Here is a 57,671-nt window from a genome sequence, read left to right as displayed (position 1 = left end):
GACCCACCAGCGCCGTCGATACTGCAGAAAGCACGGCAACCAGCACCAGCACGGTAAGGGCGATGCGAGAAAAAGTTACGCCCAAGTTCTCTGCAGTTTCCCTGCCCAGAGAAATGACATTCAGCTTCTTCGAAAGGAAGAAAAGAATTAGCGCAGAGCCCACGACCAGCGGTACCGCAACCGGATAGTATTCTGCTTCCGCATTATTGACCGAGCCGAAAAGACGCGCTGTCAAAATATCGAACTCGCTGGGGGTCAGCATGCGCTGCATAAAAGTAGAGAGCGACCCCAGTCCTCCGCCTAGAATAATTCCCACCAAGAGCATGGAATGCATATTGGCATTCTTTCCTCGCAGTAACCAACCGTAAAGCAAAAAGCTGAATCCCACCATGACCAGTATCTGAAAGAGAAACATTTCAAAGGTGCGTGCGTTGAGGAGCCCTGTGGCACCAAAGAAAAAGATGGTTGACGTATGAATGGCTGCATAGAGCGATTGAAACCCCATGATTCCCGGGGTAATGATTTTATTGTTCGCCACCGTCTGAAAAGCAATAGTTGAAACAGCCTGGCATAATGCCACAATTCCCATGGCGGTAACGGCATCGGCCCGTCGCTGAGCAATAATCCAAAAACGACGTGTGCCAAAAGGCATGGGATTGTCGTAAGCAAGTAAACCGAAGGTAGCCAGCAAACTACCTGCTAAGAGAACCCCCATCAAAATCCAATACTTCGTACGGTCAGATGACGTGCGAAATGATCCGCTCATTCGAGTCTTGCTTTGTGACTTTGATGCTACGGAGTCATGCGTTAACAGCACTTGCCCAGCGTCCGTCCTCTCATCGCGCATTTGCTCCACCTTTCACAACCAGCCCTACAAAGACGGTAGCTCCCAAAACACCTAAAATCACAGAAACAGGCATTTCGAAGGGGGCAATGATAATGCGGGCGAGAATATCACACAGTGTTACCACAGCGATTCCGCCCAGGCACACCCATGGGAGATTACTCCGCAGATCATCCCCGCGGAACATACTCACGATATTTGGCACAATCAATCCCAGAAAAGGAAGGGACCCCACCACCACGGTCACTACACCGGTGGCAATCGCTATGAGGGCAGTTGCAATCAGTACCATTCGTCGGTAATTCACCCCCACGTTGGTAGAAAATTCTTCACCCAGACCCGCTAGTGTTAGACGATCGGCCAAAATAAATACGGCAATCACAACGCCCAGAACCATCCAGAGGATTTCATATTGCCCCTGATAGATAGAGGTAAATGATCCTGCGAACCAAACAGACAGCGACTGAAGCATATCTGTCTGCAAAGCAAAGAAAGTGGATACAGAGCTCACTACTGCACCCAACATAATTCCTACGATGGGGACGATAAGGGACGATTTGAGCGAAATTCGGCGCAAGAAGAGAAAGAAAATCATCGCACCGATAAAAGCAAATGCCACGGCAGCGGACATCTTGAACAAGATGGACGCCGAAGGATAAAAAAACAGGACAGTCAGCAATCCCAGACCTGCCCACTCAGTTGTACCAGTAGTAGAAGGCTCCACAAAGCGATTTTGAGTAATCAGCTGCATGACCAATCCGGACATGGACATCGCGGCTCCTGCAAGCACTAGCGCAATGGTTCGAGGGACTCGGCTGATTGCAAACATTTCTCTGCCCTCTTCCCCTGAAAAAATATCGAAGGCACCGGTGAGGAGGGAGAGCGCCAGCAGAATTAGAACCAGCAAGCAGCCGAGCCCTAATTTTGCTGTATAGAGTGGCGCTCGGCTGGTGCGTGGCTTGGGTGTGAGTGCTACAGTTGAATTCAATCTTTACCTCCACAGGCCGCTCCCGGTAGAGCGACCTGTGAGCAATAGGAAATAATGGACACTAAATATTTTCGTTATTTTGATTGCTCAAAGGTATCAGCCATCTGGTTCAGCATCTCTGTATAGGTAATAATATTTTCGTTGGTGTAGGTATCAGAAGGCGCGAGAATAACTTTCTTGTCTTTTACAGCCTTGACATTTGCTAGCGCATCGCTTCCCTCAATAACTTCTTGAGCAGGTTTTGCTGATTCTCCGGAAGAAATTGCCGCGTCACGATCGAGAACAAGCATCACGTCAGGGTTGGATTGAGCAATAGCTTCAACGCTGATGTCATCGCCCTTGTGGTTATCCGAGGTGTTCTCAACTTCCATAGCCGGCGTCATGCCCACTAAATCATAGAGGGGACCAAAGAAACGCCCTTTGCCCGGTGCAACATAACCAATTTCGCTGCCAGAAACGTTGATTGCCATGACTTTCTGCTCAGGGTTGTAGGCCTTCTTTGCACGCTCTAGCGCCTGATCGAAATCAGCAATAAGTTTTTCGGCATCTTTTTCTTTGTTAAAAATTTCTCCCAAAGCCTTCGTTTGTCGCTTAAGTTCTTGGTCAAGAGGTTCTCCCTCACGCGGCTCAAATTCGAGGAGGGTCGCTTCGGGGTTCAGTTCTTTGATGTCTTCATAGTATTGGGAGAAACGTTGCCCATTAATAATGAGTTTGGGTTCGGCTGCTGCAAGCGCCTCGAGGTCAGGTTCGCGGTGAGTGCCGATATCAATGATGTTCTCATTATTTTTCATCTCTGAAAGAGTCGCAGGGATAAGAGACTTCGGTGCGGCAACAGGTTCGATTCCCCAATTCTGGAGGATTTCAAATGAACGGTTATCAGTTACAGCAACGTTTTCAACCGGTAAGGAAAGTTCATGCGTGCCAAAGTTATCTTCAACTGAGATAGTGCGCTCTGACTGAGCGGAGGACGACGTTGCTGAGGAGTCGCTTGCAGATTGTGTTTCAGAAGCTGTATTTCCACCGCATGCCGTGAGTGCAAGGAGGGCAGTCGCGGCCAAAGAAGTAATCGCTAGGGTGGGCTTGCGCATGAAAATTCCTTTGAGTTTTGGCGTGTATGTTTATGTGGACAAAAACTTGTCGCTCTCCACACTAAACTAAGCCTTACCTAACTTCAATTAGAACATACTTATATTTCTTATTTATTTTACCATTTATTGGGCACAAAAAAGGGAGACTCCATTCGGAGCCTCCCTTGATGTATTCGAGCTAGATACTACTCAGCTGATTCTTCTTTAGCTTCTTCGTTTCCACCCAGGTACTTTGAAAGATCCACGATGTTTCCCTCGGAATCCTTGACCTCTGCCTTTTCGATGACAGCTGCAAGAGCCTTGGAACGGCGTACTTCGCCCACCATCAAACCAGCCTGACCGGAGCCATCCAGCATCTGTGCGAACTGGTTGGGATCCATACCGTACTGAGAAGACATGGTGATGATGTAGTCGATGAGCTCAGCCTGCTCAACACCAATTTCTTCCTTCTCAGCAATCGCATCAAGAATCATCTCGTTCTTGAATGCGGTTTCAGCATTTTCACGAACTTCTGCGCGGTGCTCTTCGGTATCGTGACCTTCTTCAGCGCTGGGATTGTTGAAGTGCTGGTTAATCTGCTCTTCGATAACCTTCTCAGGTACTTCGATGTCAGCCATCTCAACGAGCTTTGCAAGAACCTTATCGCGTGCTTCTGCGCCCTGCTCTGCAACCTTGGAATCAGCAGCCTGCTTCTTCAGGTCTTCCTTGAGTTCATCAATGGTGTCGAACTCTGAGGCAAGCTGAGCAAAATCGTCGTCAGCTTCAGGAAGTTCGCGTTCCTTAACTGCGGTGAGGGCAACCTTTACAGTTGCTTCTTCACCGGAGTGCTCGCCGCCTGCAAGCTTGGTTTCGAAAGTAGCATCTTCACCGGCAGAAAGACCGGTGAGCGCCTCGTCAAGACCCTCAAGCATGGTGCCTGCGCCAACCTGGTAAGAAAGGTCGTTCGCTGCGTCAACTTCTTCGCCATCGATAGAAGCGTTGAGGTTAATGGTGACAAAGTCATCATTAGCTGCAGGACGATCTACGGTCTTCAAAGTAGCAAAACGTGAACGCAGTGCATCCAGTTGCTTCTGCTCGTCTTCAGCCGAAACTTCAGTTGCTGCTACCTCAACCTTGATGCCTTCGTAGTTAGGTACCTCAACCTCGGGGCGTACAGTAACTTCAATAGTGAGCTTGACATCGTTCTCACGAGCATCTTCTTCGGGCTTGGAGATAATATCCAGCTCGGGCTGTGCAAGAGGAGTCAAATCATTTTCAGCAAGAGCCTGCTGGTAGAACTCGTTGAGTCCTTCATTCAGTGCGTTCTCAACGATGAAATCAAAGCCTGCGCGCTGTTCAATGAGTGCACGAGGGGTCTTACCCTTACGGAAGCCAGGAACCTGGATCTGCTCAGCTAGGGACTTGTAGGTGCGATCAAGGTAGGTCTTGAATTCTGCGAAAGGAATCTCGACCTCAATCTTTGCGAGGGTCGGATTAAGCTTCTCGACGGCAGTTTTCACGTCCGTGGGTCTCCTGATACATAGTCGGTGACGCAAACTCGGTTGAGTGTGCATTTCAATATCTTTAGGCTTATGAAATAACAAAAACCCGCCGTGATATGCGGCGGGTTCTGTTAACTCATGTCGGGGTGACAGGATTCGAACCTGCGATCTCCTGCTCCCAAAGCAGGCGCGTTAGCCAAGCTACGCCACACCCCGCAAAATGCCGCAAGCACTAAAAAGTTTAGCGGTATTTCTTGGATTTTCCCACTTTTAGATCCATCAGAAAATATTCGGCGTGGCTTCTTGCAGAAACACGCTTCATTATTCCTCATGGAGTGGGCAATAAAAATGCCTGACCTACGACTCCCCGCGGGTGAAGCTTTTATTGAGAGGGGATGACGGGAATCGAACCCGCGTAATCAGTTTGGAAGACTGAGGCTTTACCATTAAGCTACATCCCCATCTGTCCGGATGGGACTTATACAGTAAACACAATTTTCCGGTACCTTGTCAAATCGAAAAACCACAGGTGCTGAATTTTGTTGTTTTATTTGAGAAGATTGCGTCCAATATGGTTTAGTTCTGGCAGCCAGGACACCAAAAAAGGTTCCGCGCCGCAACTTGCTGAACCCGGATTATTTCTCCGCAACGAAAGCATACTTGTCCTTGCCTCTGATAGACATAGTTGGCATGTTCTGGCCACGCTTCTGCCAAGGGTATACCCGGACGGTAATCCTCTTCAGTGGTAACAATCCGCCCCAGCTCTACACCGACTTGCAATAGTTTTTGAGCATCTTCCCATACAGCGTGCCGTTCTTCCACACTCAACGATTTTGCCGGGCGAAAAGGGTCAATCTGCTGTCGGTACAAGACCTCAGCGCGAAAGATATTTCCGATACCAGAAATTATTTTTTGATCCATGAGGACGACGCCGATGGGTCGGGCAGTTTTTGAAAGTGCAGAGAAGAACTGATGGGGATTCGCATCACCATCGAGCGGATCTGCCCCTAATTGAGCGCGCACCATCTCCTTCTCATCAGCAGTTAGCGTGCGGCACACGGTCGGTCCAATTAAATCCGCCCATCCATGGGCAGAAACGATACGGACGCGCACAGTCGGCTTGGGTGGTGGTGGACTGCTGTACTCCCCCACCTCAGCGCCCTCTGTAAGCTCAAATTCCCCTACCTTTCGAGGCGCTCCGATGGATGAAGCTCCACGGAACTGTTGATCCCCTCCAAAATTCCAGGCACCGTAAATACCCAGATGTACGTTGAGGTAAAGATCATTATCAAATCGGAGAAAAAGGTGCTTTCCGTGGGCAAAAGCCTCTTCTAAACGATGACCGTCGAGAAGTTGAGCGCCATCTACGAACCGACCTTGCGGGCTGGAAAGTTGCAGAACTTGCCCGGCAAAAACATCATTGAATTGTCGGGCAAGTCGGTGAATAGAATGTCCTTCAGGCATTACTGTCCTGAAAAATTTTCAATATTTTTTCCCGAGATATCTCCCGTTTTTTCAAATTCTTCTATCTGAGAGATGCGTCGCTGATGACGCTCGACATCCGCCCATGGGGTGGAAAGGAAAATCTTGATAATCTCCAGGGCCTCTTCAAGAGAATGTTGGCGTCCGCCAATAGCGACAACCTGAGCGTTGTTATGTTCACGCGCTAGTGCTGCGGTGTCGTGGTTCCATGCCAGAGCCGCGCGGATTCCCTCAACTTTGTTCGCCGCCATCTGCTCACCGTTACCTGATCCTCCGAGCACAATGCCCAACGAGTCGAGACCGGACTCCCGATCGTGTTTAACCGCCAGCGCTGCATTGATGCAAAAGCTGGGATAATCATCAAGAGCATCGTATTCAGCAGGACCATGATCTACCATCTCATAGCCTAGTTTGGTGAGTTCATCGATGAAGTACCGGCTCATTTCAAGTCCGGCATGATCAGTTGCAATGTGTACTCGCACCTTAGTTCTCTTTTCTGCCACTCTTGGCTTCAGTGAATGACTAGCTACTACAAAAGGGTTATGAATCAGACAAAAGTTCTCAATATATGAGTTAGCCCACTACTATCAAGAGTAAGCTCGAAAGGGCTATTCACATTCTATGTGAGCCCTAGGGTGCTTCTAAAGTTGTGAATCACTCTTTCAAGGATTCAAGAAGAAAGGTGCCTTATGCCCGGCATGAACCTTACGCGCGCTGAAGCTGAAGAACGCGCATCCATCATTACACGCGTTGATTCTTACGCAGTGACCGTTGATCTCACTGCGGATGAAAAAGTCTTTCCCGTTCAAGCTGTCATCACTTTTGATGCGGTGGAAGGTCAGAGCACATTCATCGATGCAATTACCGATTCAGTGCGATCAATTGAACTCAACGGCGAGTCCCTGGATACTTCCCATGCTGATGGCGTACGGATCCAATTACCTGCTCTTGCCAAGAAAAACGTGCTAAAAATCGATGCCGATTTTCTCTATACCAATACCGGCGAAGGTTTGCACCGATTCGTTGATCCGGTAGATAGCGAAGTTTACCTATACTCACAGTTTGAGGTTCCCGATTCTCGCCGCGTATTCCCTGTTTTCGAACAACCAGACCTCAAGGCAGAATTTGAATTTACCGTCAAGGCACCCGCCCATTGGGAAGTAATCTCAAATCAACCAGAAGTTTCACAAGATTCCCTTGAAGGTTCAAAGACCTGGAAGTTCAAGCCAACTCCCCGCATTTCTTCTTACATCACAGCTCTCATTGCGGGGCCATATGAAAAAGTCACCTCATCTCTGACGAATTCAGAGGGACGCGACATCGCGTTAGGTATTTTCGCTCGCAAATCTCTCATGGAATATCTAGATTCTGAAGAAATCTTTACCATTACACGTCAGGGGTTCGAGTTCTATGAAGAACAGTTCAAAACCCCTTATCCCTTTGAGAAATACGACCAACTTTTCGTTCCCGAATTTAATGCCGGCGCCATGGAAAATGCCGGTGCCGTGACCTTCCTCGAAGATTATATTTTCCGCTCTAAAACCACAGAAGCTCTCATTGAGCGCCGCGCTGTAACCGTTCTGCACGAGCTAGCCCATATGTGGTTTGGCGATTTAGTCACCATGAAATGGTGGAATGATTTGTGGCTCAATGAATCTTTCGCTGAATTCATGTCTACGCTTGCCACCGCAGAAAACACTCGTTTTGCCTCTCAAGCATGGGCAACGTTCTCGGCATCTGAAAAGACATGGGCTTACCGCCAAGATCAGCTCTCTTCAACCCACCCCATCGTCGCACCAATCCGCGATTTGAACGATGTCCAGGTCAACTTTGATGGCATTACATATGCCAAGGGTGCTTCTGTGCTTCGCCAAATGGTGGCTTGGGTCGGACAAGAAAATTTCATGGCAGCACTCAGCGAATATTTCACCAAACACGCCTTTAAAAACACCGTTCTGGCCGACCTTTTAGTGGAGCTTGAGGTAACATCCGGCCGAGATATCAAAACCTGGTCCAAGAAATGGCTAGAAACAGCCGGCGTCAACACTCTCAGCACTGAGGTCGAAGAAGCTGAGGACAAAATTTCCTCGCTAAGGATCCGCCAGAGTTTTGCCGATGGGTATGAAACGCTTCGACCGCATCGCTTGGTAGTGGGTTTCTATAATCTCACAGATGGCACTTTGACTCGCACCGACCGCTTCGAGCTGGATATCGACGGCGAAAGCACCGAAGTTACAGAAGCAGCTGGTAAGAGCCGTCCTGATCTCATTCTGGTTAACGATGAAGATCTCGCCTACGCCAAGATTCGTTTGGATGAGAAATCCCGAGAAACAGCTATATCGCATCTAGGTGCGATCGATTCTCCAGTAGCACGAGGAGTGGTATGGGGTTCGCTCTGGGATACCACCCGCGATGCAGAGATGCCGGCCCGCTCTTTCGTCGACTTGGTGCTGAACAACATCGGTGAAGAAACGAACTCCACTGCTGTTCGAGTTCAACTCGCTAACCTGGAACTGACTTTACGTTCTTACGTTGCCCGTGCCTCCGCTGAGAAAACCCGTATTGAGGCAGCCAACCGACTCTGGGAAATCACACAGGCGGCCAAAGCTGACTCCGATAACCAGCTACAATTTGTGCGCACCTTCGCTCGCCTAGCGGAAACCGAAGAACAGCTAGATGTGGTGGAATCGTTACTCACAGGAGAAACCGTTTTAGAGGGTCTTGAGATCGATACCGATTTGCGCTGGACTCTCGTTACCTCTCTTGCAGCTGGCGGACGGCGTACTGAGCAGGATATCGACGCCGAGCTGGAGAAAGACAATACTTCGAACGGCCAGCAGGCTGCTGCAACTGCCAAGGCTTCAATCCCTACCGCCCAAGCAAAAGAAAACGTATGGAACGACGTCGTAGAGAGCAATAAGCTTTCTAACATTATTCAGCGCTCGGCAATTGCAGGTTTCTTTAGTGGAAATAAGAATGAGCTTACCGATGCTTACATAGATCGGTATTTCGATTCTGTGGAAAAGGTCTGGCGCGACCGCAGTCATGAAATTTCCCAGCAGGTCATCGTGGGGCTTTATCCCCGCAATTACTCTGCTGAGTTGCTGGAGAAAACCGAAAACTTCCTGGCATCCTTGCCTGAAGATGCGGGTTCATTAGCCCGTCAGATTTCAGAAGCCCGAGATGGCGCAGAACGTGCCTTGAGGGTTCAGACAGCTGATATCTAGAATGTATTCAAAAATAACCGGACATCGTTTCTTTGCGAAGAAGCGATGCCCGGTCTCTTATCAATGTCATTGGGCAGTTTTTTCAGAGCGCCTACACTGGTTGCATGAGTGAAAATATCAACCCTCACAGTTTTTACGCCCAAGTAGGCGGCGCCCCCGTCTTTGAGAAATTATGCCGGGAATTTTATCTGCGCGTTGCCGCTGACCCTGAATTCAAGGCAATGTATCCCGAAGAAGATTTAGAACCGGCAGAGCGCCGCTTGCGGATGTTTCTCGAACAATATTGGGGTGGACCGAAAACATACCAAATTGAAAGAGGTCACCCTAGGCTCCGTATGCGACACATGCCTTTTGCAATTGGTCCTAAAGAGCGGGATATGTGGCTGGGTTATATGCGTGAGGCGGTTGATACGTTGAATCTATCCCCGTTGCACGAGGCAGAGCTGTGGGATTACCTCGAACGATCGGCGCACGCAATGCAAAACCGCGCGTACTCGGCAGAGCACCCACACAATCATCCCGAGTAAATCTATTTACCCCGCTTTGAAAGAATATATCCCCCAGGCGCGGTTATTCTTACCCACTCACCACTGCAAAAAACGCGTAACGTACCTTCAAATACTGGGGGTAGAAAGCCCATCACGACGGCGGTAAAAGCCACCGCGCTGGGGAGTTCAACCTCTTGCAGCAACACCGTGTTGCTTTCTGCTTTTAGCTCTAGAGATGAAGTCCAGATGCGCGAACGAACAGTATCGAGTACTGCATGTCCGGGATTTTGAGGAAGAGCTCCGTCAACGGCTTTCATGCCCTCACTGGCGGCGGTGAAAAGGTCGTCTGCGTCAATGACCCCTTTTTCTTCCCACCCCTGTAAGGGCGGTGTGGTCCCGCTCCACGGCGCAGAAACAGTTACAGGCGGGATTTTGAGGAAATAATTTTCTTCGGCAATGCGAGCCAATCTATCCAGAAGTACAGAACTTTCGACGACGACGTCCACATGGGCAGGAGTTTGAAGCCTCATGGCGCGCATTCCCAACACTGTGGGGGTGGTATCTAAAAGTGTTTGGGGGTATAGCGTACTTACAAATGCGGCAAGAACTGAGCCGGAAGCGGTCAGCCGTACAGCAGCTTGAGAATCTACGGATCTTATCCGGGTAATAAAAGTTGCTAGGTCTTTTGCTGTCCTGGCATCGCCTAGATGTAGGGAGTCAGGGAATCCGCTCTGAGATGAATTTTCTGCCACGGTTGCCTTTCTACTGCAGATTAGAAGGTAAGTACATTCAATAGATTACCGCGTTGTGAGAAGGTAAGAACATGTCCGATAGCACAGAACGTATTGAAGAAAAGACCGCTGGAGTACCGGCAGTTGATGACCTCCTCCGCATGTTGCAACTCAATCCAAAGGAATCTAAAGACGGCTTCGAAAGCTTTGAAGCGATGACGCTTAACAGGGAATCCAGCCGTATTTATGGTGGTCAGGTCCTTGCCCAAGCAATTGTTGCTGGGGCCCAGTCAGTTGCCGCAGACCGCACCATGCACTCGATTCATGCATACTTTGTGCGGCCAGGAGACGTTGACCAGCCACTGTCCTTTAACGTCAAGAAACTTAACGACGGAAGATCATTTTCTACCCGACGCATTCAAGCCTCGCAGGCGTCTGAAGAAATCTTTTCTGCCATTGCCTCCTATCAAACTGATACTCAAGGTGCCGAGCACAGCTCCCCCGCTCCTGAAAATATCCCCGATCCAGAATCTTTGCCCACGGTGGCTGAACTCGTCGGGCATGTTCCTTTGCCCATTGCCCAGGCAATCGCCTTTGAACGCCCCTTTGACATCCGACATGTGGAGCCACCGCTGTGGCTCGCGGCAGATCCCGAGCGCAAACCCAGTACAGCAATCTGGTTCAAAGCTTTCGCTCCACTAGGTGATGACCCCATCATCCACCAAGCTGCAATCGCCTACGCCTCAGATTACGTGCCTGTTGAACCTGGCCTGCGAGCGCACGGCAAGTACTGGCTGGAGCAAGGTATGAAGGTTGCTTCCCTCGATCACGCGGTGTGGTTTCACCGCCCGGCGCGTGCTGATGAATGGTTGCTGTATGTGCTGGATTCACCCAGTGCTCAGGATGCACGTTCGTTAGCGACAGGCAAGATTTTTACGGCAGAAGGAGTGCATGTGGCTACTGTTGCGCAGGAAACGATGCTTCGCTTGCCTGAATACCGGGAGAATATTACGGCTCCCTACCAGGATTAGTCAAGTTTTCCCGGGTCTTAAATGAATGCCCAAAAGCCCCATTGATCTGCGTGAACAATGGGGCTTTTGGTGTGGTTTCAGAATCGATTAGCGGGTGAGCTTGCGGTGAACCACGCGCTTGGGCTTGGCTGCCTCAGGGCCCAATCGCTCTACCTTGTTTTCCTCGTAGGATTCGAAGTTACCTTCGTACCAGTACCAGTTATCGGGGTTTTCTTCGGTACCTTCCCACGCAAGGATATGGGTGGCGACTCGGTCGAGGAACCAGCGGTCGTGTGATACGACGACTGCGCAACCGGGGAATTCCAGGAGTGCGTTTTCAAGCGATGCGAGGGTTTCGACGTCGAGGTCGTTGGTCGGTTCGTCCAAGAGCAACAAGTTGCCGCCCTGTTTCAGAGTGAGAGCTAGGTTGAGGCGGTTACGCTCACCACCGGAGAGCACTCCTGCCTTCTTCTGCTGATCTGGACCTTTGAAGCCGAAGGCGGAGACGTAAGCTCGAGAGGGCATTTCTACCTGCCCGACCTGGATGTAATCGAGTCCGTCAGAAACTACTTCCCAGAGGGTCTTTTCAGAATCGATGTTTGCTCGGTTCTGATCCACGTAGGAAATCTTGACGGTATCGCCGATTTTGAGTTCGCCGCCGTCGAGCTCCTCCATGCCCACGATGGTCTTGAAAAGGGTCGATTTACCGACGCCGTTAGGACCAATAACACCTACGATGCCGTTTCGAGGCAGCGAGAAGGACAGACCGTTGATGAGGGAACGACCGTCGAAGCCTTTCTGCAAGTTCTCAGCTTCAATGACGACGTTACCCAAGCGAGGTCCTGGAGGAATCTGGATTTCCTCGAAGTCCAGCTTGCGAGTCTTCTCAGCCTCTGCTGCCATCTCTTCGTAGCGTGCGAGACGAGCCTTGGACTTCGTCTGACGGCCCTTGGAATTCGAACGAACCCAATCGAGTTCGTCGGAAAGGCGTTTAGCGAGCTTGGCGTCCTTCTTACCCTGAACCTCAAGACGGGCGCGCTTCTTCTCCAAGTAGGTGGAGTAGTTACCTTCATAAGGGTAGAGGTTGCCGCGGTCAACTTCAGCAATCCATTCAGCGACGTGATCCAAGAAGTAACGGTCGTGGGTTACAGCAATAACTGCGCCCTCGTAGGACTTCAGGTGCTGCTCAAGCCACAGAACGGATTCAGCGTCGAGGTGGTTGGTGGGCTCATCGAGCAGAAGAAGGTCGGGTTTCTCCAGCAAGAGCTTGCACAGTGCCACACGACGGCGCTCGCCACCGGAGAGGTTTGAAACGGGGCTATCGGCAGGAGGGCAACGAAGTGCTTCCATTGCCTGCTCAAGCTGAGAATCGAGATCCCATGCATTGGCGGCGTCGATAGCCTCTTGAAGTTTTCCCATTTCTTCCATGAGCGCGTCGAAGTCAGCTTCGGGGTTCGCCATCTCTTCAGAGATTTCGTTGTATCGATCAAGTTTGCCCTTGATTTCGCCTACGCCTTCTTCGACGTTGCCCAATACAGTTTTTTCTTCGTTCAGCGGGGGCTCCTGAAGGAGGATTCCCACGCTGTAACCGGGTGATAGCCGCGCTTCACCGTTTGATGGAGTGTCAAGTCCAGCCATGATTTTAAGGATGGTTGACTTACCAGCACCGTTAGGGCCAACCATACCGATCTTGGCACCGGGGAAGAATGACATGGATACGTCATTGAGGATGACTTTATCGCCCACAGTTTTGCGGGCTTTGCTCATCGTATAAATAAATTCAGCCATATTTATAAGGCTACCGTGTTCCGTCAAATATTCCACGCCCGTGTAGTTTGCTCTCCTCTTGAGAACAAAAATAGATGCAGTGAGAAGAGAGATTGGCTGTGCAGTGCGGACCCGCCTCATCGAGCGAGGTGGGTCCACCGGGGTGAAGGGTTGTTATACCATGGCAGTTACTGCTTCGTTATTTGTGGTATTTCCTTCTACCAAACCATGTGTATCTGGTGCGTTGTCTCCAGCATTTTCTGATGGGTGGAAAGTTTCAGATTCTGAAGAGATACCATTGTGCTGCCCATTTTCTGAAGTATCCGGGATAGAGCTCTTTTGAGTTTCGCCCTGTGTATCAGGATGAATGGCACGATTGAAAGAAGATGTTCCTAGATTCAAGTCATGGCCAATCGCTGATGCATCGATTTCAACTGTGGTGCCCTTGCGTCCGTCGTCGTTGCTCCACTGCTTGACGTTAAGTCTGCCGGTGACAATCACTGGCTGCCCGACGAAAATACTTCGATTGGCGTGCTGGGCGAGCGCCCGGTAGGAGTTGATGGTGTACCAATTCGTGGTTCCTTCGCGCCACACCTGCTGCTGCGCGTCGTACCATCGAGGAGTTGACGCAACTCGAAAGTTTGCAACAGGAAGTCCTGAGGGCAGTTTGTTAAGCGTAGGGGTAGTGGCTACGAATCCGCGGATGGTGATCATATCTGTCATGGTTTACTCCTGAGTGTGAAAATAAAATTTGTTCTCTCATTGGAGCTCATCGCGGGTTTTCGTGCCGGGTGAGGAGTCGTAAACCTGTGGATATCTTCCCTTATTTATCTGAATTTTTGGTTTTGTGGAAAAGTCTGTGTCTTTCCACAAGCGGGTTATCCACAGCTAGAATTTTTCCTCGCTCCCGGCGCCTTTCCAGGCTTATCGTGGTGCCATGATTGAAATCCACCCGCAACAAACTCATAAATATGCACCCTCGCTGGCTCGTCCCCGGTGGGTTCGCGGCGAACTAACCGAAACCTACTACCGTAAAGAATGGTCGCAGGTGTCCCTCGTTCAAGAAGAAGTTTTTGAACAACTGTGCCTTCTCACTTTTCAAGTGGGGTTAGGTTTTGAAACCGTCCTCAAGCATCGGTCAGCAATCGCTACTGCGCTGTGCAACTTTGACTTAGACGCTCTTGCGAATCTCACCGATGAAGATTTGATAAAAATCTGCACGGATCCCGCCGTCATTAGAAACCTACAAAAATTCAGGGCGTGCAGAAATAATGCGCAGATAGTTGTTAAGTATGAAATTAATCTTGCACAAATTTTCATAGATGCGTTTGAGAACTATCCCACCGTCTCAGATTACGAATCCTTGCCACAATATTGTGAAGAATCCATAGAATTAGCTAAAGAATTGACAGGGCTCGGAATAAAATTTTGGGGGCCGACAGTGCTTTGTTCAGCTGCCCAAGCACTCGGTCTCATTCAAGTCATTGAAGAAAACTAGCTTGCGACCTCAACGTTTCTCCTCTTAAACGAGTAGGGACGGAGATGAAAGTATTTGGCGCCTTCTCCCCTGCTTCGCTACTGTGGAGGAATGAAGAGCCCCGTAACTGACTACCTCAACGAACTTCTCGAGCGTAACCGCAATCATGACGGTGGCGAGCGCGCCTCCTACATCCCCGAATTGGCTCGCGCTAATCCTCATCGTTTTGGGATTGCCATGACGACTGTTGAGGGACGTACCTACTCCGTGGGGGATGACAACATTGAGTTCACCCTCCAATCTATGTCCAAACCTTTTGCATATGCAGCAGCTTTAGATATGCACGGCAAAGAGTATATGAGCGAACGAGTTGGAGTGGAGCCCTCGGGCGAAGCTTTCAACGAGCTCTCAATTGAAGAAGATAGCAATCGACCCGATAACCCCATGATTAATGTGGGGGCGATTGCCGTTCACGGATTGTTGTTAGAGAAGGATACCCCGAGCCAGGAACGCATTGAGTATCTTCGCGAATTTTTCTCCCGCTTGGCTGGCCGAGAGTTGACGATTGATCAGGATGTCTTCACTTCAGAGCTCGAGACCGCAGAGCGCAATTTTGCCATGGGGCACATGCTGAAGGGCTTGAGCGTCTTTGATGGGCCAGCTCACGGGGTGGTGGAAGGCTATATCGCCCAGTGCGCCGTCAAAGTCAATATTCGCGATCTTTCTGTCATGGGCGCCACGCTATCCAATGGGGGTATCCAGCCGCATACCGGTGAACAGGTTATTGAACCTTTGGTAGCCCGCCAAGTACTTTCAGTGATGGTCTCTGCAGGAATGTACGATGCCTCGGGGACCTGGTTTGCGGATGTCGGCATTCCTGCGAAATCTGGAGTTTCAGGCGGTATTCTAGGTGTCCTGCCCGGTCAGTTGGGTCTCGGAGTCTTCTCTCCTAGCCTGGATGCCAAGGGTAATAGCGTTCGAGGAATTCGCGTATTCAAAGAGCTTTCTGATCGCATGGGTCTGCACATCATGGACACTGAGGCATACAGTTACCATGCTGTTCGTGCGGTCCGGCAGGTGGGCGATGAACTGATTATTGAGCTTCAGGGACGCTTGGAGTTCTCCAACGCCGAAGAAATACTTTCTCAGCTTGAAGAGTTGGAATACAACTGTACCGACGTCGTCATAGATTTGACGCGGGTCAGTGAAGCTAACCGGGTGGGCCGGCATATGCTACTCGATGGTTTGCACCGGCTACAGGAAGAGGATTTACAGGTATCGTTGCTGGATCCAGATAATATCCTTAAATTCAAGAATTCTGCGCACGACGACGGCATCCACTACCTGCGTTCGCGGCAGAAATAGCTTGCGCAGAGGATAGGACATATCAGATTCGGTGCGTCCCATAAATCGCCCTTTGGTACAGCAATAAAAAAATAACCCGTCTGACTAGCGTTACTTCTCGTCAGACGGGTTATTCGGTTGTGCCCCAGGAGGGAGTCGAACCCCCGACCAAGAGATTAGAAGGCTCCTGCTCTATCCACTGAGCTACTGAGGCGACAGTTCACAGAGTGAACCTTCCCCATATTACTCATTTCTCAAGGGCAGAGCAAAGAACGCTCATTAGATGATGACCTGGTAGATGGAGGAACGCTTTCCTCGGCGAAGGACTCTCCGCGTTGCCGGGTCAATGAACACCAGATAACTCGCATAGGCCAGTGAAATGACGACGGCTATGAGACGCCCCATATTCATGTCGAAGTCCTGAATGTAGGGAGAAACATCGAGCTGGTCGCTGACTGCGTAAATCATGAAGAACAATGTGGTAATGAAGTAGAAGTCTAATTGCCAATCAGTTCTAATGCCGGATGCGGCAAGGAATGGAATGATCCAGAGCAGGTACCAGGACTGGATCATGGGTGCAAAGATGACGATGCAACCCAGCGATATACCAATTCGTCGAACCAGTTTGGAGTCTTGCCCCACAAACATCACTAGGACGGCGCCCAACATACCGATGAGCTTCCCCATGGAACCAATGGCATCGCGAATAGTTTCGGCGGTTTCTCCGCCCAAGAGCGGGGTAAAAATCATGCCCGCCATCCAGGCAATAAAACCAACCGGTGCATACCAAATCAGCTGACCGCCAGTCGTGGAGAGCGCACCGACCCAGCCGAACCCAAAACCGTTGATGAGGCCCATTATGCCCAATTCCGCCAGAGATACGGTCAATGTCAAAGCCCAGAACATAAACTTTCGGGGCCATGATGCTCCTCGCCCTGCCCACAGTAAACCAATGAAGGGCAAGATCACCAGAGCAATAGGCTTGACAGCGATCGCTAGGGTAACCAGTGTGATTCCGAGAATTCCACCCTTCCAGTTACGATGAGCGGCAGCAAAATATGTTCCCGCTACGGCAAATCCGGTCATCAAAGCGTCATTGTGCCCTGCGGTTACAAACTGAGCGATGAAGAGAGGGTTAGCGACGACCAACCAGAGCGCTCGGACGCCGTTAATATTGTGCAAAGCAGCAATCTTAGGCACAAAGTAGGCAATGAGAGCTACACCAAAAACTGCAACTCCGCGGAAGAGATAGATACCTAAATCGACGTTTGTTCCCGCCAGCCATGCAACCCCTTGTTCGATCCAGAGAAAGATGGGGCCGTAAGGCGGAGGCGACTGCGCCCATAAAGGATCTGCTCCATACTGGAAGAAATTGTTGATAGAGGAGACGCCCACTTCATAGGGGTTCTGCCCACTGAGCATCACTCGCCCCTGAGCAAAATAAGAAAATATATCTCGGGAAAAGAGCGGGAATGCGATAAGTTGAGGGGTAGTCCAGCACACGATAGCCAACCAGGTATACCGTTTGGCATTTCCCCTCCATACGATGAGTTTTTGGGACAGCCGGAGCCATTCACGGCACATAATCATGCCACCTACTGCAAGCAAAATAATGCAGAGAATAATCCCCGAAATGTTGTAACGCAAGGAGATTACAAAGGGGATTCGTTGCAGAGGGGAAGCATCCGCAAGCCATCCCACGCCAAATGAGCCCACCATCATCAATAGCGATCCCAAGGTACCGAGCACTATGGTACGTAATGGGTTGCCATAAATATATTTAGATCGCTTGCCTACTCGCTTACTAGCGGGTCGCTGAACCTTATTTGCAGACATTGGGCTCCTGCATCGCGGGATTTACTGAACTCTCCTGATATTACCGAACCCGAACACCCCTACTGACCACCTGGTAGACACTACTTCTGTGAAATATCACCAAGTATTCTGCTGCAGAGCGAAAATGCTGAGTAGAGCTCGCCTGGGGAGTAAGTTAGAAGGGTGTCTATTTCTAATGAACGAATTGTATGGATTGACTGCGAGATGACAGGGCTCTCTTTGGAGAACGATGCTCTGATTGAAGTCGCAGCACTTGTGACCGATGCAGAACTCAACATATTGGGTCAAGGTGTAGATGTCATTATCAAGCCTGACCCTGCTGCGCTGGAGAACATGGATGATTTTGTAACGAACATGCATAAGACATCTGGTCTACTCGATGAACTAGAACAGGGAATCTCAATGGGAGACGCCGAGCGTCAGGTGCTCGACTATATTCAGGAGTTTGTACCCGAGCCGCGCAAGGCACAACTTGCGGGAAATTCAATCGGCACAGACAAGACTTTCCTCAGCCGGGATATGCCTGAACTGATTGATTACCTTCACTACCGCGTTATTGATGTTTCAACCATTAAGGAACTTTCCCGCCGTTGGTTCCCCAAAGCTCACTACAATGCCCCGGCCAAGACTGGAAACCATCGCGCCCTTGGAGATATTCGGGATTCGATTGATGAACTTCGTTACTATCGCGAAGCCGTTTTTGTGCCGGCACCAGGGCCTGATTCCAAGGCAGCCTCTGCAATCGCACAAAAGGTGCAGAACAGCAGGCAGGAGCTAAGCTAAGAACCTTTCACCGCAGAGTGATAACCATCACCGCGAAAGTGCTCTGTTCAATTTTGGTTTTTGAGCGAATTCCAGTAGAGTATTCTCTGTTGCCAAGCACGGATGAAGAAATTCATTGAATGTAGAAGCACATGGTGGTCGTAGCTCAGTCGGCAGAGCGCCTGGTTGTGGTCCAGGAGGTCGCGGGTTCAACCCCCGTCGATCACCCCAAGAATAAAGGGTCGTTATGGTTTCCATAACGACCCTTTTTTTGCTTTATCTATACCCTCTATACACGCTCTGAACCAGAAGTTTTCAGGAGTTGAAATGACTATCCGGCCAATCGTTATCCACGGAAACCCCGTACTTCATCGACCTGCTCAGCCCGTCACACAGTTTGATGCTGAGTTAAAGACTCTCATTGAAGATATGTATGAGACCCAGGAAGCCTCCCACGGTGTAGGACTTGCCGCTCCCCAGATCGGAGTGGGGCTGCGTCTGTTTACCTACTCCTTTGAGAATGAGGACGGCGTACCGCCCGTTGGCGTAGTCATCAACCCCCTCCTCACCCTGGGCAAAATCTCTACGCAGGACCCAGAGCCTGAAACCGAAGATGAGGGCTGCCTCTCATTCCCCGGCTATAGCTTTCCTCTCAAACGAGCTGAGTGGGTCAAAGTTTCGGGATGGGACGCCGAAGGTAAGCCTCTACAGTTTGAGGCAACCGGCTGGTTTGCGCGCGTCATGCAACACGAAGCTGATCACCTTGATGGCAAACTCTATATAAATCGCCTCAACAAAAAGTGGGGGGCAAAAGCTAAGAAAGTGGCAAAGCGAGAAGATTGGACCCATGAGGGACACCAATGGACGCCAGGAGTAGACCCAGACCCCTTTGGCCACTAAGGAAGAAGATATCAGGCAGAAAAAGGGACGGGACGCTCTATGAGCCGGGTTTTGTACTTGTACAACAAGTGGCAATCATCCATCTAGGCCCTACGTTGCCGTAGAGCTCAAGCAGCCTACCCGAGCATTTCGACGCACAGCCTACTTCATGCTCTGTTTGACCTTGCTCCGAATGGGGTTTACCAAGCTATCTCAGTCACCTGAGATACTGGTGAGCTCTTACCTCACCTTTTCACCCTTACCTCGTAAAAGGCGGTCTTTTTTCTGTGGCACTAGCCTGCAGGTTACCCTGAGTCGACGTTATCGACCATCCTGTGCTGTGGAGCCCGGACTTTCCTCGAGGTGGACATTACATCTCACCGCGCGATTGCCCGAGCGTCCCGTCCGTCTCTAAACTTTACTACACTTGAAGTCATGCTTATTTTGTTACCCCCATCAGAAGGCAAAGCTCCAGCGTCAAAGGGCGAGCCGGTGGACTTCGCAAATCTCAGCTTTTCTGAGTTGACCGAAGCGAGAGAGTTGGTAGCGAAAGAGCTCATGACGGTTAGCAGTCACCACGATGCTCCCCAGCTCCTCAAGGTAGGCAAGACACTTAGCTCAGAGATTATTCGTAATCAGAGGATTCTTGCGGAGCCAGCCGCTGCCGCTGCTGAAGTTTATACGGGCGTCTTGTATGAAGCTTTAGACTATTCATCGTTCACCGCAGCTCAAAAACAAAGAGCAGATTCGTCCATCTTAGTTATTTCTGCCCTGTGGGGTGCTCTGAAACTCACCGACAGAATTCCCGCTTACCGGCTATCGATGGGCATTCGATTAGGAGAATGCGGTAATCTCGCAACATTTTGGCGAGGGGAACTTTCATCCCTCCTAGCAGACTACGCCCAGGGCCACCTCATCATCGACTGCCGATCAGCGGCGTATTCCAATGCCTGGAAACCACCTCAGGCGCAGACCTATTTAGTCCGTGTCGAGCAAGTGCAAAAAGACGGCAGCAGAAAAGTAGTATCCCACTTCGCTAAACACTATCGAGGGCTACTGGCTCGCTATCTCATAATGGAAAAACTTCTATCCTGCGATTCCATAGAAAAACTTTCAGAAAAGCTTAACTCTCACTGGACCGTTGAGATTACCCCCGCAACACCGAAGCAAGCGGGGATCCTCACGCTGGTGGTGCCCGCTCCCCCGGTAGCCTGAAATATTAGACCAATACTCTCTTACTTCAAGAGAGCAGTGCTTGCCGATCCATCTACGACGCTGGTGGAAACAACGAAATCCCACGGGTCAGTATTGAGTTCAGATACGTAGGTTTCAATTTCGAATCCCTGTTTTACTAATCGCTGTTTCAGGGCTTCTGCCGCGTCCGTCATCCATAACCACTCGCTGGCAAAATGCGAACAATCAATCAAACAGGGTGTGCCTAAGCCAGAAATCAAGGCAGTTTCACGAGCTTCAGAGGCAGGATGATGGCGCAGGTCAGCTGTAATATATACATCTGCTTGATGGGCTCGTACGGCGTCAAAGAGGGAGTCTCCCGCGCCGGTACACAGGGCAATTTTTTGGATTTTGGTCTGAGGGGTTCCGGCTACCCGCAGACCAGCGGCTGTTGCCGGCAGAAAATCCGCAATTTTCTCTGCGAGTTCCTTCAGAGTAAGGGGGGCAGGAAGTGAACCTACTCGCCCGATTCCAACTTCAACCTGTTTTCCCTCAATTTCCACAGTCTCAGGGGAATCTAGAATTTCTGTTGCAGCAATCCCCAGATTCTTCATGAACGCATCGTTGGTTCCCAGAGGAGCAGAATCCACGTTTGTATGAGCACCAAGTAATCCGCAGTGGTTCTCAATCAGAGTATGCACCACCTCGCCCTTATAGTCACTCGCAGGCAAGAATGATGTTCCCTTAAGCAAAAGTGGATGGTGAGTAATCAGCAATTGGGCATTGCGCGATACGGCCTCATGGGCTGTGGCTACCGTGGCATCAACCGCAAAGCCCACGGTACGGACCGGGTCGGATGGGCGCCCTGTCACCTGGCCGCTGGCATCCCAGCTCTCTGCAATCGAAAGGGGAAACATCTCGTGGAAGACTTCTAAAACTTTTTCTAATGAAGGTACATTCTGAGTATTCATACAAGGTATTGTCTCAGAAAATTAATTGAGATCACGAGGAATTTCCACCTCAGGGCATTCGTTGAAATGTATAAATCAACAAATTTCAGTGAATGATTGAAGGGAAATATCAATCCAATGCAAAGTTTTGTAGTGGGCGCAGGATGTTTTTGGTGCATTGATGCGGTCTATCGAAATATCCGAGGCGTTCAATCAAATGTGGTGGGATATACAGGCGGCGCCACCGATAACCCGGACTACTATAGCGTCTGTTCTGGTCAAACAGGCCATGTAGAAGTAGACAAAGTGACCTTCGATGAAACGGTGATACCCGCAGACGTCATGTTGGATATCTTCTTCACTTCGCACGATCCCACCAGCTGGGATCGCCAAGGCGCCGACGTCGGCTCCCAATACCGTTCAGCACTTTTCTATGAAAATGAAGAACAAAAACAACTTTTCGAAGCGGCAAAGAAACGTGCCGAGCAGGTGTGGGAACGACCGGTAGTTACCGTGATTGAGCCGCTGGGGACCTTCTGGGAAGCTGAAGAACTCCACCAGAATTTCTACCAGAAGAATCCTTACGCTGGGTATTGCATGGCCATCGTCAACCCTAAGGTTTCTAAAGTACGCCAGCAATACGCTGAATACCTCTTGTGATACAACCCTAAACATTACAAAACATTTCTCAAATATTACTGCTTCCTTCTTAATCTCCGTAAAGTAGTGAGGGAAGCAAAATATTTTCTTCCGAAAGGAAAAGCTATGTCTAAGATGTACAACAACGTCACGGAAATTATTGGCGGTACCCCCATGGTGCGTCTGAACCGTCTTGACGCTGATTTGCCCGGCAATGTAGCCGTCAAACTAGAGTTTTATAATCCTGCTAATTCGGTAAAGGATCGTATCGGTCGCGCCATCATCGATGCCGCAGAAAAGTCCGGTGACCTCAAGCCCGGCGGCACTATCGTCGAAGGCACCTCTGGTAATACCGGTATTGCCCTAGCGATGGTTGGCGCAGCGCGTGGATACAAAGTTATTCTGACTATGCCTGAAACCATGTCCAACGAGCGCCGGGTGATGCTCCGCGCGTTTGGCGCAGAGATTGTTCTGACTCCAGGTGCCGATGGAATGCGCGGGGCCGTGGAAAAGGCTCGCGAGATTGTAGAGAACTCAGAAAATGCAATCCTGGCTTCGCAGTTCTCAAATGAGGCTAACCCAGAAATTCACTACACCACCACCGGCCCAGAAATTTGGGAAGCTACCGATGGCGAAATCGATATTTTTGTAGCGGGCGTGGGTACGGGTGGTACCGTCTCAGGTGCTGGTAAGTACCTCAAGGAGAAGAAGAGCGACATCAAGATTGTTGCTGTAGAACCTTCTGACTCCCCCTTGCTTTCCGGTGGTTCAGCTGGTCCTCACAAGATTCAGGGTCTGGGTGCTAACTTTGTGCCCGATACACTTGATCGCGAGATTTACGATGCGGTAACTCCTGTATCGGCTGAAGATTCAGTCAAAACTGCACGTGCGCTCGGAACTGAAGAGGGCATTTTGGGCGGTATTTCCTCCGGTGCCGCGGTATGGGCTGCGCTCGAAGAAGCCAAGAAATCAGAAAATAAAGATAAGCTCATTGTGGCAATAGTTCCCGATTTCGGCGAACGTTACATCTCTACTCTTCTGTACGAGGATATTCGCGGCTAAGCACCAGAATCTCTATTTTCCCAAGGTGGCGAACAGCTCAAGTTGTTCGCCACCTTGTAGTATCAGATACTAAGAGCCAAGGTGCTTTCAGCGAAGAAGTTACGACAGGCTGAAGTTGTACGCTGATATGCCTGCACATTTTGAGGAAAGTTAGTACATGAGCTTTTTTGATCGTTTTTCTGAAGACCTTGCAACAGTTCGCGCCCACGATCCTGCTGCCCGTAGCACAATGGAAATTCTTCTCAATTATTCGGGAATGCACGCCATCTGGATCCATCGGATTTCCCATAGGCTCTGGCAGAATGACTCCACCAAGTTAGCTGCTCGTACACTCTCACAGTTTTCCCGTTTTCTGACCGGTGTTGAAATTCATCCGGGCGCCACCATAGGTCGGCGTTTTTTCATAGACCACGGTATGGGCATTGTGATTGGTGAGACGGCAGAGATTGGTGATGACGTTATGCTCTACCACCAGGTCACTTTAGGCGGGCGTTCGTTAGAAAAAACCAAGCGCCACCCCACCATTGAAGATCAGGTGACCATAGGCGCCGGAGCAAAAGTTCTCGGTCCCGTAGTAATCGGTGCTGGATCAGCTATTGGTGGCAACGCCGTCGTCGTGCATGATCATCCTGCCGACTCCATCATTACCGGCATCCCTGCAAAATCACGGCCACGTACTCCTGAAAAGAAGAAACCTCTGGTTGACCCTGTTGAATACGTGGATCCTGCCATGTGGATCTAAAAACATGGCTACAAAAAAGGGATTCTTCCTCTTGCGAGGAAGAATCCCTTTTGACATACACCAGAATTTAGTGGGTATGTGAACTTGCAGCATCAATCTCTAATCGATTACCGCTCCATTCGGTGTGCCGCATGCCTTCGCTATCAACGCGAGCATAGGTATGAGCGCCAAAGAAGTCTCGCTGTCCCTGAATCAATGCGGCGGGCAGACGATCACGGCGCAGACCATCGTAGTAGGAGAGAGAAGAAGCGAAGACCGGTACGGGAATTCCCATTTCAGTTGCTTTGACAATGACGCGGCGCCATGAAGGGAGCAGATCTTCCATAAGCTTCTTGAAGCCAGGAGCCAGCAGCATATTCACCGGCTGAGTGTCCCCCTGATAGGCATCCATGATTTCGCCCAGTAGTTCAGCACGGATGATGCAACCGGCACGCCACAGACCCGCAATTTCGTCCAGCTTCAGCTCCCATCCGTATTCTTTGCCTGCGGCAACCAACTGGTCAAGACCCTGCGCATATGAAACCAGCTTAGAGGCAAATAGAGCCTTGCGGACGTCCTCAATGAACTCTTCCTCCTCTGCAAGCTGAGAAGACTCTAAAACGCCGGCTGGTAGCTCTTTCTGTGCCTGCTGACGCGCTGCGGGGTTGGAAGACGAGAGAGCACGAGCAAATACCGACTCGGCGATGCCCGTTACGGGAGAACCCAAATCGAGGGCTGCCTGGACGGTCCACCGGCCAGTTCCCTTCTGACCCGCTTCATCAACGATGACGTCGATCAACGGCTTACCGGTTTTAGCATCTACCTGAGACAGAACTTCAGAGGTAATTTCAATCAAGTAAGAATTGAGTTCAGTGGTATTCCACTTCTTAAAGATTTCAGCCTGATCAGCCGGTTCGATACCAGCAACAGAACGAAGCAAATCATAGGCTTCACCAATAACCTGCATATCAGCATACTCAATACCGTTGTGCACCATCTTCACAAAGTGACCGGCGCCATCGGTCGAAATCCATGCACAGCAGGGCTTACCATCGGGAGCTTTAGCGGCAATATCTTCCAGAAGAGGGCCTAGGGATTCGTAGGACTTTTCTGAGCCACCGGGCATAATCGAAGGTCCGTTCAGGGCTCCTTCTTCGCCACCGGAGACGCCGATTCCCACAAAGTGCAAGCCCATCTGTGACAGGTCGTGTTCCCTGCGGATAGTGTCGGGGAAATGGGAGTTACCACCGTCAATAATAATGTCGTCTTTATCAAGGAGAGGGGCAAGTTGATCGATGACAGCGTCCACAGGAGCACCTGCTTTGACCATGATCAGAATACGACGGGGAGATTCCAGTGAATCAACGAGTTCTTGAAGAGTCTCAGTACGAATAAACTCGCCCTCAGAGCCATGAGCCTCCAACAGGGCGTCAGTTTTCTCAACGGAACGGTTGTGAAGCGCCACAGTGTATCCATGACGAGCTAGATTGCGCGCGAGGTTTGCGCCCATCACCGCAAGACCGGTTACACCAATTTGAGCCTTTTTCGAAGTATTTTTTTCAGTCATACTTCAACTTTACGTGTTAGAACCGCGGGTGTGATGCCCTCTGACCTTTTTTCACTGACGTTGAACAGCTTTTCACGTTGATCGAATAGCTGGACTCATTCAGCCTGATCGTTCAGCAAAACCCATACTGCAGCAATTCCAATTACCAACGACACGGACGCAAAAGGAATCCAGATGCCTAGGAAATTACCCTGAAGGATAAAAAAGAGGGAGATGAGAAACCAAGTCAGGCTCAGCCCAACAGCTGTCAGATTGCGAGGCTTAAACTTATTCATGCGCGTCCCAGAAGAAAGTGATGATATACAAAGAAAGGCTTCACTTTCGTGAAGCCTTTCTTATCGTGGTGGGTCCTACCGGGATCGAACCGATGACATCCACGGTGTAAACGTGGCGCTCTACCAGCTGAGCTAAAGACCCATTGCCTTGCGATTTCCGTTTCCGTATCTCGCGGCGACAAGAAAATACTTTACACACACTTTTTGAACCGTGCAAACCAAAATCCCATGACCTGCATCACAAGTAGTTAAATTTCTGCCAAATTTTGCGCAAAAACCCTGAAAATCCGCGAAAAAATTAAGTTTAGAAAAATGAAAACCCCCGCAGAAAATCTTCTGCGGGGCACAATTCATCGAACCTGCTGCATCACCAATCGAGTAGCAGCCCATTCAGGACTTGCTTCCTCCGATGACGTCACATGCAAACCAGCTTCAGGAGCAGCTTCTTCAATATCCAACGGCGACACATGCCCATCGCGACCCGCCTTAGGCGTCATCAACCAAATAGCTCCACCTTCACCCAGGGTTGCAAGGACATCCACCAGCTCATCGACCAGATCGCCGTCCTCAGCGCGCCACCAGAGCAACACACCATCTACGACCTCTTGGTCTTCTTCGTCCAAAAGATCGGAATCAATGTGGTCCATCAAAGCATCGCGAAGATCAAAATCAACATCTTCGTCATATCCAAATTCTTGGATGAGATCCCCATCCTTGAAACCAAATTGGACTGCTGCTTTTTCAGCAACGGTCTTGGTCTCGCTCACTGAATTCCTCCTGGAGTAGATTTACTGCGTTCTGTGCAAATTTGCTTTGCATCTTAGGTTTCAGTGTACAGACAAGCGTTCACAGTCTGGAAGATATCGGCGTTTCACACGCCTATAAGCGCCAATCTGCGTTTCTGATACCAGAAATAGCAACCATTGCATCGGAATGTGACTTAAAGAACCCGACTTTGCTTACTCTTGAGGCTTACTTCATTTTTTTTGGGTTCAGATTGTGACAACATATAGAGAAAGCGTTCAATCCAATTTACGGGATGACGCATGGATGGCATTTTGGTGTCTACTTCAGGCACCCCGCTTAAACCAGATTTATCTACAAGAGAGGTTGGCTAGTGGGACCCTCCGAAACAAATGATCACGTCCTCAGTGCATTGACCAATGACTTCACGGACGCCGATATTGAAGAGAGAAATGAATGGATTCAGTCCTTCGATGAGCTCGTAGACGCTCACGGAACCGAACGCGCACAGTTCATCGTTCGTTCACTCCTTCAGCGTGCGCGAAGCCGTAGCGTACAGGTGCCCATGGTCACCACTACCGACTACGTCAACACTATTCCCGTTGACCAGGAACCTGAGTATCCTGGCGACGAAAAAATGGAACGTCGCTACCGTGCTTACCTCCGTTGGAACGCCGCTGTGATGGTGCAGCGTGCCCAGAAAGCAACTATTGGCGTGGGCGGACACATTTCCTCCTACGCAGGTATTGCAACTCTGTACGAAGTAGGCTTGAACAACTTCTTCCGCGGCCCCGAGCACCCTGGTGGCGGCGACCAGATTTTCTGGCAAGGACACTCCTCCCCCGGTAACTATGCACGTGCTTACCTCGAAGGTCGCCTGACCGAAGATCAGCTCGATGGTTTCCGCCAGGAAAAGACCAAGGGTGAAGACGGCATGCCGTCCTACCCCCACCCCCGTTGCATGCCTGAATTCTGGCAGTTCCCCACCGTTTCACTCGGTATCGGACCTATCAACGCAATTTGGCAGGCTCAATTCAACCGCTATATCCAAGATCGCGGTATCAAAGATACTTCCCAGCAGCATGTCTGGGCATTCTTGGGTGACGGCGAGCTCGACGAGGTAGAGTCACGCGGTGCACTGCAGGTTGCAGCCAACAACAAGCTCGATAACCTGACTTTCGTCGTCAACTGCAACTTGCAGCGCCTCGATGGTCCTGTTCGCGGCAACGGCAAGATTATTCAGGAACTTGAAGCATTCTTCCGCGGCGCTGGTTGGAACGTTATCAAGGTGATTTGGGGTCGCGAGTGGGACACCCTGCTTGAGAAAGACAAGTCCGGTGAACTCGTTCGTATCATGAACGAAACCCTGGACGGTGACTACCAGACTTACAAGGCAGAAGACGGCGGCTTCATCCGTGAGCACTTCTTCGGTAAGTCACCAGAGACCAAAGAACTCGTTGCAGACATGACTGACGACGAAATCTGGGCTCTCAAGCGCGGTGCGCACGACTACCACAAGGTTTATGCAGCGTACAAAGCTGCCTTGGAAACCAAGGGGCAGCCCACCGTTATTCTTGCGCAGGGCATTAAGGGCTACGGTCTGGGAACCCACTTCGAGGGTCGTAATGCTACTCACCAGATGAAGAAGCTGACCATGGAAGACCTCAAGGCTTTCCGTGATCACTTGCGAATTCCTTTCTCTGATGAAGAGCTAGAAAAGGATCTCTACAATCCTCCGTACTACCACCCTGGTATGGACGCTCCTGAAATCAAGTACATGATGGAACGTCGCGAACAGCTCGGTGGTTTCTTGCCCCAGCGCCGTCAGGTTCAAAAAGAAATTGAGCTGCCCGGCGAGAAGGCATACAAGGGTGCGAAGAAGGGCTCCGGTAAGCAGATGGCTGCTACCACCATGGCTTTTGTACGCTTGATGAAAGACCTCATGCGTGAGAAGGAATTCGGTAAGCGCATTGTGCCTATCGTTCCTGATGAAGCACGTACTTTCGGTATGGATTCACTCTTCCCCACCGCCAAGATTTACAACCCACTGGGTCAAAATTACTTGGCCGTGGACCGTGAGTTGATGCTGGCTTACAAGGAATCCCCTGCAGGTCAGATTCAGCACGTGGGTATTAATGAGGCCGGCGGCGTTGCGGCAATGACCGCAGCGGGCTCATCGTACGACACTCAGGGTGAGCCGATGCTCCCCATCTACATCTACTACTCGATGTTCGGATTCCAGCGCACCGGTGATGCTTTCTGGGCAGCAGCTGACCAGATGGTTCGAGGCTTCATCGTGGGTGGCACTGCAGGTCGCACCACCCTTACCGGTGAAGGCTTCCAGCACATGGATGGTCACTCCCCCATCCTGGCGGCACAGAACCCTGCAGTTCTTCAGTATGACCCTGCATACGGCTACGAAATCGCCCACATTGTGGAGCGCGGTATCGAGCAGATGTACGGTCAGAAGGACGAGGACCACAACGTCATGTACTACCTCACGGTGTACAACGAGCCCATTCTTCAGCCTGCAGAGCCTGAAGATGTAGATATTGATGGCATCATTCGCGGTATCCACCGCATCAAGGAATCGCAGGCAGACGGTCCCCGCACCCAGCTACTTGCATCGGGTATCGGTGTAAACTGGGCGGTTAAGGCTTCTGAGCTTCTTGAGAAGGACTGGGGCGTATCTGCTGATGTTTGGTCCGTGACCTCATGGATCAATCTTCGCCGCGATGGCATTGCAGCTGAACGCGAATCCTTCCTCAACGGTGGCAAAGATTCACGCCAGCCCTTCGTAGCACAGCAGCTCGAAGGTGCAACCGGCCCGATCGTTGCTGTGTCCGACTACGATTCTGCTCTAATGGATGGTATTCGTCAGTACGTTCCCAACGAATTTGCAACGCTCGGTGCCGACGGCTTCGGCTTTGCTGATACTCGCGCAGGTGCACGTCGTTTCTTCAATATCGATGCAGAATCGATTGCGGTTCGCGCATTGCAGATGCTTGCAAAGCGTGGAGAAGTCGACTCCAATGTTCCTGCTCAGGCATGGGATAAGTACAAGCTGAGCGAAAACAAGCCAGCAGTTGAGCCCAACGGCGAAGAATAAACTTTAGGTTTTTCAACAGGGGGGCAACGATTCTTTGGAAGAATCGTTGCCCCCCTCTTTCTTTGTTCTTACGCCGCTGAAAACAAACATCCCAATGTTGATGGCTTACCTTGTCTTTGAACCACCGGTGTAAATTGCTGGGAATTCGAAGTACAAACGAGCGGTTTCTCACGGTTGAAACTACTTATTCGACAGTTCACCTGCTTTTGATTGGGTAAGATTTTAGAAAAGAGCATTCTTATCTTCGATATTTCCAGTGAAGGGAACCCCATGATTGCAGTAGTTTGCCCGGGACAAGGTTCGCAGAAACCAGGTTTTCTGAAGCCTTGGTTGGAAGTTGAAGGTATCAAAGAGCATCTTCAGACCCTCTCATCAGCAGCAGATTTAGATTTGGTTCATTTCGGCACCGAAGCTGATGAAGATACCCTCAAGGATACTGCTATTGCGCAGCCCCTCATTGTTGCTGCGGGAATAGTTGCGGGAGCAGCGCTGAAGCGTTCTGACTCTTTTGATGCAAAGAGGACCGTCTTTGCCGGACATTCGGTGGGCGAGATTACCGCGGCCGCCCTCACCGGCGTCTTGAGCGAAGAAGATGCCATGAAATTTATTCGCGTTCGAGCCAAGGGCATGGCTAAAGCAGCTTCCGCGGCACCCTCAGGTATGAGTGCTGTCCTTGGTGGCGTAGAGGACGACGTCCGCGCAGCTATCTCCGATGCAGGTTTGACCGCAGCGAACTCCAACGGTGGTGGACAAATTGTTGCCGCTGGTTCTCTCGACTCGCTCAAGCAGTTTGCAGAGAATCCCCCTGCTAAAACTCGCATAATTCCGCTGAAAGTTGCCGGTGCATTTCACACTGACTTCATGAGCTCTGCAGTGCGACCCCTGAAAGAGTTTGCCGCTACACTCAACCCCTCAGATCCGCAATCAAAGCTTCTGACCAATTTTGATGGTTCAGAAATCTCATTGGGTTCCGCAGTCATCGAATCACTGGTAGCGCAGATAACCCGCCCCGTTCGGTGGGATTTGTGCATGCAAACCCTCAGCTCTCTCGACGTCGAAAAGATCATTGAGCTGGCACCAGCAGGAACTTTGATTGGACTGGCAAAACGAGGTCTCAAGGGCACTGAAGGTATTGCTCTTAACGTTCCTGAAGATCTTATGACTGCTACCGCCGCTTATAGCGCTTCCTAAAGATTTAAGACTCACTCAAGGATATTCATGACCACTCTCAAGCAATCTGCTCCACAACAGTATTCCCGTATCCTAGGATATGGCGCTTCTCGACCTGATTTGTCCGTTACCAATGATGACATCGCAGGTCCCATCAATTCCTCAGACGAGTGGATTCGCCAGCGTACCGGCATTGTTACCCGTCAGCGGGCTAGCGAAAATATTTCTGTAGCGGATATGGCGATTGAAGCAGCCCAGGATGCGCTCAAAGCCTCTCACGTTACCGGTGAAGACATTGATACCGTCATCATCTCTACTATTTCGCACCCCTATGCCACTCCCTCTTTGGCAACCATTGTTGCCGATTCCATCGGATCCCGCTGCGCTGCCTACGATATTTCTGCCGCGTGCGCTGGTTTCTGCTACGGCATTGCTCAAGCAGATGCTCTCGTCCGTTCTGGAGTTGCACGCAATGTGCTCGTGGTGGGCGTAGAAAAGCTCTCTGATTTTATTGATAACACCGAACGCACTATCTCATTTCTCCTAGGCGACGGCGCAGGTGCGGCAGTTGTTGGCGCTTCCGCAGAACCCGGAATTGCTCCGACGGTATGGGGATCCGACGGCTCCCGATGGGATACCGTTGGCATGACTCATTCGATGCTTGAAATCCGTAACCGCGATTTCGTTGAGAACCCTGTTCAAGAAGGCGAAAAGATTTGGCCCACCCTTCGCCAAGAAGGCCCTTCAGTCTTCCGCTGGGCCGTCTGGGAAATGTCCAAGGTTGCTCAAAAAGCCCTTGAAGAAGCAGGTATTACCGCCGATGAACTCGGTGCCCTCATTCCCCACCAGGCGAATGAGCGTATTATCGACCAGATGGTGAAGACCCTTAAACTTCCCGATACTGTCAAAGTCGGTCGCGATATTGTCGATGCAGGTAATACCTCTGCAGCATCAGTGCCCTTGGCTGCACACCGCCTCCTGCAAGAGAACCCCGACCTCTCTGGGAGGTTCGCCCTACAGATAGGGTTCGGATCCGGTCTTGCCTTCGCCGCTCAGGTCGTCGTTCTCCCCTAAATATTTGGTGATTTACCCCTAGAATTTCAACAAACACTCGCTGAAGAATTTTTCTGTAGGTCAAAGCGGGATAAAATCGACAGTGAAGTGCTTGTTGTAGCGTTTTATCGTTGTACCAGGTGCTCCCCGCAACCGGGGAAAATCTAGATAAGCGTTGCACTGTGCATCGCGGACACAAGAAAAGGAGCCAACGTGGCTAACAAAGAAGAAATCCTCGAAGGTCTTGCAGAAATCGTGAACGAAGAAACCGGTGTAGAAACCGCTGACGTTCAGCTAGACAAGTCATTCACCGAAGACCTCGACATCGATTCCATTTCCATGATGACCATCGTTGTTAACGCAGAAGAGAAGTTCGGCGTTACTATCCCCGACGAAGAGGTCAAGAACCTGAAGACTGTTGGCGATGCAGTAAACTTCATCGAAAACGCTAGCTAATTTCATGGTGCCAGGGCGCGGCAAGTTTCTCTTGTCCGCGCCCTCCCTTTATTCATTCTTGCCACCCATTCAGAAAGCTTAAAGATGTCTCATAAAGTTGTGGTGACCGGGCTGGGCGCGACCACTCCCATCGGCGGCGATGTTCCTACTACCTGGGCCAACGCGCTCAAGGGTGTGTCAGGAATCAAAAAACTCGAAGATTCCTGGGTTGAGGAATATCAGCTCCCCGTTTATATTGCTGGTCGAGTAGCCCAGGATCCTCTAGAATCAGGACGCCTGAGCAAGGTTGAAGCTAAGCGTCAGGATCCGTCTGGTCAGCTAGCTCTTGTTGCAGCGCGCGAAGCTTGGGCAGATGCCGGCTTCTCCGGAGAAAATGCTGAAGAGTCCGAGGGAGTAGATCCCTTGCGTACAGCAGTTTCTTTCGGTACCGGTATTGGCGGAGTGTGGACTCTCCTTGATGCATGGGATACGTTGCGAGAAAAAGGTCCTCGCCGCGTTTTACCCATGACCGTTCCCATGTTGATGCCCAATAGCTGTGCGGCAGCGGTTTCGATGGCTCTGAACGCCCGAGCTGCTGCTCAGACCGTTGTATCTGCCTGCGCATCTTCAACTGAGGCTTTGGACCTCGGCTTAGAGCTAATTCGCTCGGGAAAAGCAGACATTGTGATAGCAGGCGGTGCAGAAGCCGCTATTCACCCGATGCCGCTTGCTGCGTTTGCTAAGATGCAGGCACTGTCCTCTCGCAATGATGACCCTCAGGCGGCGTCCCGCCCCTACGATGTGAATCGAGACGGTTTCGTAATGGGTGAGGGTGCAGCGGCGTTAATTCTTGAGTCTGAAGAGCATGCTAAGGCACGCGGCGCGAAAATTTATGCAGAGCTTGCAGGCACCGGAGTTTCCGCCGATAGTTACCACATCACTGCGCCAGATCCCCAGGCGCTGGGGGCAACACGCGCTCTCAAAGAGGCGCTTGAGGACGGCGACATAGATCCCACTACTGTGGTTCATGTCAATGCACACGCGACTTCAACCCCTGTCGGTGATATTCCGGAATCGCTGGCTCTTCATCAGACGTTCGGTGAGCACACTAAGAACATCGCGGTTTCTGCCACCAAATCTATGACGGGTCATCTCTTGGGTGGCGCTGGCGCTCTCGAAGCAATCTTGACCGTTAAAGCGATTGAAGAGCGTAAAGCTCCTTGCACCATCAATTTGGATCAGCAAGATGAACAAATTGATTTAGACGTCGTAACTGATGCTCGTGAATTACCTTCAGGCGAGATTGTTGCTATGTCCAATTCCTTTGGCTTTGGTGGGCACAACGCTGTAGTGGCGTTCCGTTCTTACGAAAGTTAGAAACGGCCCCTTTGTGTAAAATATCCTCCCGCAACAAGTGAGTATCGGGAGGATATTTTTATGCCCGGGGATGGGCTTTGTTATAAGTATTCGTTAAACGCTCCACTGAAACATGAGTATAGATTTGCGTAGTTGCAAGTGAAGAATGCCCCAGCAACTCCTGTACTGTTCGAATATCGGCTCCACCGTCTACCAAGTGGGTAGCTGCGCTGTGGCGGAAAACGTGAGCCCCTGATGCTTCTGTATTTTCGATGGAATGCAGTGCCCGAGTCAGGTCTTCACGAATCTGCCGGGAGTTCGCTCGTCGTCCTCTTGGACCTATAAAGAGTGCAGGCTCTACTCTTCCCTGGGGGTTGTTCTTGAACCATTGTGGGCGGCCTCGGGTGACCCACTGGGACAGTGCTCTCAGAGCTGGTTTGCCCAGCGGGACCACGCGTTCTTTGTTACCCTTACCGATAACTCTGAATGTGTTTTCAGATCGGTTGATAGAAGATAAATCTAATTGAGTCAGCTCAGAAATACGGATACCACTGGAATATAGAATCTCGATAACGGCGAGTAAGCGCAAGTTTTTCGCGTCATTTGGATCATGTGCTATCTGTTGGGAGACTTGGTCAATGAGTTGCTGTATTTGCTGTTCGTTAAGTACTTCTGGCAGGTGTTTCTCGCGCTTAGGGTTTGCCAATATGAGAGTAGGGTTTGCGGTGATTAATCCATCTTCTTCTGCCCATGCAAAGAAAACCCGAAGGCTTGAGCTGTGGCGCGCCAGCGAATTTCGGGATGCGTTGTGAGCATGTTGAGATGCTAACCATGAACGAACCATGGTGATATCGATTTCTTCAAGCTCTCCAGCCCCTTGGCGCAGTGCAAAAGCCATGAATGCGGTGATGTCCTGCTGATACGCTGCGATAGTGTGAGGTGACCTAAACTTTTCATATTTGAGGTAACGCACAAAATTCTCGAGCGCTCGGACAAATACTCGATCTTGGTCAAGTGCTTGAGCGCCTAGCGGCAGCGTAGGAGATAAAGTCTGATGCTGACTTGGCTGTTTCATGGCTCGCCCCCCCCTCTTCTCACACTGTATCACTGTGACTTTGACCAGCCTTGATTCTGGTTGAGAGCTACTCCTTTGGCTGCCAGCTGGGAGAGGGTAAGCATAGTTGTTCGAATATCCAGCCCACTCATTAGCGCAATATTTTCCAGCGGGGCAGGACGCCGTAGCGGGAGAGCATCCCACACCCTACTTTGAACTTCGGATAGCTTGGGAAGCTCTCCTCTTCCGGTCTCCAGCGGAATGTCTAATGTCTCTTCTTCGGGAGTAAATTTTGTCTGCATCATACTGACTATGTCCTGCGCATCCGTGACGACATGGGCCAGTTCTTTTTTAGCTAACCGGTGGCATCCTTCAGAATTTGGGCTAAAGATATGCCCCGGAACTATACCTACTTCCCGTCCCAAAGAGAGAGCATGATTCGCCGTGTTGAGTGCCCCCGAACGCCATCGGGCTTCAACGATGAGTGAGTAGCCGGATAAGGCAGCTATTAATCGATTGCGCTGGAGAAATCGCCAGCGAGTGGGGGAATTTCCCAGCGCGACTTCGCTAAGCAATAGACCTTCATTGATGAGTTCTCGAAGAAGATTTTCGTTTTGCTTAGGGTAAGGTCGGTCTACACCACATGCCATCAATGCAACAGAAGGTAATTTGCCCGACGTAACAGACAAAGCAGTTCGATGAGCAACGGCATCGATGCCAAAAGCGCCACCGGAAACAATACAGTACTCTCGTTCAACAAGGTCACCGACAATATGGGCAGTGGCGGAGGTGCCATAACTGGTGATGTCGCGCGAACCTACCACCGCCACTGAACTCGGAAGAGTCAGATGGTTCAGTTTGCTCCGGTCTCCCCTGCCCCAAATACCATAGGGCTTTTTCTCGCCAAGGTCATCCAAGGCACGTGGCCAATCAGAATCTTCGGGTATGCAGAACCAGGAATCTAAAGTCCCGGCCATGCGAAATTCTTGGTCAGTGTTCACTTTTCCTGAACGTAAAGACCATCTTTCGATACGGTTCCCCAATGCCTCATGAATCTTTTGGAGATCTGAGACTGGGATGCTCCGCATGGCATCAGTCTCTGTTCTCTGCTCCCAAATACCAGGAGTGAATTCTTGCCGCTGAGTTAAGAGATCAGCGGTGAGGAGCGGTCCTAACATCTCAATGCAGAGGTTAATATAGGGATCTTCAGGTTCAGCGATGCGAACAATCTCTGCTCGCGCGCTGTGTTCAGGTGTCATCATGGTTTTCTCTTGAGCTTAAATGGTCTATGAAGGAGAGGTGCTGTGGAGATTACGAAAATACATGGCAAGATCCAGGTGCTCGGCTGCAGGAGAGGATTTTCCCTCCAAATCTGCGATAGTCCAAGCTGTACGTAGCACTCGGTCAAAGCCGCGAGCAGTAATTGTTCCTCTGTCTATGGCACGTAGCAGGGGCGAAAGTAGGGCGGCATCTAGCTTGAGGTCTCCTCGCAGCAGCCTGCCATTGGTTTCTGCGTTGGTAGAAAGACCATACGGTGCGAGTCTTTCTCGTTGAGCTGCTCTGGCTTGAATAACTCGTGTCCGAATGGATTCGCTCGATTCATTGTGCTCTGTGAGAGCTAACTCGTGAGATTGCACCCGTGGAACGGTGATGTGCAGATCAACACGGTCGAGCAGTGGTCCGGAGAGCCGTCCAAAATAGTTTCTGCGCTCTTTGGAAGAACAAGTACATTCCAGACCTCGGCCTGTATTCATTCCGCACGGGCAAGGGTTCGCTGCGAGGACAAGCTGGAAGCGGGCAGGATATACAGCCGAAGCTATGGAGCGATCCAGCGTTATCTGACCAGATTCTAGTGGTTGCCTCAATGAATCGAGCACAGTGCGTTTGAACTCAGGTGCTTCGTCGAGAAATAGAACACCTCGGTGCGCTTTGGAGATGGCTCCCGGTTTAGGTATGCCGCTTCCACCTCCCAAAATGGCTGGTGCCGAGGCAGAATGATGGGGAGCTTCAAAAGGAGGTTCTCTGATGAGTTCATGTCGAGGTGTGCCTGTTCCGCACAGAGAGTGGATGGCGGTGACGTCCATTGCAGAGGAGTCATCTAACGGCGGTAGAATGCCTGGCAGCCTTTCGGCCAACATTGTTTTACCCGATCCAGGAGGTCCTTTGAAGAGTAGATGGTGTGCACCGGCGGCAGCAATCTCTAAGGCAAATCGCCCCTCACTTTGACCGCTGACTTCTGCCATATCCAAAAATCGTTTCGATTCTTGTTCTTCTGAGCTCCCTGCGAACTCTTTTCTTACCGGTGGATACTTAATATTTTTTTCGTCAATTCCGCTGGCAACTAGTAGCTCTGCCAACGATGAAAATCCGCGCACCTGAGCACCGGGGACCAGTATTGCCTCTTCAAGGTTTTCTTTTGGAACGACGAAATATTCAAAACCAGAGTCCACCGCGGCTTGGACAGCTGGCAGAATTCCGGGAATCCTTCGTAGAGATCCATCTAACCCTAGTTCACCCAAATAGATTATTTTTTCGGGAATCTTGAGTTCACCTGCCGCCTGTAAAGCCGCCATCACCAGCGCAAGATCGAAGCCAGAGCCTCTTTTGGCAAGAGTGGGTGGAGTCAAATTTATCGTGATTTTCCGCTGCGGCAAAGGAATCCCCGCGTTCTTGGCAGCAGACTTCACCCGATCCTTGGCCTCCGATAAGGAAGCATCCGGTAGTCCCAGCAATACAAAGCCGGGAAGTGCAGCAGTTATATCGGCTTCAACTTCTACAATATGCCCTTGGATACCGACCAAAGCCACAGAATAAGTGCGAGCAAAACCCATCTAGTTCACAGCCTTGAGGTGCTCATAGGTGAAATTTGTAGGGGTTCCGCAAATAGAGATGGCATCCATACGTAAAGACCTAGCCCGATAGTCAGGGTTTTCAGAGCACCATGCATAGGCAAGTCTTTTGATGCGCTGGACTTTTTCCTGTTGAATCGCATCGAAAGGAGAACCAAAATTGAGCGTTGATCGCGTCTTTACCTCTACAAAGACGAGATCGCCTTCGGGGTCGAGCATAACAGCATCTATTTCGCCTCTGACACGTTTATCTCCCCGTTCGAGGCGCGGTCTCCAGTTTCTCGTGAGCAGCTGATACGCCGATAACTGCAATATAGCTACAGCAATATCTTCACCCCACTGCCCTACCTCAAGATGCGTTTTCATGTGGTGCCTTTCAATGAACAACATTTGTTGTTGTTTACTCTGCACCATGGAGAAGCAAAACGGATTTCACCGAATCGTAGATTGTGGATAACTACCCTTTTTATCCAAAATCCACAGGGCGATATTCCACAGGTAGGGCTGAGAACGAGCCCTTATTCATCAAAATCAGGAATCTCAGGGATAATCAATTCACCCTCGGTAGAGCGTTCTTCCACGTTGATATCTTTGACGGAAAAGATTTTCACATTCTTCATAAAGCGTGAAGGTCGGAAAATATCCCACACCCATACATCTGCCATCGCTACTTCGAAAAAGAGCGTTCCGTTATCCGCGCGGGGTTGTACATCTACTGAATTACACAGGTAAAAACGTTTGTCTGTTTCCACCACATAGGTGAATAACCCAAATACGTTTTTATATTCTTCGTACAGAGCCATTTGCGCATCAGATTCAAAATTCTCTAGATCCTCACCGCTCATTATTTTTCACCGCCCTTTCTATATAGGTTGTTTTGACTTGCTCTGCGCTCACGCCTAGATTCCAGCTCAAGCGATGCTGGGTGGAAGGACCTATCTCGGCAAGTGCCTGCCGGTGACTCGCAGATCCATACCCTTTATTTTTGTGCCAACCATAAGCAGGAAAGTGCTGCGCTAGTTGATTCATGAGCGCATCCCGCTCAACTTTGGCAACCACAGAAGCTGCAGCAATGGACGCGCATTTATAGTCACCTTTGATGATGGTGACGACGAGGCCCTCCCACGGCTGTACAAGGGAGGAAGAACTCCCCCAGGCTTCCTGGGTCAACCGCTGATAGAGTTCTTCAGCTGGGTCCAAAGAAATCAATAAATCAGGCTCAGATGCAGTGAGCCAATCGTGTTTGCCATCTAAAAGAACCAAATCGGGCTTGATCTCAGGGCTCACGACCTGAGCTAAAGCACGTTGACCGGCCAGACGTAAGGAGCGCGTCATGCCCAAAGCATCAATCTCCTCTGGCTGAGTATGACCCACTGCCGTAGGAATCCACTTATTGATGAGAGGAACCATCTCCGTGCGTTTTTTCTCAGTAAGTGCTTTGGAATCGATGAGACCGTCTATTTGGAGTTCATCGGAAGCGGAGACCAACGATACTCCCACGCTCACCGGTCCGGAAAGCGAGCCACGCCCGACTTCATCCATGCCTGCAATAAGTTGGACACCGGAAGAGAAATATTCTCTTTCGGTGTCCAATGTAGCTGTCTTAATGTTCTTCACAACTTTCTTACTTGTTGGTGTTCTCCGGCACGTTAGTAAAGACGTCCGAGGCTCCGCCGATGAACGTGAAGTGGCTCAAGGGCCAGGCTACAACGAACACTTCGCCTTCAACATCACCATCACTGATGAATTCGGTTCCATCTTCAATGTGATAGCGGGAATCTGCAGAGTTATTGCGATGATCGCCCAATACAAAGTAATTGTTCTCAGGAACAATCACGTCAAAAGGAATATCCGAGGGATTCGCACCGGGATACAAGTAGGGCTCGGTGATTTCTTCACCGTTAACCGTAATTTTGCCGTCAGCCGAGCAGCATACAACGTGGTCTCCACCTACGCCGATGACACGCTTGACCAAGTAATTATTGGATGTATCTGGAAGGATACCCACAAATGAAAGAGCAGTTCGAATGGGGTTTGTAGCAACTGGAGCGCTTTGATCAACCCAACCGTGCGCGTCTTTAAAAACAATGATGTCGCCACGTTCGGCTTCGCCAAACATCGAACCCGCAACATTGACGAAAACCCGGTCATTGACTTGGAGAGTATTTTCCATGGAACCAGAGGGGATATAAAAGCCTCTCAGTACAAAGGTCTTCAGAATAAACGCGATAAGAAGTGCGTAGAGGAGGACCATGAAAAACTCTTTAATCTGTCCACCAAGACCGGATGAATTCTCTTCTTTCGCAGGAACCGCGCGATGACGCATGGCAGCTACCTGATCTGATGTTTCGACGTCGTGGTTCGAGCTTTCGTTCAGGCGCTCGTTATTGGTTTCATCAGTCACGCAAAATACCTCTTTCAAATGTGGGGAACGTATGACAGTGTACTGGGAATAAGGTTATGACCTGCGGTTCTCGGATCGCAAGAACACTGTGTGTCTGCACAAAAGCTAGGAGCTACCTGAATCATGCTCTATCGTTTGCCAACGAGAAAATGGCCAGATAACCCACCGAGACTCACCCAAAACTTTCTCCTGCCGAATCATACCGCCCCCAGCAGATCCAAGTAATGCACGGGAATCACGGGAGTTATTCCGGTTATCCCCCATCACCCAGAGGCGACCCTCTGGAACCTGAACAGTGAATTTTTGTTCGGATGCCTTCATGCCTGTAGCAAGGTAGGGTTCGTCGATTTCTTGGCCATTCACAGAAATTTTTCCTGCAGGGCCGCAACAGCTGACCTTATCTCCTCCAACACCTATCACCCGTTTAACATAAATCGTGTCTGAGCCCACGATTCCAAGCCATTGCCCCGCCGTCCTGACGGGGTCGGTCGCCCAAGGGGATGCACTTTGATAAGGGTCAAAAGATCCGGTGCCGTCGAAGACCACGATGTCTCCCCGCGCGATATCGTCATAAGATTTCTCCACCACAATCCGGTCTCCGGATTCTAATGTGGGTTCCATAGATTCTGAAGGAATAAAGAAGATATCAAAAAAGAAGTGACGTACTACCACTAGGATGACAGCTGCTATAAAGAATGCCACAGCAAACAGGCGCCACCCCCGAACTCGGGAGAGACGCCTGTCTGTGGAGTTCGACCTTACGGTCTGTTCCATATAAGTCTCAGACTTACTTAACGTTATCGCGCTTTTCGCGGATACGAGCAGCCTTACCGTGACGGTCACGCATGTAGTACAACTTTGCACGACGAACGTCACCGCGGGTCAGAAGTTCAATCTTGTCGATGACAGGAGAGTGAACCGGGAAGGTACGCTCTACGCCAACGCCGAAAGAAACCTTACGAATGGTGAAGGTTTCGCGAACGCCTGCACCCTGACGACCTACAACGAAGCCTTTGAAGACCTGGACACGTGAACGGTTGCCTTCGACAATGTTGACGTGAACGTTGAGGGTGTCGCCAGGACCGAATTCAGGAATATCTGAACGGAGTGACTTATTGTCAATGAAGTCAAGAGTCTGCATTGATTTCTCCTGAGGTACCAGCCGCAGGTCTAATACTCTCGTTTTTACTTTCGCGCACAGTGTCTGAAAGTCCAGACTGTTGCTGCCACGAAGAAAGGTTTTACATAGCTAGATAATGGTACCTAGCTAAGGTTCACAATGTTGAGGTCGCTCATCCCCCTGCGGCAGGGGCGTACCCACTGTGGACACAAAGAATAATTATGACACTTTAAGGTTGACTTCACCACATCTCAGAAGCATTTTGCGGTGTGAGAGTTAACGCTTATGGGTCTTATGACACATCCCTTTGTGCCTTATCTTTCTTCAAACGGTTTCTTTGTGCCCGGAGTTGGTTGAGCAAAGCGCGATCTTTTTTGTCCCAGTGCTCCTCTGGGTAGTCGCTGAGCATATCGAAACGTCGTTCGAAGGTTCGCTTTATCTGCTCATCTCGCCGCCATCTGGCGATTGCGCCGTGATTGCCTGATAGCAGGACGCCGGGTACCGCTCGATCTCTCCAGACAGCGGGTTTCGTGTAGACAGGGTATTCCAAGAGACCGCCCGTATGGGATTCTTCGCTGAGCGACTCAGGGTTCCCCATTGCCCCCGGAATCAGACGGCAGATTGCTTCAATCATTGCCATGACCGCTACTTCTCCCCCGTAGAGCACATAATCTCCCAGGGAGACAGGCATAACACGGAATGAATCTTCAGCCCATTCGTAGACCCGCTCGTCGATACCTTCATAGCGTGCAGGGGCGAACACAATATGTTGCTCAGTAGAGAGCTCATAGGCCATGGCCTGATTAAAGACCCGCCCCGCTGGGGAGGGAATAATCAAAAGTGGTTTCTCATTTTCTCCTGCAGAGGAAGTTAAAAAAGGCGAATCCTCCAAAACCTGATCCAGAGCACTACCCCATGGCTCAGGTTTCATCACCATTCCTGCGCCTCCGCCGTAGGGAGTATCATCCACTGTTTTATGACGGTCTGAGGTAAAATCCCGCAGATTATGAACCTGTAGGTCTACTAGTCCCTCTGTACGCGCTTTGCCCAGTAAGGAAAGCTCAAGGGGGGCTAAGTACTCGGGAAAAATAGTAATAACGTCTAAACGCAATTACGCCCCGCCTTCTGCAGCAGAGTCGTCCTGCCCCAATTCCAACAAACCAGCGGGCGGATCAATCAAAATAAAACTTTCATCCAGGTCAATCTCCGGAACAATTTCTTCCACAAAAGGAATCATGGCTTCAGAGCCGTTGGCGAGCTTCACAATGAGCAAATCTTGCGTAGGAAGTGTCTGCAACCCGATAACTGTGGCTACAGGATCTGCCGAAAGCAGCTCCCCTACTGGCACATCGCTGAGGAGGTAAACCGGCAAATCCAGGACGTCGTGCTCATAAATACCTTCATCCTCAGCGGCTTCTTCAGAGTTAAAGGTCAAACGCCAATCTCGGAAAAGTTCGGCATCATTACGTGTGGTAATTTCTTCAAACTTCACCACCAGAATTTTCTTGTTCCAGCGAGAATGAGCCACAGTGAGCTCCCCTGCCGGCGCCAGACGCGCTATAGGAGCAGAGGGAGAAAATTCTTCAATGCTCAGTCTCTCCCCCTGTGCAAAGCGGATATCGGGAGCGTCGGTAAAGACCTGGAGGGTAACCTCACCCCTAATGCCGTGGGGCTTACCGATTCTAGCTACCAATACCTGCACAGAAATCTCCTTGAATGGGCAAACACGAGCGCGAATTGCGCTCATCGTAGGGTTAAGTTTACAGCTTCATCGCACAGGGCCTCAATGAAACGAGCCCCGCATCTTGTATACAAGATGCGGGGCTCAATGATTTCAGCGTAGACCAAAAATCATTTAGCGTTTGCGATCGGTATCAACCACGTCAATACGTGTATGTTCTCCGTCGTTGATAGCGTCAATCACCGTACGAACACTGTTGGCAGTTCTTCCCTGGCGCCCGATAACTCGACCGAGGTCTTCTGGATTGACCCGTACCTCTAAAGTCTCGCCCCGGCGTCCAGCTCGCGAACGAACCTCAACGTCATCAGGATGATTGACAATTCCTCGAACGAGGTGCTCGAGTGCATCAGCCAACATGATTATTCAGCTGCTTCCTCTGCAGCTTCTTCAGCTGCTTTGGGAGCCTCAGCTTCTGCTGGTTCTTCTGTCTTCTCTTCACCCTTAGGGGTGATAGCTTCAGGAAGAATAACCGAACCCTTATCAGGGGTTACGAATTCGGGCTTAGCTTCAACAGGCTTCAGAGTGGATTCTGACTTTTCGCCCTTGAACTTTGCCCAATCGCCGGTCAGCTTCAGCAACGCGCGAACCTGATCAGAAGGCTGAGCGCCTACTGACAGCCAGTACTGTGCACGCTCTGAATCAATCTGAACGAGTGAAGGCTGTTCAGTCGGCTGGTAGATGCCGATTTCTTCAATCGCACGACCGTCACGCTTCTTGCGTGAATCCATTACTACTACGCGGTAGCGAGGATCGCGGATTTTGCCCATACGCTTTAGACGAATTTTAACAGCCACTTTTGTGGACTCTCCTGTTTCTATAATTCTGCGAGATATTGATTCTGCGCTGGTGGGGCCAGCCGTCCTCAAATCTCTATGAACACCATGAAGTGCGGGTGAGAGGGACCGCACTCATCGAGTACCTGAAAAAGTATGCCAGAGGTTAGCCTCTTAATCCAGATGTTAAGCCGGAATCGAAGTGTGTTTTACGCCTATTTCTAGGTTTTTAGTCCTTGTAAACGTACTTAGTCTTATTCAGCCACGCATAAGTTGCGCCCATCAGCAAACCACCACCAACGAAGTTCCCTAGCCATACCATGACCCAGTTCAGAGCCACAGCAGAAAAGCTCATGGATGCAGGCAGAGGATCGGAAGAGAACATTGCAATGGTCATCAGGGAAAAATTAGCGATAACGTGTTCCAGACCCAGTCCCACGAAAACCGCGAGAATAGAAATCACGGTTACGAACTTTGAAATGAATTCCTGAGCAAACATCGCCCCAACAAGTGCCATATTGACCACAAAGTTAGCGCCGATGCCTTCAATGAAAGCACCCCAAGCAGATTTGTGGAGTTTAGCCTCGGTCAATACAGAAATGAAATGGGTGTTATCCATGGTGGCAAATTTGGCAGACTGGCTCAGCAACAACGCCACCAGCACGCAACCCACCAGGTTCAGCAAAGTGGTGATGACGACGAGCCAGAGAGCCTTTCCCCACCTAATTTGACCAGTGGTAGCACCGTAGGAGCCAAACATCATATTGCCCGTTGCCAATTCAGAGTTCAGAATAACAATCGCAAACAGACCAATCCCGAAGGTAAAAGCAAAAACAAGTGAACCCATGCCCTTAGCATGAGCTTCAACAGCCTGGCCTGCGACACCAGCAAAACCTGTGGCGAGCGTCAAGTAAACACCGGCAAGGGTGCCGCGCACAGCGAAGCGCCCAAAATCTTTTGTGAGGAGTTCGACCTTCTTATTGACCGCCCCCTGAACCGAATCATTCAAAGCCATGAGGCTTCATCCTTTCAAGAAAACTGTGTGTGAGATAGGGCGCCCCAGGGGCGAAATCTCAAAGTTAACTCTAAGAATAATAATGACCGGTACATTCAAGATGCCGAAACCCGCACCAAGTTCTATGAGATACGGCATACCTCAAAAGTGTTGCGCATCACCGAATAATATGAAGTGAAGTTTATTTACCCTCACCAAAGAATTTTCTAAGCTGCTGCCGAGTCTGTTCTTTTGTTTTATGACGCAGATTCCGTAGGTTCCTGGCAATCTTCGATTTCCCGCCTTGAGGAGATTTTTCAGATTCGGTATCTAGCTCTTCAACCAGTGAGGGAACATCAGAAACAACTTTTTTCTCGACCCCCAATGCACGGTTATCTGAAGTTTTTAGTTTGGAGTAGACCCGCCCAATAGCAATTTCAGAAACACCGGAGCCTGCCAAAAGGATTGCCAAAGCCGCTTGAACACGTGCCGATTCGCCTCTGGACAGCTTGCGGGTTGCCGCTAACGCCAACAATCCTGATGCACCCAACTGAGCGACGCCATCGGCGGTAAAAATCCAGGGACGACCACGCAAGACGCGTTGCATCTGAGAGACGGCGTCCGTCCCATTAGGGAAAGCAGAAACAGACTCGCTTACCACCTTAGCCACCGACATATGCGGTGCCAACGAGCGATGCCCAGGAATACTTTCCATATCAACTCTGCCCTGAGCTACCTTGGATAGCTCCAGCGGTAAGCCTAGAAGCTGAAGGACAGATTCCATACCCAGCTCCGAATCAGAGCTCTCCACATAGTTACGCAAACGCTTGGATGCGGTCTCATCGAGCCCGTAAAACCACGTGAGATTCTCGATTTCATCGTTCATCTGCACAAAATTCAGGGGCTCTGGCAAAATACCGGGCAATAACCACAGCGTATCTAAAGCAAAGGATTCCCGCGGAAGATAGCGAGTCTGCTTCTTAGCCGGTCCCCACACCAAATTAATGACTGCCCCGGCGTCGACGTCGTGGGGAACAGGCGTTCCTACCACCCTGTTCATCCATTCAGACCAGTCGCCCGTGGGCTCTTCGTTCCGTCCATTATCCCCAGGCACCACAAAAGCTAAATGCTGGGAATGCTCAGTGGATTCAGCCACAATCGCGGGCTTTCCCAAATTTTGCAGGATATGCAGCATAGAAACTGGGTCACAGGAAATCAATGACCAGCCATTATCTGCAGGTACAACGTCAACCGGACCAACGGTCAGAGATTGAGCAACTAACGCCGGTACATCCGGCATCTCTAGCTCTATGAGCGCAGCTACCTCAGAATCAGCATCTAAGGTGAGTTCCTCCCCCAAAGTTGTCACGGGCACCGAATAGGAGTAGGAATCCTGAGTGGCGCATAACCCTCCGCGCGTCGGCAATTCTTCCATCAGCTCGGCAGCGAATTCTTCAAAGTTAGTTCCCGGTCTAAGCACACCATCTTCACCCAGTTGAGCGGTAACAAATTCATCATCTTCAACCTCAACGGTGAGCACAAAAACATCAACATGCTTTTCATCGGCTTCATAGACCAAAATCTCCGGGCGATCCACAGAAGCAAGAAGCAAAGCCTTCACTACATCATCAGATGTCGCTTCAAGGATTTCCCGCTCAATCTCCGGGTCCAAGAGCTCAGCCGAAGCGTCGTCCTGATTGCTAGTCCCATCAGTCACCGACACTAAATCTTCTGATGCTTCAAGCTGCTTTTCGCCTCCTTCGCCTCCTTCGCCTCCTTCGCCTCCAGCAGATTTTTCAGCATCGGGAATATCAAGATTATTTTCCGCATCAGCCAGCATCTTTTGAAAAATCTCTTCAGTGAGCTCTTCATCGCTGGGCATAACAGCATCCGTCGATTTCTCAGAAGAATTCGCCTGAGCAGCCTGACGAATGACACCAATCATGTCTTGGATTTCCTGGCGCAATTGAGCCGTAGGCTCATGCGTATCAGCCTCATCCGCCTCTGCTACTTCGATGCCGGTTGCACCGAAATCCAGCGAAATTCTAGCCCAGGAAGTTATCAGCTGTTCGTCGCTAGGATTCTCGTGGAGTGAAGAATTATCTGACATTCTCAATAAAAGTCCTCAAGGATACTAAAAAGTAAAAATAGAAAGTATGGGCTTCATCCGAGGGAACCGTGTCCTCAGCTACCCAACACGTCACTTATGAATCGTGAGAAGAAAGCTCTACGGTCTCTCCTGTTTCCAAAGCGCGATAGCAAGCTTTCAAACGAGCAGCAAAGCTTTCACCGAAGTGGTTTTCAAATGCTGCAGGTTCAAGCCAGCGGTAGCTTAAGAGTTCATCCTCCTGAAGGGTAATGACCGCATCGGAGGGTATTTGCCCACCATCATAGATGTAGTACGTTGAATCTCCCCACACCCCGCGGGATAGCCCATGGAAAATGAGAAGAACACGACCGAGGGCAAGATCCAGTCCTACTTCTTCTTGTACTTCGCGGAAACACCCCTGCTGAGGAGCTTCGCCTGCTTCTACAGTGCCTCCCGGAAGCGCCCATCCATCACGATAATTAGGTTCTACCGCCAAAAGACGATTCTGTTCGTCGCGGATGAGAGCACCAGCTGCTAGACGGCGGGTGGGAAGGGTCGCAATAAACTTCACCAGTTCATCGTGCGAAAGATAGGTATCTGCCATGGTGTGGCCTGCCCTTCAAAGTACCCGTTTAGATGGTGAATGTTGATTGATTCCAGCAGAAATAGAATAACCAATTTTTTCCAGAGGCACAGCTGAAGTTTGCCTTTGCACTCTCTCAGCGCAATTATTTTGCCTCTGCAAAAAGTGCTCTGCGAAAATAAATATCGCAGAGCACCTATTGAGAGAAAACTTCTTACTTGTCTCCACCCAGGAATTTTTCAAAGCCCTTAGGCAAGTTCAAATCATCCATATTGAAATCTTGCTGGGACTGCTGACCAAATGCTGAACCAGTAGTAGCCTGCTTTTGGCTAGCAGCCTTCTCCTGCTGAGCTCGCTTAGCAGGATTGCCTGAACGAGCCTTTTTATTATTGTTCTTACCCTTGTTCTTCTTCTTAGCCCCACCTGCTGCAGCCATACCGGGCATCTGCATGCCACCGGGCATACCTGCCATGTTGCCCGCAGCCAGCTTCTTCATCATCTTCTGTGCTTGCGCAAAACGTTCCATCAGCTGATTAACTTCAGAAACCGTAACGCCCGAGCCCTTGGCAATACGGGCACGGCGAGAACCATTGATAATCTTAGGAGCAACGCGCTCATGCGGCGTCATCGAACGCACAATCGCTTCTACGCGATCGATTTCTTTATCGTCAAAGTTGTCAAGTTGCTGGCGAATCTGAGCCGCTCCAGGCATCATCATCAGCAGCTTCTTCATTGAACCCATTTTGCGAATCTGCTGCATCTGGGCAAGGAAGTCATCAAAAGTGAATTCTTCCTGATCCATGAACTTCTTCGCCATGCGATCAGCTTCAGTCTTATCCCAGCTAGCTTCTGCCTGCTCAATAAGAGTCAGAACATCGCCCATATCCAGGATGCGCGAAGCCATACGGTCAGGGTGGAACTGTTCAAAGTCCTTCACACCTTCACCGGTGGATGCAAACATAATAGGCTTGCCTGTCACCGAAGCAACAGAAAGCGCCGCGCCACCTCGGGCGTCGCCGTCGAGCTTTGAAAGCACGACGCCGGTGAAATCTACACCCTCGTTGAATGCCAGGGCGGTGTTAACAGCATCCTGACCAATCATGGCATCAATCACGAAGAGAACTTCGTTCGGTTCGATAGCATCGCGGATATCACGCGCCTGCTGCATGAGCTCAGCGTCCACGCCCAAACGACCAGCGGTATCGACAATGACCACGTCGTGCAACTTAGCACGTGCCTCATTGACACCGTCTTGAGCTACCTGAACGGGGTTGCCTGTAGGAGTATCAAACTCAGAAGTCACACCGGGATGCGGTGCAAAAACGCGTACACCCGCACGCTCACCCACAACCTTGAGCTGGTTCACAGCGTTAGGGCGCTGCAAGTCCGACGCCACCAGCAAAGGAGTATGCCCCTGGCTCTTCAGCCAGTAAGAAAGCTTGCCCGCCAAGGTAGTCTTACCGGCACCCTGCAAACCAGCCAACATAATAATGGTTGGACCGGTCTTAGACATCTTGATACGGCGAGTCTCGCCACCCAAAATACCCTTGAGCTCTTCATTGACAATCTTGACGATTTGCTGGCTCGGGTTCAGAGCCTCAGAAACTTCCTGCCCCAACGCCCTTTCTTTCACGGCGGCGGTGAATTCACGCACCACCGGAACAGCGACGTCGGCGTCCAGAAGCGCACGACGAATCTCGCGAACCGTAGCGTCGATATCAGCCTCAGTGAGACGACCTTTACCGCGAAGGTTTTTGAAGGTATTAGTCAGGCGATCGGAGAGTGAATTGAACACGAGCCGTGAACCACTTTCATCTTGGAGGATGGGTATGACCCATAATTTCTACATCAGCATCTAAGAATATCGCATCTACCATGCTCAGGTGCTGTGTTCGCTCTTGAAGGAGCTATGTGCCCTGGGCTTAGAGGTCGATTTCAAGCAAGATCGGAGTGTGATCTTGTCGGGGGCCGGAATTAATCATGTCTGAGATAGTCACCTGATCCGCTACCCGGTCAGAGACCAGCCAATAGTCAATGCGCCAGCCGCTGTTATTGATTTTTGAAGTCTTGGAGCGCTGAGCCCACCAGGTATAAGCGCCCGTTACATTGCCATGAAGGTGACGGAAAGTGTCGGTAAATCCCCGCGAGAGAAGATGAGTAAATCCATCGCGCTCTTCCTGGGTAAAGCCGGGGGAACGAAGATTAGAGGTGGGATTCGCCAAATCAATCTCAGTGTGGGCCACATTAAAATCGCCGGTGGCCAGAACAGGTTTAATTTCATCAAGCTTTGCTAGATAATCTGCATAATTTCTGTCCCATACCTGACGATCGGCTAGGCGTTTGAGCCCATCGGATGCGTTGGGAGTATAAACCTGAGTGACAAAGCAGTGCTCGAATTCGAGGGTAATCATGCGCCCTTCTGAGTCCATAGTGCCCGGCCCTTCAATCTTAGGGAAGGTCACTTGTGGGTTCAGACCCTCTTTGATGAGGAACATCGTGCCTGCATAACCCTTGCGTGCCGGTTCTTCGGAGGTTACCCACTGCACCTGATAGCCAGGAAAATAACCGTGAAGAACTTCAAGGTGTTTCTTACTGGGACCGGCGAGAGGCAGCTTTGTCTCCTGCAATGCCAAGACGTCGGGGGCATGTTCAGAAAGCGTGGCAAGGACGTCGCGGGAGAGCAACGCACGAGCAGAGTCGCTAGTCAGCGCCGCATTCAATGAGTCAATATTCCAGGAAATAAGTTTCATAACATCTATTCTACGGGTGCTCTAAAACTGCAAAAAGGGCGAGACCTTTGTTGAAGTCTCGCCCTTGCACTTAAAGCTATCTCGGTTAGTCGAGGATAGCGTCCACGAATCCCTTGGCATCAAACGGCGCCAAATCATCTGGACCTTCGCCCAGCCCAACCAGTTTGACGGGCACGCCCAGTTCTTCCTGGATAGCGACGACGATGCCGCCCTTAGCTGAACCGTCCAGCTTAGTGAGCACAATGCCGGTGATGTTGACAACTTCAGAGAAAACCTTCGCCTGAATCATGCCGTTCTGACCGGTCGTTGCATCAATCACCAGCAGAACCTCGGTCACCGGCGCTTCTTTTTCAACTACGCGCTTAATCTTGCCGAGCTGATCCATCAGACCAGCCTTATTCTGCAGGCGGCCTGCAGTATCAATCATCACGGTATCGACGGCCTGTGCTTTGCCTTCCTTAATCGCTTCAAAAGCGACCGATGCGGGGTCTGCGCCGTCTTTCTCCGACCGCACCGTCTGCACGCCCACTCGATCGCCCCAGGTCTGAAGCTGATCGGCAGCAGCTGCGCGGAAGGTATCGGCAGCTCCAAGGAGTAGTTTCTTATCTTCGGCAACCATGACGCGGGCAAGCTTACCCACGGTGGTAGTTTTGCCGACGCCGTTTACACCAACTACCAGCACTACACCGGGGTTTCCTTTCTCGCCCTCGAGGTGCAAGGATCGGTCAGTATCGGGGCCAACAATCGCAAGGAGTTCCTCGTGGAGCATCTGCTTGACGTGCGCGGGGTTCTCGGTACCCTCTACACGAACACGACGCTGAAGAGCTTCAACGAGGCGTTCGGAAGGACCAGAGCCAAGATCTGCCATGAGGAGGGTTTCTTCGACTTCATCCCACACATCTTGATCGAGCTTATCGCGAGAGAGAAGAGCCAAGAGACCCTTACCCAAGAGATTGTTGGAGCGAGAAAGACGCTCACGCAGGCGTACCAAACGCCCTGCGGCGGAGGGTGGACGCTCAACGGTGGTAACCGCTTCGTCCTCACCGGATCTGACGTCATCAGCGTCTCGGGTGGAGGGGTACCCGTCCTTAGGCGCTTTCGGTCCCCTCAGAAGAACCGCAAGAACACCGCCAAGAATGAGCACACCCAGTACGATGTACAAAATTAGAGTCAGGGTATCATTCACCCCTCTAGCTTCTCATACCCCTTCTTTCATCCCCAAGGTTTTACCACCCCAGGCTGCAGAATGAGTCTAGAATGGGCGACTATGGCTGAGAAAGATTCCCCAATTCCACCGCACACCGGCGAAATTCCTCTGGTGGTACCTACCGCGAAGAATGCTGACCAATATTTTCAAGCTTCAAGTTCAACTAAAAATTCTGATGTAACGGGTAGCGTTGCGCCTCCGCAGAAGATTCCACCTCAGCTCAAGGTTCTGATTGTGGCAGCCTTTGCTATCGCCCTTGGCTTTGGTCTGATTGCACCGGTATTACCCCGATTTGCAGCTAGTTTCAACGTTGGTGCAATGGCCGCCGCATTGGTCGTAAGCATGTTTGCAGTGATGCGATTGGCTTTCGCACCGGCGTCGGGAAAAATCATTACGCTCCTCGGTGAACGACCCACCTATATTGCTGGTCTGTTAATAGTTGCTCTCTCCTCTCTCGGCGTTGCCTTCTCCTGGGATTTTTACTCACTCCTTCTCTTCCGCGCTTTAGGCGGTGTGGGGTCGGTGATGTTTACCGTCTCCGCGATGGGTCTAATCGTTCGCTACGCACCTCAATCACTGCGCGGCCGTATTTCGGGGTACTACGCGACGTCATTTCTTCTGGGTAATATCTTGGGCCCGGTAATGGGCGCAACCATGGCAGGCTTAGGAATGCGCCTGCCTTTTACCATCTATGCCGTGATGCTTTTTATTGCCGCAACCGTGGTATTTGTTTATCTCAAAGAGGTAGAAGACAAAAACGCTGGCGCTCAGACGATGCAACCTGCGCTTACTTTCAAGCAGGCGTTAGGCTTTGAAAATTACCGCGGTGCTTTGGTCACCAACTTTGCCATGGGCTGGGCAGCGCTGGGCATCCGCATTTCACTCATGCCGCTGGCAGCGGTAGCTCTTCTTGCGCAGTACCACTCCGGTGAGCTCTACGACGCCGAAGCTGGAGGAACAGTACTTGCCGGTGTTGCCCTCGCCCTCTATGCAGCGGGCAATGCGGTGACGCAAAATATTTCTGGCTCGCTCTCAGACAAGAGCGGACGTCGCACCCTCATTTTTGTAGGTCTCCTCCTCAGCGGGGCGTCCACCATTGCCGTAGGTTTTTCCACTACTCCGGTTATTTTCTGCGTTTTCTCTGTACTCACAGGAATTGGTACCGGACTATTGGGGCCTTCTTTGCAGGCATCAGTTGCTGATGTTATTGGAAGCAACCGCTCCGGCGGTACCGTGCTGTCTACTTTCCAGATGCTCTCTGATTTAGGTCAGATTGTGGGTCCTCTTTTGGCGGGCTTTGTAGTAGACCAGTGGGGATACGGGGCAGCTTTTGGTATATCCGGTGCTCTGCTCATTCTGTGCTCTCTTGCATGGCGCCCAGGTCATCGGCCCCGTTTCCCCGCGCAGTGGGCAGATAAGAGCTACAGCGGCAAGTAAAACCAAGTCAGGCGTTCACTCAAAAATTCGGCCTCAGATTAGATCAGGGCGTGGATCTGTTCGGCATCTTGAGAGAGCACTAGGCTGACGCCGTCTTGCATCGAAATCCCAACCAGCGAGTCTCCCAGTTCCACCGTACGAGGTTTGTGGGTCACAATAATTAGCTGGCTCTGTTGAGCCAACCGCTCAAAGAGACGGTGGACCCGGGTGAGATTGCGGTCGTCCAGGGCGGCTTCTACCTCGTCCAGCACATAGAACGGTGCCGGACGCACGGCAAAGAGCGATGCGAGAAATGCCAGCGAAGCGAGGGTTCGTTCACCACCAGAGAGAAGAGATAGCCGCTTGATCTTTTTATCGGCGGGTCGAGCTTGGATCTCTATACCGCTGGAGAGAACATCCTCAGGATCAGTGAGAACGAGGGCTCCCTCTCCTCCATCAAAGAGCTCGGCAAAAATTTCTGCAAACTGTCCGGATGCTAGTTCAAAGGATTCGAGGAACTGCTCTTTGATGTGGTTATTAAGGTCTTTGAGGAGCGAGCGCATATCGGCTCGAGACTTCTTGAGATCTTGGATTTGCTGCTCCAGATAGGTTTGGCGTTCTTGGAGGGCATCAAATTCTTCTACTGCCAGGGGGTTTACTACTCCTAATTTTTCTTGCTGAGCTAGCAAGCGAGAGCGGCTCTGCAACAGTTCTTCTTTAGATTTTTCTGATACGTCGAATTTTTCGCTCAGAAGTGAGGAATCTATTTTCAATTCCTGTTCAATTTTTTCTTGCAGATTTTGCTGGGTTAGCTCTGCTTTGAGAAGGTCCCGGGTGGCACGGTCTACCTCTGTCTGAACTTCCAGTAGGGCTTTCTGTTTGTGGCCAAGGTTTTCGGACAGGTTGCCCCGCTCGATACGCAAGGATTCACGTTTCTGTTCCAGTTCCTGCCTGCGGGTCTGAGCAGTTGCCAGTTCATTTTCTAGCGTTCTGGCGAGCATGGAAAACTGGGTTGTGAGAAGGCTGAGTTTTTTGCCGTGGCGAGTTGCGGTGTCGTGTAGCTGTTGCGCGCGTTGCTGAGCTTTCTCTAAGAACTGGAGGTGCGATTTTAGCTGAGTGCGTTTCCCCTCGGCAAGTTCACGCCGTTCTTGGGCATGGTGAAGTTCTGTATCTGCCACGGAGAGTTCAATGGCTATTTCTTGGAGATCCTTCTCGAGGTCACTCGCCTGCTCTGAAAGATCGCTCTTATCGTTGGGTTGATTTTCTGCCCTGTCGAGAGCATCTTCGGTGGTCTTCCAGAGTTCCCGTAGCTTATCCCGTTTCTGTCGGGCTTGAGCCATCTGATTGCTGCGCCGCACCGTGTTCTTTTGTGCTACCTCCGCAGTAGTAAGAGCGGCAATTTTTTGCGATTCGATATCGGCACTTTGAGCGCTCAGTACACCAATTTCTCGTGCTAGCTCTTTCTCGCTTTGTCTATTCTCTTCCAGGGTTGCACTGAGCGTTTTCAAGGTGCGGGTGGCGCTGGTATTTTCTTCCCGCGTTTGTTCGATCTGAGCGGTGAGTGCCTCTATTTTTGCGGTGAGCTCAAGGGGATTGGAAAGAGACGCTTGATGGGGCACATATCCATAGGAATTGAGTGCGTTTCCTGCCCGGTCATAGAAAGTGAGCGTGGGGTACTGGGCGAGGAGTTCCTGAGTGTTATCTAATTTTTCAAGTAGGACGACGTCGCGCAGTGCCTGCTGCACGATGGTTTGTGTGATGTCCGTGGCGGTCTTGATGACGCTCTCAGCTCGAACCGCCCCGTGAGGTAGAGCCGAGGTGCTGGCTAAGTTCTTTTCCGAGGTGTTCACGGGTGGGAATACCTGGGGGCGGGGTCGAGAGTGCTCTTCGGCGGCAATTTCAAGATCCGCTGAGTGATCGAGTACTTTTGCGCTGGTTATATTGTGCAGAGCTGCTGAAACTGCAAGCTGCCAGTCTTTCTCTACGGTCAAAGAATCTGCAAAATATTGTGGAGAAGAACCTTGGTGGTTGCCAGCTTCGTCGGTTGAGTTTTCGAGATGAACTAATGCTTCTTCGAAAATAGCTCGTTGGGAGCATAGAGCAGCCGCCCGGTTCTCTACCTCATGCAGAGTCTGGGTGGCATTCTCAATCTCCTGAGCTAGCGAGCGTCGTTTCTCTTGTTTTTTGGTCAGAAGAGATTGTAATTCATCTCGTTGTGCGCTCTGCTCAGTCAGATAACTCTCCAGCTGTGAAAGGCGTTCTTGAATTCCTTGCAGGTACTCGTGAGCCTCCTGCTCTTCTTGCACAAAATTTTCGAGATCTGATTCGATCTTTTCCACACGGGCGCGCTGGGCAGCAAGTTGGCTGAGTAGTGTCGAACGCTGCTCACGCGCCAATTCGCTGATTTCTTGCTGGCGTTGTTGCTCCGAGCGAATCTGCTGAAGCTGCTCAGCCAGTTGTGACCGCCGGGTCATGAGGTTTTTCTGGTGCTCTGTTAAGCTAGAAATTTTTTCTTTCCAGCTAGATATGGCTTCTGTTTCCCCAGCTATCTGCTGAATGACATCCTGGACTTCTTCCACTTGCACAGGAGTTTCTGTTTTGAGTGCTCGCTGTTTTTCCTCAATGAGGGTCAGCGATGCTTGAACCGACGCCAGCACGGTATGGATACGGTATTCGCGTTTCTGTAGTTGCTCCTGCTCTTCTCTGACGGATTGATCCTGGTTGATGAGCTGGTCGAGGCGCTGCTGGGTTGCTAACTGGTGCTTCTCGGCATCGGCTTTTTGGTTTTGGGCTTGGTCTACTCGTAGCTGAATCTGGTGAATCTTTTCAGCCATCTGTTCTACTTCTCTCCGAAAGAGCTGCCCCGACACCTGGTGAATCTGCTGTTGGAGGCTGCCGGCGGCTCGAGCCGACTCGGCCTGTAAACGCAACGGTTCTAGCTGGGAGGTAAGCTCCGCGTTGAGATCCTCCAACCGGTGCAGATTCTGCTTCATCGATTCAAGTTTGCGCTCACTTTTCGAAGCGCGTTGGCGAAAACGGTGAATACCGAATGCCTCTTCCAAGATGTCGCGGCGCTGTTCAGCATTGGCAGTCAAGATTTCATCGACTCGTCCCTGCCTCACCAGAGCATGATCCTCTTGGGCTACCCCAGCATCTGCCAGTAACTCTTGAATGTCACTGAGCCGAACCGCTTGTCCGTTGAGGGCGTACTCAGATCCCCCACTGCGAAACATGGTGCGTTCAATCGTGACTTCTTCGGAGGGAATCCCCAATAAACCCTCGGAATTATCAAGGGTCAGCGTAACTTTCGCCCGACCCAGTGCAGCATGGGTGCTGGTTCCTGCAAATACGACGTCCTGCATTTTTTCACCGCGTAAAGACTTCACCCCCTGTTGGCCCATGACCCAGGCGAGCGCGTCCACAATATTTGATTTACCCGACCCATTTGGGCCAACTATCACGTTGATGGCGGGTGAGAAAGAACATTCAGTGGCAGAGGCGAATGATTTGAACCCTCGAAGAGTCAGCGATTTGATATGCACAAAAGTCCTTCCGCACGGTTCAATTCTTGCGCTCTCTTAACTATTCGGCGCAGAGCTCTACATTTTATGCCATCTTTTGTATGTGACATTGCCCCAAAAGTGAAATCATCCAAGATTCAGCAAAGAGGATTATTATAAGTAATTAGACTTATTTCATTCAGGAGAGTTCTGACGCCCGCGCAATTCTCTTCAGTGAGCTCACGATTCCCACCGAAAGCTAGACTTCCTTGACTGCTAATTCTGATATTCGCCATTCCAACGCTTCGCTTCTTTCGATTGAGTTGGAGTTGCCGCCTGAAACCGTGACGTCTTCTTATTTTGATGAGAAGCTGGCGAGCACCTATAAGCGGCTGAGAATGCCTAAGGGTCTACTGGAACGATTGGCGGGAATTTCCGAGCGCCGTTCATGGGGAGACTCTATGACTTTTGAGGACGGCGCTGTGGCGGCTGCTGAGAAAGCGATTGCCGCTGCCGGGGTTTCTAAAGATCAGATTGGTCTGATGATTAATGCGTCGGTAACACGCGATAATTTTGAGCCTGCTGTGGCTGTGGGCATCCACGACCGGTTGGATTTGCCGCGCCACGCCCTTGAATTTGATATCACCAATGCATGCCTGGGCTTTGTAAATGCTATGACCGTGGCGTCGTCGATGATTGATGCCGGCGCTATTGACTATGCGTTAATCGTTGCTGGTGAGGATCCTTCCCCCTGGCACCGAACAGCACTGCGTATCTTGGATCAGCCCACCACCACTCGCGATGAAGTCCTCGCCCAGTTCGCTACTTTGACGTTAGGTTCTGGTGCAGCTGCTGCCGTGTTGGGGCGTTCTGATCGCCATCCTGAGGGGCATAAGATTCTAGGATCGGTTTCTCGCGCGGGCACTGAACACCGAAATTTGTGCATTGGTGGCGAGGCAGATCAGGGTATGAATACCGACGCCGCAGGCTTGCTCAAGCACGGACTAACCTTGGTAGCCGAGGCGTGGGAAGAAGCCCACGAGCAGGGCTGGGATTGGAATTCCATGGATTCCTACGTCACCCATCAGATTTCAAATTCCCACACCAATGCCATTATTGAGGCAGTCGGAATTGATGAGAAGAAGATTCCGATGACCTTTCCCTACTGGGGCAATGTAGCGGCGGCAGCTCTTCCGATGACTTTGGCGAAAGAAGCCGTGGAATATTCCAAGGGCGATCGTATTCTCTGCATGGGTGTGGGCTCAGGCTTGAATACGGCGCTTATGGAAATCATCTGGTAAACACTTTTCTGCCCATCTCCGGTTAGCGCCGCAGATGGGCTGACTTCTTTAAATACTTTTTGTTTGAATACTTTAGATGTGAACTTTCGGTCTTGATGGCCGGGTCCCTAAGGAGAAACCATATGCTTGAACAGCTCACCCCAGATCCCCAGAATTGGCCCGGAGTTGATCCGCGCTGGTCGTGCATGGCTCAGGTTATTTCTAGCGCCGGCGTCGACGCCGGGCACACACG

The 57,671-nt window shown here is 50.7% G+C and carries 52 protein-coding genes, 5 tRNA genes and 1 other RNA gene (2 of these 58 cut by a window edge); 20 read left to right on the top strand and 38 right to left on the bottom strand.

Features of this window, described 5'->3' with window-relative positions:
* The 8 genes from ACFR81_RS08310 to ACFR81_RS08275 form a co-directional block, all read right to left on the bottom strand.
* Positions 1 to 766 carry the 5' portion of an iron chelate uptake ABC transporter family permease subunit gene (locus tag ACFR81_RS08310; protein ID WP_233125982.1) on the bottom strand. Its footprint begins 230 nt before the window's first position, so 766 of the gene's 996 nt are visible here — the first part of the coding sequence; its start codon is at positions 764 to 766; the stop codon falls past the left edge of the window.
* A gap of 70 nt (positions 767 to 836) precedes the next feature.
* On the bottom strand, positions 837 to 1,832 hold the full coding sequence (locus ACFR81_RS08305; protein ID WP_145176156.1) for an iron chelate uptake ABC transporter family permease subunit: 996 nt from the start codon (positions 1,830 to 1,832) through the stop codon (positions 837 to 839).
* Positions 1,833 to 1,906: 74 nt separating this feature from the next.
* Entirely contained in the window at positions 1,907 to 2,920 is a 1,014-nt protein-coding gene (locus tag ACFR81_RS08300; protein WP_068170052.1) for a siderophore ABC transporter substrate-binding protein, read from the bottom strand.
* A 185-nt stretch (positions 2,921 to 3,105) separates the two neighbouring features.
* Entirely contained in the window at positions 3,106 to 4,419 is a 1,314-nt protein-coding gene (gene tig, locus ACFR81_RS08295) for a trigger factor (protein ID WP_068170056.1), read from the bottom strand.
* A gap of 123 nt (positions 4,420 to 4,542) precedes the next feature.
* Positions 4,543 to 4,617: transfer RNA gene (locus ACFR81_RS08290), tRNA-Pro, on the bottom strand.
* A 174-nt stretch (positions 4,618 to 4,791) separates the two neighbouring features.
* A tRNA-Gly gene (locus ACFR81_RS08285) sits at positions 4,792 to 4,862 on the bottom strand.
* A gap of 115 nt (positions 4,863 to 4,977) precedes the next feature.
* Complete coding sequence (locus ACFR81_RS08280) at positions 4,978 to 5,865, bottom strand: Fpg/Nei family DNA glycosylase (RefSeq protein ID WP_145176173.1); 888 nt, start codon at positions 5,863 to 5,865, stop codon at positions 4,978 to 4,980.
* On the bottom strand, positions 5,865 to 6,365 hold the full coding sequence (locus tag ACFR81_RS08275) for a ribose-5-phosphate isomerase (protein ID WP_068170062.1): 501 nt from the start codon (positions 6,363 to 6,365) through the stop codon (positions 5,865 to 5,867). The genes ACFR81_RS08280 and ACFR81_RS08275 overlap by 1 nt, the downstream gene beginning before the upstream one ends.
* A 207-nt stretch (positions 6,366 to 6,572) precedes the next feature.
* Between ACFR81_RS08275 and pepN the strand changes: the two genes are divergently transcribed.
* Both pepN and ACFR81_RS08265 read left to right on the top strand, forming a co-directional pair.
* Complete coding sequence (gene pepN, locus ACFR81_RS08270) at positions 6,573 to 9,110, top strand: aminopeptidase N (RefSeq protein ID WP_343875041.1); 2,538 nt, start codon at positions 6,573 to 6,575, stop codon at positions 9,108 to 9,110.
* 104 nt (positions 9,111 to 9,214) lie between these two features.
* A complete protein-coding gene (locus tag ACFR81_RS08265; protein WP_343875043.1) occupies positions 9,215 to 9,637 on the top strand; it encodes a globin in 423 nt (140 codons plus the stop codon).
* A 2-nt stretch (positions 9,638 to 9,639) separates the two neighbouring features.
* Here ACFR81_RS08265 and ACFR81_RS08260 read toward each other — a convergent pair whose 3' ends face one another.
* Positions 9,640 to 10,350, bottom strand: a complete 711-nt coding sequence (locus ACFR81_RS08260) for a DUF8185 domain-containing protein (RefSeq protein ID WP_343875045.1) — start codon at positions 10,348 to 10,350, stop codon at positions 9,640 to 9,642.
* A gap of 71 nt (positions 10,351 to 10,421) precedes the next feature.
* Between ACFR81_RS08260 and ACFR81_RS08255 the strand changes: the two genes are divergently transcribed.
* A complete protein-coding gene (locus tag ACFR81_RS08255) occupies positions 10,422 to 11,360 on the top strand; it encodes an acyl-CoA thioesterase (protein WP_190618472.1) in 939 nt (312 codons plus the stop codon).
* A gap of 87 nt (positions 11,361 to 11,447) precedes the next feature.
* Here the strand turns inward: ACFR81_RS08255 and ettA are convergent, their stop codons facing one another.
* Positions 11,448 to 13,127, bottom strand: a complete 1,680-nt coding sequence (gene ettA, locus ACFR81_RS08250) for an energy-dependent translational throttle protein EttA (protein ID WP_068170078.1) — start codon at positions 13,125 to 13,127, stop codon at positions 11,448 to 11,450.
* Positions 13,128 to 13,280: 153 nt separating this feature from the next.
* The gene (locus ACFR81_RS08245; protein WP_068170081.1) at positions 13,281 to 13,829 is read right to left on the bottom strand and encodes a single-stranded DNA-binding protein; all 549 of its coding nucleotides are present in this window, start codon (positions 13,827 to 13,829) and stop codon (positions 13,281 to 13,283) included.
* A gap of 214 nt (positions 13,830 to 14,043) precedes the next feature.
* Between ACFR81_RS08245 and ACFR81_RS08240 the strand changes: the two genes are divergently transcribed.
* A complete protein-coding gene (locus ACFR81_RS08240; RefSeq protein WP_343875053.1) occupies positions 14,044 to 14,604 on the top strand; it encodes a DNA-3-methyladenine glycosylase I in 561 nt (186 codons plus the stop codon).
* A 90-nt stretch (positions 14,605 to 14,694) separates the two neighbouring features.
* Positions 14,695 to 15,948, top strand: a complete 1,254-nt coding sequence (locus ACFR81_RS08235) for a glutaminase (protein WP_343875056.1) — start codon at positions 14,695 to 14,697, stop codon at positions 15,946 to 15,948.
* Positions 15,949 to 16,068: 120 nt separating this feature from the next.
* On the opposite strand, the gene ACFR81_RS08230 is transcribed toward ACFR81_RS08235, so the two are convergent.
* Positions 16,069 to 16,141, bottom strand: a tRNA-Arg gene (locus ACFR81_RS08230).
* Positions 16,142 to 16,206: 65 nt separating this feature from the next.
* Complete coding sequence (gene mptB, locus ACFR81_RS08225) at positions 16,207 to 17,763, bottom strand: polyprenol phosphomannose-dependent alpha 1,6 mannosyltransferase MptB (protein ID WP_343875058.1); 1,557 nt, start codon at positions 17,761 to 17,763, stop codon at positions 16,207 to 16,209.
* Between the two features lie 162 nt (positions 17,764 to 17,925).
* Here mptB and orn point away from each other — a divergent pair, with 162 nt between their 5' ends.
* The 3 genes from orn (at position 17,926) to def (ending at position 19,425) form a co-directional block, all read left to right on the top strand.
* The gene (gene orn / locus ACFR81_RS08220) at positions 17,926 to 18,546 is read left to right on the top strand and encodes an oligoribonuclease (protein ID WP_145173110.1); all 621 of its coding nucleotides are present in this window, start codon (positions 17,926 to 17,928) and stop codon (positions 18,544 to 18,546) included.
* 134 nt (positions 18,547 to 18,680) lie between these two features.
* A tRNA-His gene (locus ACFR81_RS08215) sits at positions 18,681 to 18,756 on the top strand.
* Between the two features lie 96 nt (positions 18,757 to 18,852).
* The gene (def, locus tag ACFR81_RS08210; protein WP_190618468.1) at positions 18,853 to 19,425 is read left to right on the top strand and encodes a peptide deformylase; all 573 of its coding nucleotides are present in this window, start codon (positions 18,853 to 18,855) and stop codon (positions 19,423 to 19,425) included.
* Positions 19,426 to 19,449: 24 nt separating this feature from the next.
* Here def and rnpB read toward each other — a convergent pair.
* An RNA gene (gene rnpB, locus ACFR81_RS08205) (RNase P RNA component class A) lies at positions 19,450 to 19,808 on the bottom strand.
* A gap of 31 nt (positions 19,809 to 19,839) precedes the next feature.
* On the opposite strand from rnpB, the gene ACFR81_RS08200 reads away from it, so the two are divergent.
* The gene (locus tag ACFR81_RS08200) at positions 19,840 to 20,619 is read left to right on the top strand and encodes a YaaA family protein (protein WP_068170096.1); all 780 of its coding nucleotides are present in this window, start codon (positions 19,840 to 19,842) and stop codon (positions 20,617 to 20,619) included.
* Positions 20,620 to 20,639: 20 nt separating this feature from the next.
* On the opposite strand, the gene ACFR81_RS08195 is transcribed toward ACFR81_RS08200, so the two are convergent.
* Positions 20,640 to 21,548, bottom strand: a complete 909-nt coding sequence (locus ACFR81_RS08195) for a Nif3-like dinuclear metal center hexameric protein (RefSeq protein ID WP_068170099.1) — start codon at positions 21,546 to 21,548, stop codon at positions 20,640 to 20,642.
* 117 nt (positions 21,549 to 21,665) lie between these two features.
* On the opposite strand from ACFR81_RS08195, the gene msrA reads away from it, so the two are divergent.
* From msrA to epsC, 3 genes are all read left to right on the top strand, one after another.
* Positions 21,666 to 22,187 (top strand): peptide-methionine (S)-S-oxide reductase MsrA, encoded by a 522-nt coding sequence (msrA, locus tag ACFR81_RS08190; RefSeq protein WP_068170100.1) that lies wholly within the window; start codon positions 21,666 to 21,668, stop codon positions 22,185 to 22,187.
* Positions 22,188 to 22,292: 105 nt separating this feature from the next.
* Positions 22,293 to 23,228, top strand: coding sequence for a cysteine synthase A (gene cysK / locus ACFR81_RS08185; RefSeq protein WP_068170103.1), 936 nt, complete (start codon positions 22,293 to 22,295; stop codon positions 23,226 to 23,228).
* 157 nt (positions 23,229 to 23,385) lie between these two features.
* Positions 23,386 to 23,970, top strand: a complete 585-nt coding sequence (epsC, locus tag ACFR81_RS08180; RefSeq protein WP_190618454.1) for a serine O-acetyltransferase EpsC — start codon at positions 23,386 to 23,388, stop codon at positions 23,968 to 23,970.
* Between the two features lie 67 nt (positions 23,971 to 24,037).
* Here epsC and gndA read toward each other — a convergent pair whose 3' ends face one another.
* From gndA to ACFR81_RS08165, 3 genes are all read right to left on the bottom strand, one after another.
* Positions 24,038 to 25,516, bottom strand: a complete 1,479-nt coding sequence (gndA, locus tag ACFR81_RS08175) for an NADP-dependent phosphogluconate dehydrogenase (RefSeq protein WP_343875068.1) — start codon at positions 25,514 to 25,516, stop codon at positions 24,038 to 24,040.
* Positions 25,517 to 25,857: 341 nt separating this feature from the next.
* Positions 25,858 to 25,933 (bottom strand) — tRNA-Val (locus ACFR81_RS08170).
* 208 nt (positions 25,934 to 26,141) lie between these two features.
* On the bottom strand, positions 26,142 to 26,558 hold the full coding sequence (locus ACFR81_RS08165) for a DUF3052 domain-containing protein (protein ID WP_343875070.1): 417 nt from the start codon (positions 26,556 to 26,558) through the stop codon (positions 26,142 to 26,144).
* 350 nt (positions 26,559 to 26,908) lie between these two features.
* On the opposite strand from ACFR81_RS08165, the gene aceE reads away from it, so the two are divergent.
* From aceE to fabF, 5 genes are all read left to right on the top strand, one after another.
* Positions 26,909 to 29,644, top strand: a complete 2,736-nt coding sequence (gene aceE / locus ACFR81_RS08160; protein ID WP_343875072.1) for a pyruvate dehydrogenase (acetyl-transferring), homodimeric type — start codon at positions 26,909 to 26,911, stop codon at positions 29,642 to 29,644.
* A 270-nt stretch (positions 29,645 to 29,914) separates the two neighbouring features.
* Entirely contained in the window at positions 29,915 to 30,835 is a 921-nt protein-coding gene (locus ACFR81_RS08155; RefSeq protein ID WP_068170121.1) for an ACP S-malonyltransferase, read from the top strand.
* A 27-nt stretch (positions 30,836 to 30,862) separates the two neighbouring features.
* Entirely contained in the window at positions 30,863 to 31,888 is a 1,026-nt protein-coding gene (locus ACFR81_RS08150; protein WP_343875074.1) for a beta-ketoacyl-ACP synthase 3, read from the top strand.
* A gap of 192 nt (positions 31,889 to 32,080) precedes the next feature.
* Positions 32,081 to 32,323 (top strand): acyl carrier protein, encoded by a 243-nt coding sequence (locus tag ACFR81_RS08145; protein ID WP_068170127.1) that lies wholly within the window; start codon positions 32,081 to 32,083, stop codon positions 32,321 to 32,323.
* 84 nt (positions 32,324 to 32,407) lie between these two features.
* Positions 32,408 to 33,679, top strand: coding sequence for a beta-ketoacyl-ACP synthase II (gene fabF, locus ACFR81_RS08140; RefSeq protein WP_068170130.1), 1,272 nt, complete (start codon positions 32,408 to 32,410; stop codon positions 33,677 to 33,679).
* A 58-nt stretch (positions 33,680 to 33,737) separates the two neighbouring features.
* Here the strand turns inward: fabF and ACFR81_RS08135 are convergent, their stop codons facing one another.
* The 19 genes from ACFR81_RS08135 to ftsY all read right to left on the bottom strand — a co-directional run bounded on the left by ACFR81_RS08135 (position 33,738) and on the right by ftsY (position 51,201).
* A complete protein-coding gene (locus tag ACFR81_RS08135; RefSeq protein WP_343875077.1) occupies positions 33,738 to 34,733 on the bottom strand; it encodes a tyrosine recombinase XerC in 996 nt (331 codons plus the stop codon).
* A gap of 29 nt (positions 34,734 to 34,762) precedes the next feature.
* Positions 34,763 to 35,974 carry a DNA-processing protein DprA gene (gene dprA / locus ACFR81_RS08130; protein ID WP_068170135.1) on the bottom strand — a complete coding sequence of 404 codons (1,212 nt, stop codon included), beginning with the start codon at positions 35,972 to 35,974 and terminating at the stop codon, positions 34,763 to 34,765.
* Between the two features lie 24 nt (positions 35,975 to 35,998).
* A complete protein-coding gene (locus ACFR81_RS08125) occupies positions 35,999 to 37,543 on the bottom strand; it encodes a YifB family Mg chelatase-like AAA ATPase (protein ID WP_145173144.1) in 1,545 nt (514 codons plus the stop codon).
* On the bottom strand, positions 37,544 to 37,927 hold the full coding sequence (locus ACFR81_RS08120) for a YraN family protein (protein WP_151144619.1): 384 nt from the start codon (positions 37,925 to 37,927) through the stop codon (positions 37,544 to 37,546).
* A 152-nt stretch (positions 37,928 to 38,079) separates the two neighbouring features.
* Positions 38,080 to 38,406 carry a DUF2469 family protein gene (locus ACFR81_RS08115; RefSeq protein ID WP_343875082.1) on the bottom strand — a complete coding sequence of 109 codons (327 nt, stop codon included), beginning with the start codon at positions 38,404 to 38,406 and terminating at the stop codon, positions 38,080 to 38,082.
* Positions 38,396 to 39,178, bottom strand: a complete 783-nt coding sequence (locus ACFR81_RS08110; protein ID WP_343875084.1) for a ribonuclease HII — start codon at positions 39,176 to 39,178, stop codon at positions 38,396 to 38,398. The genes ACFR81_RS08115 and ACFR81_RS08110 overlap by 11 nt, the downstream gene beginning before the upstream one ends.
* A gap of 7 nt (positions 39,179 to 39,185) precedes the next feature.
* Positions 39,186 to 39,965: a signal peptidase I gene (lepB, locus tag ACFR81_RS08105; RefSeq protein WP_343875086.1), complete on the bottom strand. Its 780-nt coding sequence runs from the start codon at positions 39,963 to 39,965 to the stop codon at positions 39,186 to 39,188.
* 105 nt (positions 39,966 to 40,070) lie between these two features.
* A complete protein-coding gene (lepB, locus tag ACFR81_RS08100) occupies positions 40,071 to 40,667 on the bottom strand; it encodes a signal peptidase I (protein ID WP_343875088.1) in 597 nt (198 codons plus the stop codon).
* Positions 40,668 to 40,752: 85 nt separating this feature from the next.
* The gene (gene rplS / locus ACFR81_RS08095; RefSeq protein WP_068170148.1) at positions 40,753 to 41,106 is read right to left on the bottom strand and encodes a 50S ribosomal protein L19; all 354 of its coding nucleotides are present in this window, start codon (positions 41,104 to 41,106) and stop codon (positions 40,753 to 40,755) included.
* A gap of 271 nt (positions 41,107 to 41,377) precedes the next feature.
* Positions 41,378 to 42,196 (bottom strand): tRNA (guanosine(37)-N1)-methyltransferase TrmD, encoded by an 819-nt coding sequence (gene trmD, locus ACFR81_RS08090; RefSeq protein ID WP_343875092.1) that lies wholly within the window; start codon positions 42,194 to 42,196, stop codon positions 41,378 to 41,380.
* The gene (gene rimM / locus ACFR81_RS08085) at positions 42,197 to 42,787 is read right to left on the bottom strand and encodes a ribosome maturation factor RimM (RefSeq protein ID WP_151144612.1); all 591 of its coding nucleotides are present in this window, start codon (positions 42,785 to 42,787) and stop codon (positions 42,197 to 42,199) included.
* A gap of 153 nt (positions 42,788 to 42,940) precedes the next feature.
* A complete protein-coding gene (locus ACFR81_RS08080; RefSeq protein ID WP_068170154.1) occupies positions 42,941 to 43,183 on the bottom strand; it encodes an RNA-binding protein in 243 nt (80 codons plus the stop codon).
* A gap of 2 nt (positions 43,184 to 43,185) precedes the next feature.
* Positions 43,186 to 43,620: a 30S ribosomal protein S16 gene (gene rpsP / locus ACFR81_RS08075; protein WP_068170157.1), complete on the bottom strand. Its 435-nt coding sequence runs from the start codon at positions 43,618 to 43,620 to the stop codon at positions 43,186 to 43,188.
* 208 nt (positions 43,621 to 43,828) lie between these two features.
* Positions 43,829 to 44,614: a formate/nitrite transporter family protein gene (locus ACFR81_RS08070; protein WP_343875096.1), complete on the bottom strand. Its 786-nt coding sequence runs from the start codon at positions 44,612 to 44,614 to the stop codon at positions 43,829 to 43,831.
* 181 nt (positions 44,615 to 44,795) lie between these two features.
* Positions 44,796 to 46,703, bottom strand: a complete 1,908-nt coding sequence (locus tag ACFR81_RS08065) for a hypothetical protein (protein ID WP_343875098.1) — start codon at positions 46,701 to 46,703, stop codon at positions 44,796 to 44,798.
* Between the two features lie 94 nt (positions 46,704 to 46,797).
* Entirely contained in the window at positions 46,798 to 47,286 is a 489-nt protein-coding gene (locus ACFR81_RS08060; RefSeq protein ID WP_151144604.1) for an NUDIX domain-containing protein, read from the bottom strand.
* A gap of 193 nt (positions 47,287 to 47,479) precedes the next feature.
* Positions 47,480 to 49,060 (bottom strand): signal recognition particle protein, encoded by a 1,581-nt coding sequence (gene ffh, locus ACFR81_RS08055; RefSeq protein WP_151144601.1) that lies wholly within the window; start codon positions 49,058 to 49,060, stop codon positions 47,480 to 47,482.
* Positions 49,061 to 49,187: 127 nt separating this feature from the next.
* A complete protein-coding gene (locus tag ACFR81_RS08050) occupies positions 49,188 to 50,015 on the bottom strand; it encodes an exodeoxyribonuclease III (RefSeq protein WP_151144600.1) in 828 nt (275 codons plus the stop codon).
* A gap of 85 nt (positions 50,016 to 50,100) precedes the next feature.
* The gene (ftsY, locus tag ACFR81_RS08045; protein WP_343875102.1) at positions 50,101 to 51,201 is read right to left on the bottom strand and encodes a signal recognition particle-docking protein FtsY; all 1,101 of its coding nucleotides are present in this window, start codon (positions 51,199 to 51,201) and stop codon (positions 50,101 to 50,103) included.
* Positions 51,202 to 51,282: 81 nt separating this feature from the next.
* Here ftsY and ACFR81_RS08040 point away from each other — a divergent pair, with 81 nt between their 5' ends.
* Positions 51,283 to 52,659 (top strand): MFS transporter, encoded by a 1,377-nt coding sequence (locus tag ACFR81_RS08040; RefSeq protein ID WP_343875104.1) that lies wholly within the window; start codon positions 51,283 to 51,285, stop codon positions 52,657 to 52,659.
* 38 nt (positions 52,660 to 52,697) lie between these two features.
* Here the strand turns inward: ACFR81_RS08040 and smc are convergent, their stop codons facing one another.
* Positions 52,698 to 56,180, bottom strand: coding sequence for a chromosome segregation protein SMC (gene smc / locus ACFR81_RS08035; protein ID WP_343875106.1), 3,483 nt, complete (start codon positions 56,178 to 56,180; stop codon positions 52,698 to 52,700).
* Positions 56,181 to 56,407: 227 nt separating this feature from the next.
* On the opposite strand from smc, the gene ACFR81_RS08030 reads away from it, so the two are divergent.
* Both ACFR81_RS08030 and ACFR81_RS08025 read left to right on the top strand, forming a co-directional pair.
* A complete protein-coding gene (locus ACFR81_RS08030; protein WP_068170178.1) occupies positions 56,408 to 57,439 on the top strand; it encodes a 3-oxoacyl-ACP synthase III in 1,032 nt (343 codons plus the stop codon).
* Positions 57,440 to 57,561: 122 nt separating this feature from the next.
* A protein-coding gene (locus tag ACFR81_RS08025; protein WP_343875109.1) for an alpha/beta fold hydrolase crosses the window boundary here: on the top strand, positions 57,562 to 57,671 show its 5' portion. Its footprint extends 2,575 nt past the window's final position; the window shows 110 of its 2,685 coding nt (coding positions 1-110); it begins with the start codon at positions 57,562 to 57,564; its stop codon lies beyond the right edge, outside the window.

It is taken from the genome of Rothia amarae (assembly GCF_042677725.1).
Lineage (GTDB): Bacteria > Actinomycetota > Actinomycetes > Actinomycetales > Micrococcaceae > Rothia > Rothia amarae.
This window is presented reverse-complemented; position numbering and strand designations above follow the sequence as displayed.

Bases quoted from the DNA above. Each gene is read 5' to 3' on its own strand.
- ACFR81_RS08300 (WP_068170052.1), bottom strand. From the start codon at position 2,920: ATGCGCAAGCCCACCCTAGCGATTACTTCTTTGGCCGCGACTGCCCTC.
- ACFR81_RS08280 (WP_145176173.1), bottom strand. From the start codon at position 5,865: ATGCCTGAAGGACATTCTATTCACCGACTTGCCCGACAATTCAATGAT.
- pepN (WP_343875041.1), top strand. From the start codon at position 6,573: ATGCCCGGCATGAACCTTACGCGCGCTGAAGCTGAAGAACGCGCATCC.
- ACFR81_RS08265 (WP_343875043.1), top strand. From the start codon at position 9,215: ATGAGTGAAAATATCAACCCTCACAGTTTTTACGCCCAAGTAGGCGGC.
- ACFR81_RS08255 (WP_190618472.1), top strand. From the start codon at position 10,422: ATGTCCGATAGCACAGAACGTATTGAAGAAAAGACCGCTGGAGTACCG.
- ettA (WP_068170078.1), bottom strand. From the start codon at position 13,127: ATGGCTGAATTTATTTATACGATGAGCAAAGCCCGCAAAACTGTGGGC.
- ACFR81_RS08245 (WP_068170081.1), bottom strand. From the start codon at position 13,829: ATGACAGATATGATCACCATCCGCGGATTCGTAGCCACTACCCCTACG.
- ACFR81_RS08240 (WP_343875053.1), top strand. From the start codon at position 14,044: ATGATTGAAATCCACCCGCAACAAACTCATAAATATGCACCCTCGCTG.
- ACFR81_RS08235 (WP_343875056.1), top strand. From the start codon at position 14,695: ATGAAGAGCCCCGTAACTGACTACCTCAACGAACTTCTCGAGCGTAAC.
- mptB (WP_343875058.1), bottom strand. From the start codon at position 17,763: ATGTCTGCAAATAAGGTTCAGCGACCCGCTAGTAAGCGAGTAGGCAAG.
- def (WP_190618468.1), top strand. From the start codon at position 18,853: ATGACTATCCGGCCAATCGTTATCCACGGAAACCCCGTACTTCATCGA.
- ACFR81_RS08200 (WP_068170096.1), top strand. From the start codon at position 19,840: ATGCTTATTTTGTTACCCCCATCAGAAGGCAAAGCTCCAGCGTCAAAG.
- ACFR81_RS08195 (WP_068170099.1), bottom strand. From the start codon at position 21,548: ATGAATACTCAGAATGTACCTTCATTAGAAAAAGTTTTAGAAGTCTTC.
- msrA (WP_068170100.1), top strand. From the start codon at position 21,666: ATGCAAAGTTTTGTAGTGGGCGCAGGATGTTTTTGGTGCATTGATGCG.
- cysK (WP_068170103.1), top strand. From the start codon at position 22,293: ATGTCTAAGATGTACAACAACGTCACGGAAATTATTGGCGGTACCCCC.
- epsC (WP_190618454.1), top strand. From the start codon at position 23,386: ATGAGCTTTTTTGATCGTTTTTCTGAAGACCTTGCAACAGTTCGCGCC.
- gndA (WP_343875068.1), bottom strand. From the start codon at position 25,516: ATGACTGAAAAAAATACTTCGAAAAAGGCTCAAATTGGTGTAACCGGT.
- ACFR81_RS08155 (WP_068170121.1), top strand. From the start codon at position 29,915: ATGATTGCAGTAGTTTGCCCGGGACAAGGTTCGCAGAAACCAGGTTTT.
- ACFR81_RS08150 (WP_343875074.1), top strand. From the start codon at position 30,863: ATGACCACTCTCAAGCAATCTGCTCCACAACAGTATTCCCGTATCCTA.
- fabF (WP_068170130.1), top strand. From the start codon at position 32,408: ATGTCTCATAAAGTTGTGGTGACCGGGCTGGGCGCGACCACTCCCATC.
- ACFR81_RS08135 (WP_343875077.1), bottom strand. From the start codon at position 34,733: ATGAAACAGCCAAGTCAGCATCAGACTTTATCTCCTACGCTGCCGCTA.
- dprA (WP_068170135.1), bottom strand. From the start codon at position 35,974: ATGATGACACCTGAACACAGCGCGCGAGCAGAGATTGTTCGCATCGCT.
- ACFR81_RS08125 (WP_145173144.1), bottom strand. From the start codon at position 37,543: ATGGGTTTTGCTCGCACTTATTCTGTGGCTTTGGTCGGTATCCAAGGG.
- ACFR81_RS08120 (WP_151144619.1), bottom strand. From the start codon at position 37,927: ATGAAAACGCATCTTGAGGTAGGGCAGTGGGGTGAAGATATTGCTGTA.
- ACFR81_RS08115 (WP_343875082.1), bottom strand. From the start codon at position 38,406: ATGAGCGGTGAGGATCTAGAGAATTTTGAATCTGATGCGCAAATGGCT.
- rplS (WP_068170148.1), bottom strand. From the start codon at position 41,106: ATGCAGACTCTTGACTTCATTGACAATAAGTCACTCCGTTCAGATATT.
- ACFR81_RS08080 (WP_068170154.1), bottom strand. From the start codon at position 43,183: ATGTTGGCTGATGCACTCGAGCACCTCGTTCGAGGAATTGTCAATCAT.
- ACFR81_RS08070 (WP_343875096.1), bottom strand. From the start codon at position 44,614: ATGGCTTTGAATGATTCGGTTCAGGGGGCGGTCAATAAGAAGGTCGAA.
- ACFR81_RS08065 (WP_343875098.1), bottom strand. From the start codon at position 46,703: ATGTCAGATAATTCTTCACTCCACGAGAATCCTAGCGACGAACAGCTG.
- ACFR81_RS08060 (WP_151144604.1), bottom strand. From the start codon at position 47,286: ATGGCAGATACCTATCTTTCGCACGATGAACTGGTGAAGTTTATTGCG.
- ACFR81_RS08050 (WP_151144600.1), bottom strand. From the start codon at position 50,015: ATGAAACTTATTTCCTGGAATATTGACTCATTGAATGCGGCGCTGACT.
- ACFR81_RS08040 (WP_343875104.1), top strand. From the start codon at position 51,283: ATGGCTGAGAAAGATTCCCCAATTCCACCGCACACCGGCGAAATTCCT.